At 66.3% G+C, this 55,623-nt stretch carries 52 protein-coding genes, 2 tRNA genes and 1 rRNA gene (1 of these 55 only partly in view); 28 read left to right on the top strand and 27 right to left on the bottom strand.

What is annotated here, in order from left to right:
• From LK540_RS12050 to LK540_RS12040, 3 genes are all read left to right on the top strand, one after another.
• Positions 1-537: the 3' portion of a response regulator transcription factor gene (locus LK540_RS12050; protein ID WP_229437542.1), read on the top strand. The gene continues 129 nt to the left of window position 1, outside the view; the window shows 537 of its 666 coding nt (coding positions 130-666); the start codon falls outside the window, past its left edge; its stop codon occupies positions 535-537.
• Positions 527-1,882, top strand: a complete 1,356-nt coding sequence (locus LK540_RS12045; protein ID WP_229437541.1) for an ATP-binding protein — start codon at positions 527-529, stop codon at positions 1,880-1,882. Before LK540_RS12050 ends, LK540_RS12045 begins: the two co-directional genes overlap by 11 nt.
• Before the next feature lie 83 nt (positions 1,883-1,965).
• Positions 1,966-2,370, top strand: a complete 405-nt coding sequence (locus tag LK540_RS12040; RefSeq protein ID WP_229437540.1) for a YgiW/YdeI family stress tolerance OB fold protein — start codon at positions 1,966-1,968, stop codon at positions 2,368-2,370.
• Between the two features lie 343 nt (positions 2,371-2,713).
• Here the strand turns inward: LK540_RS12040 and LK540_RS12035 are convergent, their stop codons facing one another.
• The gene (locus LK540_RS12035; protein ID WP_229437539.1) at positions 2,714-4,225 is read right to left on the bottom strand and encodes an alpha/beta hydrolase; all 1,512 of its coding nucleotides are present in this window, start codon (positions 4,223-4,225) and stop codon (positions 2,714-2,716) included.
• A 243-nt stretch (positions 4,226-4,468) separates the two neighbouring features.
• Here LK540_RS12035 and LK540_RS12030 point away from each other — a divergent pair, with 243 nt between their 5' ends.
• Both LK540_RS12030 and LK540_RS12025 read left to right on the top strand, forming a co-directional pair.
• On the top strand, positions 4,469-5,617 hold the full coding sequence (locus tag LK540_RS12030; protein WP_374041356.1) for a branched-chain amino acid ABC transporter substrate-binding protein: 1,149 nt from the start codon (positions 4,469-4,471) through the stop codon (positions 5,615-5,617).
• 79 nt (positions 5,618-5,696) lie between these two features.
• Entirely contained in the window at positions 5,697-8,984 is a 3,288-nt protein-coding gene (locus tag LK540_RS12025) for a DEAD/DEAH box helicase (protein ID WP_229437538.1), read from the top strand.
• Positions 8,985-8,997: 13 nt separating this feature from the next.
• Here the strand turns inward: LK540_RS12025 and LK540_RS12020 are convergent, their stop codons facing one another.
• The 6 genes from LK540_RS12020 to LK540_RS11995 all read right to left on the bottom strand — a co-directional run bounded on the left by LK540_RS12020 (position 8,998) and on the right by LK540_RS11995 (position 14,121).
• Positions 8,998-9,939 carry an alpha/beta fold hydrolase gene (locus LK540_RS12020; RefSeq protein WP_229437537.1) on the bottom strand — a complete coding sequence of 314 codons (942 nt, stop codon included), beginning with the start codon at positions 9,937-9,939 and terminating at the stop codon, positions 8,998-9,000.
• A 63-nt stretch (positions 9,940-10,002) separates the two neighbouring features.
• A complete protein-coding gene (locus LK540_RS12015; RefSeq protein WP_229437536.1) occupies positions 10,003-10,785 on the bottom strand; it encodes a LytTR family DNA-binding domain-containing protein in 783 nt (260 codons plus the stop codon).
• Positions 10,786-10,787: 2 nt separating this feature from the next.
• Positions 10,788-12,020 (bottom strand): sensor histidine kinase, encoded by a 1,233-nt coding sequence (locus LK540_RS12010; RefSeq protein ID WP_229437535.1) that lies wholly within the window; start codon positions 12,018-12,020, stop codon positions 10,788-10,790.
• Between the two features lie 21 nt (positions 12,021-12,041).
• Positions 12,042-13,418 carry a S9 family peptidase gene (locus LK540_RS12005; protein WP_229437534.1) on the bottom strand — a complete coding sequence of 459 codons (1,377 nt, stop codon included), beginning with the start codon at positions 13,416-13,418 and terminating at the stop codon, positions 12,042-12,044.
• A gap of 130 nt (positions 13,419-13,548) precedes the next feature.
• Entirely contained in the window at positions 13,549-13,923 is a 375-nt protein-coding gene (locus LK540_RS12000) for an iron chaperone (RefSeq protein ID WP_229437533.1), read from the bottom strand.
• A 27-nt stretch (positions 13,924-13,950) separates the two neighbouring features.
• Positions 13,951-14,121 carry a DUF2256 domain-containing protein gene (locus tag LK540_RS11995; RefSeq protein WP_229437785.1) on the bottom strand — a complete coding sequence of 57 codons (171 nt, stop codon included), beginning with the start codon at positions 14,119-14,121 and terminating at the stop codon, positions 13,951-13,953.
• Positions 14,122-14,369: 248 nt separating this feature from the next.
• Here LK540_RS11995 and LK540_RS11990 point away from each other — a divergent pair, with 248 nt between their 5' ends.
• Entirely contained in the window at positions 14,370-16,328 is a 1,959-nt protein-coding gene (locus LK540_RS11990; protein WP_229437532.1) for a PKD domain-containing protein, read from the top strand.
• Positions 16,329-16,434: 106 nt separating this feature from the next.
• On the opposite strand, the gene LK540_RS11985 is transcribed toward LK540_RS11990, so the two are convergent.
• Entirely contained in the window at positions 16,435-17,343 is a 909-nt protein-coding gene (locus LK540_RS11985) for a PEP-CTERM sorting domain-containing protein (RefSeq protein WP_229437531.1), read from the bottom strand.
• Positions 17,344-17,690: 347 nt separating this feature from the next.
• Here LK540_RS11985 and LK540_RS11980 point away from each other — a divergent pair, with 347 nt between their 5' ends.
• The 3 genes from LK540_RS11980 to LK540_RS11970 all read left to right on the top strand — a co-directional run bounded on the left by LK540_RS11980 (position 17,691) and on the right by LK540_RS11970 (position 21,297).
• Entirely contained in the window at positions 17,691-19,160 is a 1,470-nt protein-coding gene (locus tag LK540_RS11980) for a PKD domain-containing protein (protein WP_229437530.1), read from the top strand.
• 249 nt (positions 19,161-19,409) lie between these two features.
• Positions 19,410-20,609 carry a TerD family protein gene (locus tag LK540_RS11975; protein ID WP_229437529.1) on the top strand — a complete coding sequence of 400 codons (1,200 nt, stop codon included), beginning with the start codon at positions 19,410-19,412 and terminating at the stop codon, positions 20,607-20,609.
• 265 nt (positions 20,610-20,874) lie between these two features.
• Positions 20,875-21,297 (top strand): hypothetical protein, encoded by a 423-nt coding sequence (locus LK540_RS11970; RefSeq protein ID WP_229437528.1) that lies wholly within the window; start codon positions 20,875-20,877, stop codon positions 21,295-21,297.
• 15 nt (positions 21,298-21,312) lie between these two features.
• On the opposite strand, the gene LK540_RS11965 is transcribed toward LK540_RS11970, so the two are convergent.
• The 4 genes from LK540_RS11965 to LK540_RS11950 all read right to left on the bottom strand — a co-directional run bounded on the left by LK540_RS11965 (position 21,313) and on the right by LK540_RS11950 (position 23,681).
• Entirely contained in the window at positions 21,313-21,957 is a 645-nt protein-coding gene (locus tag LK540_RS11965; RefSeq protein WP_229437527.1) for a PIN domain-containing protein, read from the bottom strand.
• Positions 21,954-22,532 (bottom strand): hypothetical protein, encoded by a 579-nt coding sequence (locus LK540_RS11960; protein WP_229437526.1) that lies wholly within the window; start codon positions 22,530-22,532, stop codon positions 21,954-21,956. The genes LK540_RS11965 and LK540_RS11960 overlap by 4 nt, the downstream gene beginning before the upstream one ends.
• Before the next feature lie 20 nt (positions 22,533-22,552).
• Positions 22,553-22,628, bottom strand: a tRNA-Phe gene (locus tag LK540_RS11955).
• Between the two features lie 57 nt (positions 22,629-22,685).
• Entirely contained in the window at positions 22,686-23,681 is a 996-nt protein-coding gene (locus tag LK540_RS11950; RefSeq protein ID WP_229437525.1) for an AraC family transcriptional regulator, read from the bottom strand.
• Positions 23,682-23,785: 104 nt separating this feature from the next.
• Between LK540_RS11950 and LK540_RS11945 the strand changes: the two genes are divergently transcribed.
• Complete coding sequence (locus LK540_RS11945) at positions 23,786-24,646, top strand: class I SAM-dependent methyltransferase (protein WP_229437524.1); 861 nt, start codon at positions 23,786-23,788, stop codon at positions 24,644-24,646.
• 51 nt (positions 24,647-24,697) lie between these two features.
• On the opposite strand, the gene uvsE is transcribed toward LK540_RS11945, so the two are convergent.
• Positions 24,698-25,597 (bottom strand): UV DNA damage repair endonuclease UvsE, encoded by a 900-nt coding sequence (gene uvsE, locus LK540_RS11940; protein ID WP_229437523.1) that lies wholly within the window; start codon positions 25,595-25,597, stop codon positions 24,698-24,700.
• A gap of 142 nt (positions 25,598-25,739) precedes the next feature.
• Between uvsE and LK540_RS11935 the strand changes: the two genes are divergently transcribed.
• Entirely contained in the window at positions 25,740-27,137 is a 1,398-nt protein-coding gene (locus tag LK540_RS11935) for a HEAT repeat domain-containing protein (protein ID WP_229437522.1), read from the top strand.
• Positions 27,138-27,177: 40 nt separating this feature from the next.
• Here the strand turns inward: LK540_RS11935 and LK540_RS11930 are convergent, their stop codons facing one another.
• Positions 27,178-29,478: an EAL domain-containing protein gene (locus LK540_RS11930; protein WP_229437521.1), complete on the bottom strand. Its 2,301-nt coding sequence runs from the start codon at positions 29,476-29,478 to the stop codon at positions 27,178-27,180.
• A gap of 268 nt (positions 29,479-29,746) precedes the next feature.
• Here LK540_RS11930 and LK540_RS11925 point away from each other — a divergent pair, with 268 nt between their 5' ends.
• The 4 genes from LK540_RS11925 (at position 29,747) to LK540_RS11910 (ending at position 33,125) form a co-directional block, all read left to right on the top strand.
• On the top strand, positions 29,747-30,280 hold the full coding sequence (locus LK540_RS11925) for a DUF2058 domain-containing protein (RefSeq protein WP_229437520.1): 534 nt from the start codon (positions 29,747-29,749) through the stop codon (positions 30,278-30,280).
• Positions 30,281-30,356: 76 nt separating this feature from the next.
• Positions 30,357-31,517, top strand: a complete 1,161-nt coding sequence (locus LK540_RS11920; RefSeq protein WP_229437519.1) for a toxic anion resistance protein — start codon at positions 30,357-30,359, stop codon at positions 31,515-31,517.
• A 51-nt stretch (positions 31,518-31,568) separates the two neighbouring features.
• A complete protein-coding gene (locus LK540_RS11915) occupies positions 31,569-32,156 on the top strand; it encodes a TerD family protein (protein ID WP_229437518.1) in 588 nt (195 codons plus the stop codon).
• A gap of 63 nt (positions 32,157-32,219) precedes the next feature.
• Positions 32,220-33,125, top strand: a complete 906-nt coding sequence (locus LK540_RS11910) for a hypothetical protein (RefSeq protein WP_229437517.1) — start codon at positions 32,220-32,222, stop codon at positions 33,123-33,125.
• A gap of 20 nt (positions 33,126-33,145) precedes the next feature.
• Here the strand turns inward: LK540_RS11910 and LK540_RS11905 are convergent, their stop codons facing one another.
• The 4 genes from LK540_RS11905 to LK540_RS11890 form a co-directional block, all read right to left on the bottom strand.
• Entirely contained in the window at positions 33,146-33,823 is a 678-nt protein-coding gene (locus LK540_RS11905; protein ID WP_229437516.1) for a type 1 glutamine amidotransferase domain-containing protein, read from the bottom strand.
• Positions 33,824-33,848: 25 nt separating this feature from the next.
• Positions 33,849-34,880, bottom strand: coding sequence for an NADP-dependent oxidoreductase (locus LK540_RS11900; protein ID WP_229437515.1), 1,032 nt, complete (start codon positions 34,878-34,880; stop codon positions 33,849-33,851).
• A 344-nt stretch (positions 34,881-35,224) separates the two neighbouring features.
• Positions 35,225-35,587: a DUF3140 domain-containing protein gene (locus tag LK540_RS11895; protein WP_229437514.1), complete on the bottom strand. Its 363-nt coding sequence runs from the start codon at positions 35,585-35,587 to the stop codon at positions 35,225-35,227.
• A gap of 164 nt (positions 35,588-35,751) precedes the next feature.
• Positions 35,752-35,827, bottom strand: a tRNA-Phe gene (locus LK540_RS11890).
• A 119-nt stretch (positions 35,828-35,946) separates the two neighbouring features.
• Here LK540_RS11890 and LK540_RS11885 point away from each other — a divergent pair.
• The 5 genes from LK540_RS11885 (at position 35,947) to LK540_RS11865 (ending at position 41,071) form a co-directional block, all read left to right on the top strand.
• Positions 35,947-37,197: an FAD-dependent monooxygenase gene (locus LK540_RS11885; protein WP_229437513.1), complete on the top strand. Its 1,251-nt coding sequence runs from the start codon at positions 35,947-35,949 to the stop codon at positions 37,195-37,197.
• Positions 37,198-37,218: 21 nt separating this feature from the next.
• Entirely contained in the window at positions 37,219-37,935 is a 717-nt protein-coding gene (locus LK540_RS11880) for a DsbC family protein (protein WP_229437784.1), read from the top strand.
• A gap of 55 nt (positions 37,936-37,990) precedes the next feature.
• Positions 37,991-38,449, top strand: coding sequence for a (2Fe-2S)-binding protein (locus LK540_RS11875; protein ID WP_229437512.1), 459 nt, complete (start codon positions 37,991-37,993; stop codon positions 38,447-38,449).
• Positions 38,446-39,063: an NTP transferase domain-containing protein gene (locus tag LK540_RS11870; RefSeq protein WP_374041355.1), complete on the top strand. Its 618-nt coding sequence runs from the start codon at positions 38,446-38,448 to the stop codon at positions 39,061-39,063. The genes LK540_RS11875 and LK540_RS11870 overlap by 4 nt, the downstream gene beginning before the upstream one ends.
• Positions 39,064-39,130: 67 nt before the next feature.
• Positions 39,131-41,071, top strand: coding sequence for a M61 family metallopeptidase (locus LK540_RS11865; RefSeq protein WP_229437510.1), 1,941 nt, complete (start codon positions 39,131-39,133; stop codon positions 41,069-41,071).
• A gap of 268 nt (positions 41,072-41,339) precedes the next feature.
• Here the strand turns inward: LK540_RS11865 and LK540_RS11860 are convergent, their stop codons facing one another.
• The 7 genes from LK540_RS11860 to rpe all read right to left on the bottom strand — a co-directional run bounded on the left by LK540_RS11860 (position 41,340) and on the right by rpe (position 47,344).
• The gene (locus LK540_RS11860; RefSeq protein ID WP_229437509.1) at positions 41,340-41,855 is read right to left on the bottom strand and encodes a TonB C-terminal domain-containing protein; all 516 of its coding nucleotides are present in this window, start codon (positions 41,853-41,855) and stop codon (positions 41,340-41,342) included.
• 1 nt (position 41,856) lies between these two features.
• Positions 41,857-42,657, bottom strand: coding sequence for an indole-3-glycerol phosphate synthase TrpC (trpC, locus tag LK540_RS11855; RefSeq protein ID WP_229437508.1), 801 nt, complete (start codon positions 42,655-42,657; stop codon positions 41,857-41,859).
• Between the two features lie 3 nt (positions 42,658-42,660).
• Positions 42,661-43,695: an anthranilate phosphoribosyltransferase gene (gene trpD, locus LK540_RS11850; protein ID WP_229437507.1), complete on the bottom strand. Its 1,035-nt coding sequence runs from the start codon at positions 43,693-43,695 to the stop codon at positions 42,661-42,663.
• A 16-nt stretch (positions 43,696-43,711) separates the two neighbouring features.
• Positions 43,712-44,278: an aminodeoxychorismate/anthranilate synthase component II gene (locus tag LK540_RS11845; protein WP_229437506.1), complete on the bottom strand. Its 567-nt coding sequence runs from the start codon at positions 44,276-44,278 to the stop codon at positions 43,712-43,714.
• A 1-nt stretch (position 44,279) separates the two neighbouring features.
• Positions 44,280-45,776, bottom strand: a complete 1,497-nt coding sequence (gene trpE / locus LK540_RS11840; RefSeq protein WP_229437505.1) for an anthranilate synthase component I — start codon at positions 45,774-45,776, stop codon at positions 44,280-44,282.
• 201 nt (positions 45,777-45,977) lie between these two features.
• Positions 45,978-46,670, bottom strand: coding sequence for a phosphoglycolate phosphatase (locus tag LK540_RS11835; RefSeq protein ID WP_374041354.1), 693 nt, complete (start codon positions 46,668-46,670; stop codon positions 45,978-45,980).
• Positions 46,671-46,672: 2 nt separating this feature from the next.
• On the bottom strand, positions 46,673-47,344 hold the full coding sequence (gene rpe / locus LK540_RS11830; protein ID WP_229437504.1) for a ribulose-phosphate 3-epimerase: 672 nt from the start codon (positions 47,342-47,344) through the stop codon (positions 46,673-46,675).
• 183 nt (positions 47,345-47,527) lie between these two features.
• On the opposite strand from rpe, the gene apaG reads away from it, so the two are divergent.
• On the top strand, positions 47,528-47,902 hold the full coding sequence (apaG, locus tag LK540_RS11825) for a Co2+/Mg2+ efflux protein ApaG (RefSeq protein WP_229437503.1): 375 nt from the start codon (positions 47,528-47,530) through the stop codon (positions 47,900-47,902).
• Between the two features lie 3 nt (positions 47,903-47,905).
• Here apaG and LK540_RS11820 read toward each other — a convergent pair whose 3' ends face one another.
• Positions 47,906-48,058, bottom strand: a complete 153-nt coding sequence (locus LK540_RS11820) for a hypothetical protein (RefSeq protein ID WP_229437502.1) — start codon at positions 48,056-48,058, stop codon at positions 47,906-47,908.
• Between the two features lie 11 nt (positions 48,059-48,069).
• Between LK540_RS11820 and LK540_RS11815 the strand changes: the two genes are divergently transcribed.
• From LK540_RS11815 to LK540_RS11800, 4 genes are all read left to right on the top strand, one after another.
• Positions 48,070-49,293, top strand: coding sequence for a murein transglycosylase A (locus tag LK540_RS11815; RefSeq protein WP_229437501.1), 1,224 nt, complete (start codon positions 48,070-48,072; stop codon positions 49,291-49,293).
• A gap of 102 nt (positions 49,294-49,395) precedes the next feature.
• On the top strand, positions 49,396-49,842 hold the full coding sequence (locus tag LK540_RS11810; RefSeq protein WP_229437500.1) for a hypothetical protein: 447 nt from the start codon (positions 49,396-49,398) through the stop codon (positions 49,840-49,842).
• An 83-nt stretch (positions 49,843-49,925) separates the two neighbouring features.
• Positions 49,926-50,279 carry a hypothetical protein gene (locus LK540_RS11805; RefSeq protein WP_229437499.1) on the top strand — a complete coding sequence of 118 codons (354 nt, stop codon included), beginning with the start codon at positions 49,926-49,928 and terminating at the stop codon, positions 50,277-50,279.
• On the top strand, positions 50,276-51,091 hold the full coding sequence (locus tag LK540_RS11800; protein WP_229437498.1) for a DUF2145 domain-containing protein: 816 nt from the start codon (positions 50,276-50,278) through the stop codon (positions 51,089-51,091). Before LK540_RS11805 ends, LK540_RS11800 begins: the two co-directional genes overlap by 4 nt.
• A 30-nt stretch (positions 51,092-51,121) precedes the next feature.
• Here the strand turns inward: LK540_RS11800 and LK540_RS11795 are convergent, their stop codons facing one another.
• Positions 51,122-52,402: an MFS transporter gene (locus tag LK540_RS11795; RefSeq protein WP_229437497.1), complete on the bottom strand. Its 1,281-nt coding sequence runs from the start codon at positions 52,400-52,402 to the stop codon at positions 51,122-51,124.
• A gap of 127 nt (positions 52,403-52,529) precedes the next feature.
• Between LK540_RS11795 and LK540_RS11790 the strand changes: the two genes are divergently transcribed.
• From LK540_RS11790 to LK540_RS11780, 3 genes are all read left to right on the top strand, one after another.
• Positions 52,530-53,306, top strand: coding sequence for an enoyl-CoA hydratase (locus tag LK540_RS11790; RefSeq protein WP_229437496.1), 777 nt, complete (start codon positions 52,530-52,532; stop codon positions 53,304-53,306).
• A 5-nt stretch (positions 53,307-53,311) separates the two neighbouring features.
• On the top strand, positions 53,312-54,859 hold the full coding sequence (locus LK540_RS11785) for a phospholipase D family protein (protein ID WP_229437495.1): 1,548 nt from the start codon (positions 53,312-53,314) through the stop codon (positions 54,857-54,859).
• 427 nt (positions 54,860-55,286) lie between these two features.
• Positions 55,287-55,623: ribosomal RNA gene (locus LK540_RS11780) — 16S ribosomal RNA — on the top strand; the annotation flags it as partial.

Here is a 55,623-nt window from a genome sequence, read left to right as displayed (position 1 = left end):
CATTACGACTGCGTGCTGCTCGACCGCGGCTTGCCCGGCCTCTCCGGCGACGCGCTGCTGGCGCGCCTGCGCGCGGCCGGCAACGCCGTGCCCGTGATCCTGATCACCGCCTTCAATGCCCTGGCCGACCGCGTCGAAGGCCTGGACCTGGGTGCCGACGACTACCTGGTCAAACCCTTCGAACTCGAAGAGATGTCGGCGCGCATCCGGGCCGCTGCCCGGCGCGGCGCCAGCCAGGCCAGCAACGCCTTGACGCATGGCGCCATCGCGCTCGACCCCGATACCAGGCAAGCCACGCTGACCGGGCAGCCGGTGGCCCTCACCGCGCGCGAGTACCACGTGCTGCACGCCCTCCTGCTGCGCAAGAACGGCATCGTCACCCGCGCCCAGATCGAGGAAAGCCTGTATGGCTGGGGCGACGAGGTCGAGAGCAACGCCATCGAGGTTTACATTCACAATTTGCGCAAGAAGCTGGGGAGCGACAGCATCGTCACCGTGCGCGGCCTCGGCTACCGGCTGAAGCACGATGACAGCTGACAGCGTGGCACCGCGGCCGGCCTCGCTGCGGCGGCGCCTGGTGCTGGCCATCGTGTCTGCCAGCGTGGCCTTGTGGCTGGCCAGCCTGGCCATCGTCACCGTGATCGCCTGGCAGGAAACCAACGAGGTCTTCGACGATGCGCTGGAAGAAGCCGGCTACATGATCCTGTCCGCCACCACCGACTGGCATGCGCGCGGCTTGCCGGCACGCTCGTCCGCCAGGGAAGTGCGCAAGGTGGACATGCAGTACCAGATCGTGGTCGAGGGCCGCGTGATCCAGCGTACCGAGGGCGCGCCGAAGCGGGCATTCGTGTCCGGTTTCGACGATGACGAAGGCTTTGCCGATCCGCAGGTCGATGGCCGCCGCTGGCGCGTGTTCGTGGTGCGCGACGAGGCGAACCGCTTCGAGGTGCAGGTGGGGCAGCGCCAGGACAAGCGCTTCGACATCCTGGAAGAATTGGCCGAATCGCTGTGGCTGCCGGTGGCCGGCATCCTGCTGCTGCTGGCGCTGGTGTGCTGGCTGCTGATCGGCCGCGTGCTGCAGCCGCTGCGCCGCACCGCGAACGCGATCGCCGCCAAGACCCCGAGCGACTTGGCCCCGGTGGCACTCGACGGCCAGCCGCGCGAGCTGCTGCCCATCGTGGGCGCCCTGAACGGCGTGCTGGAACGGCTGGACGCGGCCCTGCAGGCCGAGCGCCGCTTCACCGCCGACGCCGCGCACGAACTGCGTACGCCGCTGGCCGGACTGCACATGCACGTGCAGCTGCTCGGCCGCCAGCATCCGGAGCTGGCGGCGCCTTTCGGCAAGCTGCGCCAGGACATCGCGCGCCTGACGGCGCTGGTCGACAGTTTGCTGACGCTGGCGCGGCTCGATCCGCTGGCGCGCGAGCAACTGGTGCGCCAGCAGGTGATGCTGGCGCCCTTGCTGGAGGGGGTGCTGGCCTTGCACGCGCCGGAAGCCGAGCGGCGCGGGATCGCGATCACGCTGCACTGCGCGCTCGATACCGTGCAGGCCGAGCCGCGCATGCTGGAGATCATGCTGCGCAACCTGGTCGAGAACGCGCTGCGCTACTGTCCCGAGGGCAGCCGGGTCGAGATCTCGGCAGGGCGGTTCGATGGGCGTGCGCGCATCGCCGTGCGCGACAACGGCCCCGGCGTGGACGAGGCCAGCCGCGCACGCCTGACCGAGCGCTTCTTCCGGGTGCTGGGGCAGGGGCAGGGCGGCAGCGGGCTCGGCCTGTCGATCGTGCGCCGTATCGCCGAGCTGCATGGCATGACGCTTGGATTCGGCGCTGGGCTGGAGGGGCGCGGGCTGGGCGTGACGCTCGATCTGCCGGCACCTTAAGATCGGGTTAATGTCCGAACGGTGTAATGCGTCTGTGCCTGCCGCAAACGGCAGCGTGAACATCAATTAACGGAGGAACGACCATGAAACGACTGATCCAACTGACCTGCATCACCGCCCTCGTCGCCGGCTCGGCCGCCGCCATCGCCCAGCCGGGCAACTACACGGGGCCGTCGAGCAAGCCGGCCGCCTCCGGCTACACCGGGCCGTCGAGCGCGCCGCTGATGACGGCGAAGCAGCTGCTCGACAACGGCAAGGACGACCAGTACGTGCGCCTGCAGGGCAAGCTCACCAGCCACAAGGGCGGTGAGGATTATGAGTTCACCGATGCCAGCGGCAAGATCACGGTGGAGATCGACGCCAAGTATTTCCCGCAGGGCGTGAATGTGGACCAGAACACGATGGTCGAATTAACCGGGGAGTTCGACAAGGAGACGTTCGGCGAATCGACGCTGGATGTGAAGCAGGTGAAGGTGGTTGGGAAGTAAAACGCGGAGAGCCGCTAACGTTTTTTGAATGATGGCCTCAACGTACGGTGGGCACCCCGTGCCCACGCGGTTACGTACTCGTGCTTCCTACGTTGACCGTGACATGTCGCTCGCGATGCTTCCGTCGGCCACGAACCGGCTACGCTTGATGTTTGCGAGCGTTACCTCGCGGCCAACGCAAGACGCATAGGCACGTAACCGCGTGGGCACGGGGTGCCCACCGTACGGGTCGCTGTATCGCATCCGATAAAGGCGCCGGCCGCGACGTTCCCCGGCTCCTGTTCAGACAAAAATAACGCCAGCCCGCGGGCTGGCGCTTTTGCATCAACGATACATCAACAGCTTACCGCGCCGTACACTGCGGCAGCTGCCTGCGCACCGCCAGCAGCGAAGCGCTGTCGCCCTCCGACGGCGTGTTGTCGGTGAACTTGCAGCCGTACTGCGGATCGGCCACCACCGACGGCGTGAGCACGTCGTCGCCTTCCGGCTTCACGCCCTGCTGTTCCCACTTGATCATCGCATCGAAGGCCGAAGCCTGTTCCGCAATCGTGAAATCGCAGTGGGCAATGCCGCGGATCGCGCGCTGGACCAGCAGGTTCGAGGTCCCCAGCGCGTCGGCGCGGCGCTTGTAGATCTGCTCCATCTTGAACGGCACGTACAAGTCGCCCAGGGTGTGGATGGTCACCACCGGCACCTTGATCTGCGCGTTCGTCTTCGGAATCCAGCGCAGGCCGTCGCGGCGCAGGCGGTTGGCGTCGATCACCGACGGCACGCGGAAGATGCTTGCGTTGTAGGCCACTTCTTCCGCGCTCAGGGCCGGATCGGCGTCGAGCTGGAAGGTGATGTCCTTGGTCGTGACCACGTCTTCGTTCAGGATGCCCTGCATCTTGCCGTCGCGCCCGAAGGTGCCCCACACGGTGTTCTGGTAGGAGCCGGAATACGCGTAGTCGAACAGCGGACGCGGGCCGCCGCTCAGGTTGGCGACGATCTGCTTCAGGCGCATGCCCTGGGCAGTCGGCACGGCCTGCGCGGTCGGGGTGCTGCCACCCGGGAAGCTCGAGAACAGCTTGGCCTGCACCTGCGGCCCGATCGTGGCCCAGTTCGAAGGCGGCCAGTCGGTGGCCGGCATGCCGGCTTCGACCATGGCCGCGGTCTGGTAGGCGGCAAAATAATCGTACAGCTCGGTGTCGCCCAGCACACCGCACATCGGCACGGCGCCGGCGTAGCGGATCTTGTTGTTGGCGGTGGCGATGTTTTCCTCGTCCACGGCGGCGGCCGTGACGTGGCCGCCCATCGACACGCCGACGATGTAGGTCTTGGTCGGCGCGTTCAGGGTGCGTCCGTTCTTGCCGGCGATGTCCTTGAAGGCCAGGGCCAGGGCATTGGTGTCCTCGACGCCGGCGCGCACGTCGTAGTAGTTGGTGCTGTAGCTCGACGCGGCCCAGGCATAGCCTTGCGCGATCAGGTGACGCCGCAACGCCGGCGGCGAGACCGACAGGTTGGACCCGGTGCCGGCATAGCCGTGGGCGTACATGACCAGCATGCCGTTCCAGTTCTTCGGCACTTCGATCTGGTAGCCTGCCTTGTTCAGCACGCCCCACCAGCGGTCGGTTTCCGGCGCATTGGTCATGGCGTTGAAGGGCAGGTTGGCTTCGACCACGGCAAAGGTACGGGTATCCTGCGGGCGTGCCGGCTCAGGCTGGACCGCGACCGGTGGCGGCGTGGTCTGGACCGGCGGCGGGACGGGATCGGTGCTGCCGCTGCCGCAGGCGGACAGGGTCAGGGCTGCGACCAGCGTGGTCAGCACCGGCGGCAGGGCACGGCGCGACGCGGAAATGCGGAGCTGCTTGTTCATCGGATTGCCTCCATAATTGTAGTTTTGCACAGCGAAACTTGGTCTCACTGTGTGGTTTATTGTAGGTCGAAAATTGACCGTGAGATAGCTGTGTTCAAGCGTGTGTGGCGGATCGGCTACCGGGTATGGAAATGCGGTATGCATGTCAATACGCGCGTCAATACAGCGCACGATTTGTTTATTTGGCAAGAATTTCGATGTCGGCAGTAGAATGAAAGCACCGTCATCGCAGAGGAGCCGCTCATGCCAGCATCGCCCACCGTCCTGTCCCTGATCATCATAGCCACCATGCCCGCGGTGCGGGCGCAAGACCAGGCCCAGGCCAGCGTGAAGATCGGCACCGCCTCGCCGCTGTCGGGGCCGGGTGCGCACCAGGGCAAGGACATCGAGAACGGTGCCCGCATGGCGATCGACGACCTGAACGCGAAAGGCATCGCCATCGGCGGCAAGAAGGTGAAGTGGGTGCTGCAGCCGGAAGACGACGCCAGCGACCCGAAGACCGGCGCCGCCGTGGCGCAGAAGCTGGTCGATGCGCGCGTGGCCGGCGTGGTCGGCCACCTGAACTCGGGCACCACGGTGCCGGCCTCGAAGATCTACCACGATGCCGGCATCCCGCAAATCTCCCCGGCCGCCACCACGCCGCAGTACACGGCCCAGGGCTACAAGACCGCCTTCCGCGTCGTCGCCAGCGACAAGCTGATCGGCAAGACCCTGGCCAACTACGCGGTCACGAACCTGAAGGCGAAGAAGATCGCCGTCATCGACGACCGCACAGCCTTCGGCCAGGGCCTGGCGGACGAATTCAACCGCAGCGTGCGCAGTGGCAAAGCGGCGAAGATCGTCAGCCGCCAGTTCACCAACGACAAGGCCAGCGACTTCACGGCGATTCTCACGCAGATCCGCGGCCAGGACCCGGACGTGATCTTCTACGGCGGTATGGACGCCGTGGCCGGCCCCATGCTCAAGCAGATGAAGGCGCTCGGCCTGCGCGCCAAGCTGGTGTCGGGCGACGGCATCTGCTCGGAAAAGCTGCCGCAGCTGGCCGGCGACGCGCTCGGCGACGACAAGGTGATCTGCGTGGTGGCCGGCGGCGTGACCGGCGCCGAGGAAGCGAAGTTCAACGCCTTTGTCGAACGCTACCGCCAGCGCTACAAGATGCCGCTGCAGACCTACGCGCCGTATGCCTACGATTCGGTGATGGTGCTGGCCACGGCCATGCAGCAGGCCAAGTCGTCCGATCCTGCGAAGTACCTGCCTTTCCTGGCCAAGGTCGGCTACCAGGGTATCACCGGCAACATCGCCTTCGACCCCAAGGGCGACCTGAAGAACGCGGCGCTGACCATGTACACGTATCGGCAGGGGAAGAAGGTCAAGCTGCAGGTGCTCAGGTAACGCTCAGGTAACGCTCATGCAGCGATCCGGTCACGGGTGATGCGCCATAATGGCGTTTCCACCCGCCCGGCTGTCACCCATGCATTTCACCTACGACGACATCAAGCGCCAGTTCGACAGCGGCACCCTCAGCCGCGGCGAAGGCTATGCGCTGAAGGGCAGGGTGCTGGCCGCGCGCGACACCGGCGAGCGCATCGAGGGCGAGGTCGGCGGCAGCGGCGGTACCTTCTACCGCCAGACGATCCGCTTCAGGGAAGACCCGCGCGGCTTCCGCTTCGAGGGTAGCTGCAGCTGCCCGATCTCGTACAACTGCAAGCACGTCGTGGCCGTCCTGCTGGCCAGCCTGGAGCAGCAGGAGCAGGGCCCCGCGCTGCCGATGGCCGCCGAATACTGGCTGCAGCAAATGGCGTCCCTGCAGGCCGCACCGGCGCCCGCTGCACCCGGGCCGGGCCCGGCGTCCCGCCTTGGCTATGTGATGGTGCCCGACCCGCAAGGCGGCGAACCCTGCCTCTACCTTTGCAAGCTGCGCCTGCGCCAGGACGGCAGCGTCGGCGGCACCACGCTGCACAACGATCCCTACGGCCTGGTGATGGCGCCGCCCGCGCATGTGCCGCCCGACGACGAAGACATGGTGCGCCTGATCATCGGCCAGAGCCTCGGCAATATGCGCGCCGGCGGCTTCAGGCCCGAGGGGCGCCTGGGCGCGCGCGTGCTCGAACAGTTGTGCGAAGACGGCAAGCTGTTCCGGGCCGACACGCTGGCCGGGCTGCGCGCCGGCCGCCTGTACGGCATCGAGTCCGGCCCGCGGAGGGGCGCGACACTCGGTTGGTATCCGGATACGCCCGGCAGCGAAGCGCTGGCGCTGGAATGGCGCTTCGACGACGGCGGACGCCCGGGCGCCATCCTGCCCACCGAGCCGCCGCTCTACCTGGACGATGGCATCCTGGGCCGGCTGACGCTGCCGACGGCGTTGGCGGCGCTGCCGGCCGGCCCCTTGCTCGACATCGTTGCGCGTACGCCGACCTTGCATGCCGACGAGCGCGCCGGCATGGCGCTGCGCCTGGCCGAACTCGGTCTCGAGCGCATCCTGCCGCTGCCGCAGGAACTGGCGCTCAAGCAGCGCCGCGACATCGCGCCCTTACCCTGCCTGCTGCTGAACAGCAAACCGGTCAGCCGCCGCCGCGCGCTCGCCTGGTACGACTATGCGCAGCTCTCCTTCGAGTACGACGGCTTGAGCACCATGGACGAGGACGGGCCGGCGTTCAGGCGCGTGGTGGACGGCGACGTCGAACTGATCGAACGCGACAGGCAGGCCGAAGCGGCGGCCGAAGCCCGTCTCGCCGCGCTCGGCTTTGCCGCCCCGCCACCCGGCACGCCGCTGGACGCCGTATGGCAGCCCCTGTGCCTGCCGTCCGAAGCCGACTGGCTGCACTTTGCCCGCATCGAGCTGCCGCGCCTGCGCGCCGCCGGCTGGCAAGTCGAATTCGACGGCAACTACCGTTACGACATCGCCGACGTGCAGGACTGGTACGCCGACCTGAACGAGGACGGCGAGGGCAGTCCCTGGTTCGCGCTGGAACTCGGCATCGTGGTCGGAGGCCGGCGCCATGCCTTGTTGCCGATGCTGCTGGAGATGATCCGCGAGGCGCCGGCGAACTTCAGCCCGGCCGCGCTGGCGGCGCACGAGGATGCCGACGAGATCGTGCTCGACCTGGGCGGCGACAAACGCGTCGCCCTGCCCTGGCAGCGCATCAAGCCCATCCTGTCCACGCTGGGCGAACTGTATTTTGCCGAGCGCATCGACGCCGCCCTGCGCCTGCCCTTCACCGACGCCGCGCGCCTGGCCGAGCTGGAAGCGGCGGCGCAGTTGCGCTGGATGGGCGGCGAGCGCCTGCGCGAGATGGGCCGCAAGCTGCACGACTTCGCGGGCATCCGGCCGGTGGCGGCGCCGGCCGGGTTGCAGGCGCAACTGCGCGCATACCAGCAGGCCGGCCTGGCGTGGATGCAGTTCCTGCGAGAGTATGGCTTCGGCGGCATCCTGGCCGACGACATGGGCCTTGGCAAGACCATCCAGACCCTGGCCCACATCCTGACCGAGAAGGAAGCGGGACGGCTGGACGCGCCGGCGCTGGTGGTGGCGCCGACCAGTTTGATGGGCAACTGGCAGGCCGAGGCGGCCCGCTTCGCGCCCGGCCTGCGCGTGCTGCTCCTGCACGGCAAGGACCGCGCCACCCAGTTCGAGCGCATCGGCGAGGCCGACCTGGTGCTCACCACATACGCCCTGCTCGGGCGCGACGAAGCGGCGCTGCGCAAGGCGCGCTACCACCTGCTGATCCTGGACGAATCGCAGTACATCAAGAACCACCGTTCGCGCGCGGCGCAGGTCGCCTGCCTGCTCGACGCCCGCCACCGCCTGTGCCTGACCGGCACCCCGCTGCAGAACCACCTGGGCGAACTCTGGTCGCAATTCCACTTCCTGATGCCGGGCCTGCTGGGCGACGACAAGACCTTCCGGGCACGCTTTCGCAAACCGATCGAGCAGGGGGGCGACGTGCGGCGCAAGGACCTCCTGCTGCGCCGCGTGAAACCCTTCATGCTGCGCCGGACCAAGGACAAGGTGGCGACCGAATTGCCGCCCAAGACCGAGGTCGTGGTGCCGGTGGAATTCGGCGCGGCCCAGGGCGACCTCTACGAAACCGTGCGCGTGGCGATGGACCGCCGCGTGCGCGAAGAGGTCAGCCGCAAGGGCCTGGCGCGCAGCCAGATCGTGATCCTCGACGCCCTGCTCAAGCTGCGCCAGGTGTGCTGCGACCCGCGCCTGCTGCGCCCCGACAGCGCGGCCCCTTCGGCCAAGCTGGATACCCTGATGGATTTGCTCGACACCTTGTTGAGCGAAGGCCGCAAGGTGCTGGTGTTTTCCCAGTTCACCAGCATGCTGGCGCTGATCGGCGAGGAACTGCAGGCGCGCGCGGTCGACTTTGCCCTGCTCACCGGCGACACGGTCGACCGCGCCGCGCCGATCGCCGCCTTCCAGCAGGGGCAGGTCGGCGTGTTCCTGATCAGCCTGAAGGCGGGTGGCGTCGGACTGAACCTGACGGCGGCCGACACCGTCATCCACTACGACCCGTGGTGGAACCCGGCCAGCGAAAACCAGGCCACCGACCGCGCCTGGCGCATCGGCCAGGAGCAGCCGGTGTTCGTCTATAAACTGATCGCGCGCGGTACGCTGGAAGAAAAAATCCAGGACCTGCAGCGGCGCAAGGGCGAGCTGGCGAATGCCGTACTGGCCGCCGAGGCAGGCGAGGGCGCGGCCCCGGCGCTCGGCGCGGAAGACCTGCAGGCGATCTTCGCGCTGCCCGCCGACTGAACGGCGGCGATGCTCAGTTCCTGGCCTGCCTGTTCTTCGACTCCAGAAAGCCGCTCACCAGCCTGACGGTGGCGTCCGGGCTTTCCTCCATCAGCCAGTGGCCGGCGCCCGGCACCACGGCGCCGGTGACGTTCGTGGCCGCATTGCGCATCACCTCGGCCATGGTGGCGCCGAACGACTTTTCGCCGCCGATGGCCAGCACCGGCATGGGCAGCTTCCGGCGGTTCAGGAGGGCGTTATCGCCCGCGTCCTGCGCGCCGATGGCGGTGAACTGGGCAAAGGCGGCGCGCATGGCGCCGGGCTGGGCGTACTGTGCGGCGTAATAGCTGCGCGTCGCTTCGTCGATCTTGCCGGGTTCGCCGGCGAAATCGTTCCAGAAGCGGTCGAGGTAGATGCGCTCGCGGCCGGCCACCAGGCGCTCGGCATCCGGCCCCGAGAAATTGAAATGCCAGAGCTTGGGACTGAGCACGATCTGGTTCCAGGGCGCGATGCCGGGCACCGGCGCATCCATCACCACCAGTTTCGTCACCTTGTCGGGATAGGTGGCCGCATAGGCATAGGCCACCATGGTGCCGATGTCGTGGCCGACCACGTCGGCGCGGTCCTGCCCGAAGGCGGCCAGCACGGTGCGGATATCCTGCGCCTGCGACTTCTTATCGTAGCCGGACGCGGCGCGCGACGAGCGGCCCATGCCGCGCAAATCGGGCACGATGACGGTATGGGTTTTCGCCAGCTGCGCCGCCAGCGGCCCCCACATGTCGCCGGTGTCGCCGAAGCCGTGGATCAGCACCACGGCCGGTCCGCTGCCGCCGGCGCGCACGAATATGTGGGCGCCGTCCTGCATGGCGACCGTGCGGGTGGCGAAGCCGGGCACGGGCTGGGGTGCGGCGGCCAGGGCCAGCAAAGGGAAGAGGGCGGCGAGCAGGCCGCCGTACAGCGCGCGTCGGGTGGTCATGGTGCACCTCGTGGCTGGAGATCGTGGACGTTGGATCGCCGCGCAGCCCAGGCGTTCCCCAACTCAGCGAAACGACACCTCGCTCCTGAAGCGCCAGGCATAGGTCTGGCTTACCTTCAACTGCTGCGGGTGGTCGCGCAGCTCGACCGTGATGTTGCCGAGCTCGTCGCGGCGGGCGCGGGCGATGGCGCGTACGGCAACCAGGGTGCCGCGGTGGATTTGCCAGAATGCGTCCGGGTCGAGTCCGGCCTGGAGTTCCTTCAGCGGCTTGCGGATCAGCCCTTCGTCGGTGGCGCTGACCACGCGGGTGTAGCGCGCATCCGATTCGAAGAACAAGATTTCCTCGACCGGGAAGATCTTGATGGTACTGCCGGCACTGGCGCTGATCCAGCGGATGCGTTCCTCGCGTGCCGCCGTGCGCAGGCGGCGGTCGAGTTCCAGCATGGCCTGCATCAGTCCGGCACTGTCGCCGCTTCCGCTCGTGTGCACATGCAGGCGCTCCTGCAGGCGCGCCACGGCTTGCGCCAGGCGGTCCTGGCTGACCGGCTTGAGCAGGTAGTCGATGGCGCCCAGGTCGAAGGCTTCCAGCGCGTGGCTGTCGTAGGCGGTGGTGAACACCACGCGGCAGGCGCCGCCGCTGGCGCCGGCCACTTCCAGGCCGCTGACGCCGGGCATGCGGATGTCGAGGAAGGCGATGTCCGGACGCAGGCGCGCGATCGCGTCCAGCGCCTCGCTGCCATCCTCGCACAGGGCGACGATTTCCAGTTCCGGCCAGGCCAGGGACAGCATGCGCCGCAGGTCGCTGCGCTGCAGGTCTTCGTCGTCGGCGATGATCGCGGTCGGCATGTTCACGCTCCCGTATTTGGCATGGCGCGCAGCGGCAGCACGATGGCGGCCGTCACGCCTCCACCGTCGTTCGCGCGCAGCGACAGGGCCGCCGCATCGCCGTACAGGTGCTTGAGGCGTTCGCGGATGTTCGACAGGCCGATGCCGCTGCCGCTGGTGGCGCCGCCGAAGCCGAGGCCATCGTCGGCGACCGCCAGCTCCAGCAGCGCGCCATCGTCGGCCTGGCGGCGCACGGCGCTGACCGCGATGCGCGCCGGCCCCTTCTTGAGTTCGATGCCGTGCTTGACGGCGTTCTCGACCAGCGAGATCAGCATCAGCGGCGGAATCGCCACCTTGCGCAGCTCGGGCGGGCAGTCGATCGCGACATCGAGCCGCGGCAGGCGCGCGCGGATGATGCCGAGGTAGGCCTGCGCCGCATCGAGCTGGGAGCCGAGCGACACGAAGGTTTGGGCGCGGTCGGCGCGCAATTGCGGGATGGTGGCGCGCAGGTAGTCGACCAGGTGGTCGATCATGGCCACGCCGCGCGCCGGGTCGCTCAGCATGGCGGCGCGTACGCCAGAGAGGGTATTGAACAGGAAGTGCGGCTCGACCTGGCTGGCCAGGATCGACAGCTGCATCTCGACCTCGTTGCGCTCGTCCCTGTAGCGCGCGACTTCACCGAGCAGTTCGTTCTCGCGCATCAGGCGGCGCTGGCGCAACCAGGCCAGCAGGTCGGTGCCGCCGCCCAGCCAGCCCAGCACCAGGACCCAGAAAATCACGTTCACCACCTGGTTTTCGCGGGTCCGGGCGCGCAGCTGTTCGGCCTGTTCGGGCGTGGCGTGCGGAATCGACGGGGGTGGCGAGTTGATCCGGGTGTAGGGCGTCAGCGGCAGCGCCACCAGGGCGCCAAGCAGCAGTGCGCAGACGACACCGGCCACTTCGCGCTGCGCCGGCCAGCGCTGCCGGCAGACCAGCACCGCCAGGCCCCGGCCGAGAAACAGGGCCAGCACCACCACCAGCCAGACCGCCAGCAAGGCGCCACGCACCAGCGCCGCCTGGGAACCGGGGATGAAGGCGCCGATGAGGACCATGACCGCGGTCAGCAGGCCAAGCGGCACCAGGAAGGAGCGCACCCGGTAGCCGAACCAGGTCTTGCCGAAGATCGGATACTGGCGCGCGACGCTGCCCCAGCCGGCGATCCTGGTGGCCAGGCTGTGCGGGAGGGGCTGGTCATGCGGCGTGGTGATCGTTTCCATAAAGCTATTTTACGCTGGCGCTCACTGCACCGTGGTCTTGATCCAGCCGGCGATCGTGTCCAGCGCCGCCGGTGCAAAGCTTTCCTCGATCTCGCCGTACTCCTCGATGCTGCCGGTCTTCGCTGTCTGGAACAGGTGGTTCAGGCCCGGCAGTTCCCGCACCACGGCGCGCGGATTGCCGGCCAGCGCGGTACGGATGGGCGGCAGGCTGAGACCGGCCGGCACTTGCAGGTCGCGTTCGCCGTTCAGCACCAGGATGGGCTGGCGCACGGTTTGCAGCACCGGCGCCGGTTCGTAGGCGAGCAGCTCGCGGAACCAGTCCGTGCCGAAGCGCTCCAGCGCGGCGGCGCCCCGCCCGGCCGGCAGCTCGCCCTTGCGCTCGGCCTCGGCCAGGATCAGGCCTGCCTTTTCGCGCGCCGCCGCCAGAGTCGGTTCCTCGGCCATGGCGCTGAACAGGGCCCGGTTCAGGACGCGGTCCTTCTCGATGGCCGCTTCGGGCACGCCGCGCGCCCGCGCCAGCAGGGCATGCTGCTCGACCAGCAGGCGGGCGCCGCCCACGCCCGGCCCGGCCAGCATCACGACGAAGGCGATGCCTGGGTCGCGCGAGGCGAGCAGCGGCGCGACCAGGCCGCCTTCCGAGTGGCCGATGACGCCGATGCGCTTGCCGTCCACCTCAGGACGGCTGCGCAGGAAACGCAGGGCAGCTTCGGCATCGGCGGCCAGGTCGCGCGTGGTCGCTTCCTTCAGCTTGCCGCCCGACTTGCCGACGCCGCGCTTGTCGTAGCGCAGCACGGCGATGCCCTGGCGGCTCAGGTGGTCGGCCAGCACCAGCAGGGGCTTGTGGCCAAACACCTTGCCGTCGCGGTCGATGGAGCCGGAACCGTGCACCAGCACCACGGCGGGGAAGGGGCCCTGGCCCTGCGGGACGGTGAAGGTGCCGGACAGCTTTATATCAGCGCCGGCATTGCTGAAGGCGATCTCGGTGCTGGTGTAGGTGGCGGGACGGGCGGCGATCGCGTCTTCCTGCGGGCGCTTCGGCTTGCTGGCTTCTTCGGTAGTGCGCTTCAGGTTCAGGGGCGCGCTGCGGCCCTGGGTCCAGGTGCCGGTCCAGGCCTGCTCCTGCGCGTTCCAGGTAGCGGCATAGCTGGCGCGCAGTTTCGTCAGCTCGAAGCCGATCCTGTCCGGGGCGACGGTGACGTTCTCGACCTTGGTCACCAGGTTCTGGGCCGGGACCGACATGGTCGCTTCCCACTTGCCATCAAGGGTCTTGTCGAACTTGACGGTGACGCGCAGGGAGTTGGCGATGCTGCCGGTCCAGATGCCCTGGGCATCTTCGGCGTAGGCGGGGCTGGCGGTCATGGCGAGCACGGCTGCCATGCTGGTGAGCATGCGTTTCATGGAGTGGGCGGGTAGCGGTTGGAATGACGGCATCGTGCCGCACCCTGCACCGGGCCGCTTCGGAATGCGGTGAACCGTGGATTTCCTGACATGAAGTCCTGTGCGGAAGGCATGAGCAGGGGCTGCCTGCCTACTGCTTGCGCCAGAAGCTCTGGCAATCGGCCTTGTCGCCCAGGTTGAACGCGATGAGTTGCTCGAGCAGGGGGAAATCGACTGGCGCGGTCCAGGGAACCCGGATCAGGTTCGGCGTGTGCGTGTAGCCGGCCGCGCCGATTGCGGCGGCGAAGCGTTCGATCGCGGCGCTTTCCGGTGCGATCGCCATGTGATGTTTCGCGGCGCTGAAGCCGATGATGAAGGTGCCGTGGTCGGTGAACATCGGCTGGTTCCAGGCCATCCTTGGCGCCAGTTGCGGAAAGCTGCGCGCCACCCAGTCCAGCACCTTGCGCATGCGCTCGCGCTGCCCGGGCTGGCCTATGTTCGCTACGAAATCGTCCCAGACTGCCATGTCGCCTCCTGACGAGAAACGCGGGTGTTAGCGGGGTGGGTTGCCTGGCGCGGCGTCCGGCTTGCCCGCGCGGCGGCAGCGTTCCGAACAATACTTGACCTGCTCCCAATCGCGCTCCCACTTCTTGCGCCAGCTGAAAGGCAGGCCGCAGTGCGCGCACAGCTTGGAGGGCAGGTCGGATTTCTTGCGCATTTTCATGAGGCCGATTGTAGCGCCGCCGTCCCTGCCGGGGCCGTCCGCGACAGGCGCGACGGTTTGATGCAAATACACGTAAGCCGAAGCAAGATCATTACGCTGATGCATAAAACCGTTTGTGCCACCGCAAATGAACATCCGATTCTGGATGACGTCCCACCTTGCTCGCGATGCGCGGCGCATGATCGAAGTCCCCGCCTGTCCGCTTCGTGGCGGGGTTCATTTTTTCATCCTTTATCTGGAGAGAAAACATGCAACGCGTTCAAGAAATCGGGATGTTCTTCACTACGCCAACTCAGCGCCTGCCTCGCCTGCTCGGCCTGCTTGCCGCCATCGCGGCAGGCGGTACGGCGCTTGCGCAGGGAACGCAGCCAGCCTCTGCCGGCAGCGGCCACACGACCTACCGCGTGATCAACCTGGCTTCCGGTCTCACCGCCAGCCCGATCAGGCTCAACGCCAGGGGCCAGGTCTCGTTCTCGATGCAGGCCCCGAACGGCGGCGCCATCGGCTATTTTTACAACGGCTCGTCGATCCAGGACATCGGCACGCTGGGCGGCAATTCGACCCTCGCCAACGACCTGAACGACGTGGGCCAGGTCACAGGCACGTCCATTTCCCCACTCGGCACCTCGCACGCGTTTGTCTGGAGCGCGGCCAGCGGCATGATCGACCTGCGGCCAGGGAACACCGGCGTCTCCCAGGGATTCGCGATCAATAACCGTGGCGTCGCCACTGGTCTGGCGAATTTTGGCGGCGGATACGCCTATCGCTGGAGCGCCGCAAACGGCATCGAAAACCTGGGCGCGCTGACCACCGGCGGGGAATCGTCGTCCTTCGGCATTGAACTCAACGACGCAGGCCTGATTACGGGTGCGTCGAGCGCGGGAAACAACCAGCGGCATACGTTCGCATGGACGCGCAGCGGCGGCATGATCGATATCACGCCGTCGCCGACCATCCAGGATGCGCTGCCCGTAACGGTGGCGCCGAACGGCGAAGTGGGCGGCGCCTACCTGCCTGCGTTCGGCAGTCCCAACTACCCGTATTACCAGCCTTTCCTGTGGACGCGAAGCGCCGGCCTGATCAGCCTCGGGACCGCTGGCGCCATTGCCGGCGGCGTGTCCGCCATGACGCGCGACCTGCGTATCGTCGGCACCCTCACGTACGCCGACGACACCCAGCGGGCGGTGTCGTGGACACGCAGCGCGGGCGCCCGCACGCTGGGCACGCTCGGCGGCGCCAGTTCGCGCGGGATCGCCATCAACAGCAAGGGCCAGATCGTGGGCGACGCCGACAACAAGGCAGGCAGCCGGCGCGCCTACATCTGGAGCGCGCAAACCGGGATGCGCGACCTGAACAACCACCTGCGCCGCAGGCCGCCCGGGCTGGTGCTGACCGGCGCCTACGGTATCAACGACAACGGCGACATCGTGGCGACCTCGAACGCCGGGGTCGTGCTGCTCAGGCCCGACAGGGGCCAGCACGGCGGGCATGCGCTCGGCCCGGTCGTGGCGCCAGGCCTGGTCAAGGCCGGTGCAAAAGTAGACGCATCGGTCGGCTTCGTCGACGAAGACGGGGGCGGCACGCGCAGCGCCAGCTGGTCGTGGGGCGACGGCAGCGCGCTACAGGCGGCCAGGCTCAGCGAAAACCAGGGCAGTGGCAGCGCCAGCGCCAGCCACAGCTATGCGGCGCCCGGCATCTACCAGGTGCAGGCCACCGTGGTCGACCGCAACGGCCGCGCCACGACGGTCAGCCGCGAGGTGGTGGTGACGGCAGGTGCGGGCGCCATGCTGGCCGGCAGCGGGGCGGTGACGTCGCCGCTGGGGGCGTTCAAGGCGCAGCCGCTGCATGTCTGGGATGCCAGCTTCAGCCTGGTCGCGCCCTTGTCGGCGGAAGCGAAGGACGTCCCGGCGCAATTGCGCTTTTCCCTGCCGGGCCTGGACTTCCGCAGCCAGGACCTGCGGCTGGTGGGCCGCCAGGGGGCGCAGCATGTGTTCGAGGGCAGCGGTACGGTCGGAGGAAAGGGTAGCTACCGCTTCAGGCTGGCCACCTCGGCCGCCGCGCCGGGAAGCGGGGACGCGGGCCTGGCGCTGAAGATCTGGCATACCGATGCGGCGGGGAAGGCGCAGGTGGTCGACTACGACAACACGCGCGCGGCAGCGGGCGTAGTGGCCGGGCGCCTGGCGGAGGGAAGCATCGTGCAGGAGTGATGCCTGCCAGGGCCGCGTTGGCAGGCCGGGATCGGCGCACTGTCTGCTCACTGGCTGCTCAGTGCGTGTTCAATGCGTGCTCAGTGCAGGCTCAATGCGTCGCGCCTTATGGCTTTGCGGCCAGCTGCTCGGCTGCAAAGCGCTGCAGCGCGCCGGCCGCCGCGGCGTCGATGCCGATGTCGCGCGCCACCGGATCGTCGGCGCCGAGCGTACGCGGATCGCGCCCGGTCACCTTGCCGAAGATGGTCAGCGCTTCCAGGTAGTAGCCGTGCTCGCTGCCGTGGTAGGCGTCCGGCGCCCACAGATTGACCTGGCCGGCGCCAATGCCGTCATACGGATTGGCGTCGGCCAGGCCGGCGGCGATGGCGCGGTTCCAGGCTTCGCCGACCGGGATCACGCCGCCGGGAAGACCATGCGCGGCAGCGGCGGCATCGTAGCCACGGCGTACGTCCAGCGCCATGGCGTCGATCGGCTTGCCGTACCAGGCGCCGCCCGGTTTGTAGGTCTGGTCGGCGCGCGACCAGGTGGCAACCAGGCGAATGTCCACTTTCGGATTCTGCGCGCGCAAGGCTTGTGCAAGCAGGCCGGTGTACGTGATCAGGCTCTCGGGATTGCCGGGCCTGGCCGCATCCAGCGTGCTATAGCTCTGCAGCAAGACCACGTCGTAGGGCCTGGCGATGACAGGCAGCTTCTTGTCGTAATGCGCGTTCAGGCCGGCCCCGGGGATGGTTTCCAGGCTCACGTCGTAACGCAGGCCGGCCTGCTCGGTCATCGCCTTGAACAGCGCCGGCACGCCGCCGATGCCTTCGCCGTTCAGGTCCGTCACGCTGGCCGGCCGGAAGAACTTGACCAGCGGCGCGGGCGCGCCGGCCGGGTCGCCGTAGATGAAGCTGTTGCCAACGAAAAGGATGGACGTGGCGGCCGGCGGCAGCGGCGCAGGCGAGGTGGAGCAGCCCAGCGCCAATGCGGCGAATACGAAGGCGCCGGTACGGCGCAGGACAGCGGCAAGTTGCATGGATTCTTCTTTGTTCGGTGAGTGGGCGCCAAGGGATACGGACCGTAGTTGGCAACTGAACAATGTAGCCGCTCTGCGTGATGCTGTCCACTTTCCTCATCCATGGCGCCGGCTCTCGCTTCGTGTTTAGGAACAATTGATCCGTGAATAGCCGATTGGCGCAGCACAAGGGATCGCGTGATTTCACGCTGCGCCTCTTCGTGCGCTCCAGTTCGCAGCGCATGATGATGCCTCTTGCCCGGCCGCCGCGATACCAGCGGGCCGGGTCCAATTTGATGGGAGCGTTCATGCAAGTTGTTCGAGGAATCGGTGCGTCAGCCGTCCGCGCACTGTGGAAAATGCTGCGTATGGCCTGGCTGCTTGTGATGTCGTTGGTATGGGGCACCGCCGCCATGGCCCAGGCGTCGGGCGATGGGCACGGCGCGCAGGGTAGTCCGCAAACAAGCTACCGCGTGATCAATCTCGGTCCCGGCACGATCGCCGCCTACCCGCACATCAACGCCACCGGACAGGTGGCCTTTTCGATGCTCGGTGCCGGCCGCACGGCAGGATTCTTTTATGACGGCACTGTCGTCAGAAACATCGGCTCGCTGGGCGGAGCGAACGTGTATATCGCCGGCCTGAACGATGCAGGGCAGGTTGCGGGCACTTCGCTGGACGGGCATGGCCTCGAAAACGCCTTTGTCTGGAGCGCGGGCGGCGGCATGCTCGGCATCCGCAGTGCTGCCGGTGGCCGTTCGTACGGACTGGCCATCAACAGGCGTGGCGTCGTGACCGGCTCGTTCAGCCATGCACCCGACGGCGCGGCCCGGCCGTTTCGCTGGAGCGCCGCAAGTGGCGTGGAAGACCTGGGCCTGGCGCCCGGCTTGCCCTGGCCGTCGGCTGGCCGGGTGCTGAACGATGCCGGCCTGATCGCCGGCGTGGCCACGATCGACGATGAACAAACCCATGCCTTCGTCTGGACACGCTCGGGCGGCACGGTTGCCATTGACACCCTGGGCAGCGTGGAGTCGGCGCCGGTGGCAGTCGGGGCGGGTGGCGAAGTGGCCGGCAACCGTCTCGCCTCGTTCGACGACGGCGGCGACCGGCCTTTCCTGTGGACGCGGGCGGGCGGCATGGTCGATCTCGGCACCGGGCGCGGCACCACGGCCTGGGTGAACGCGATGACGCCCGGCCTGCATATCGCCGGCGGCATCGGTTACGCCGATGGCCGCCAGCGCGCGATGTCGTGGACGCGTACCGGTGGCATGCGCGAACTCGGCACCCTGGGCGGCAGGACCTCGGTTGCACGCGATGTGAATGCACGGGGGCAGGTGGTCGGCTTTGCAGAGGACCGGGCCGGCGCCATGCGCGCCTTCGTCTGGAGCGCCAGCGGCGGCATGCTGGACCTGAACCGGGCCTTGCACCGTGCGCCGCCCGGCCTGGTGCTGGAGCAGGCGCTGTCGATCAACGATAGCGGCATTATCGTGGCGAGCTCGAATGCGGGACTGGTGCTGCTCAAGCCAGGTGGCGGGCATGCTGGCGGCCATGTGCTCGGCCCGGTCCTGGCGCCGGCCTCGGTCACGGTTGGCACGAGGCTGGACGCCAGGGTCGGTTTCCTCGACGACGACGGAACCGGCACGCGCAGCGTCAACTGGTCATGGGGCGACGGCAGCGCCACACAGGCCGGCAAGCTACGCGAGAGCGGCGGCGCCGGCACTGCCAGCGCCAGCCATGGCTACACAGCGCCGGGCGTCTATGAACTGGTCGTCACGGTGGTCGACCGTGACGGACGCAGTACAGCCGTCAGCCACCGGGTGGAAGTCACGGAAAGCTGAGGCCAGCGGGTACGCCTTATCGTCACAGCTAGCTGTTGGCGGTTAAAGCGGTGACCGCATGGCGCCTGGCGTAATGGCGCAGGGATCTGCAGGATGCATGCCGCAACACGGCGCTCTTTCGTTATAATTTTCTGAGGAGAAATATTCAATCACACATACTGGAGGAACATCACAATGGCTGAGATTGTTCGCGGTCACCGAAGCAAACTTTCCGACCTGGGATGTTCTTCGACGCTAACGACGGAGCTGATGCTGGCGCCAGCGGCCGGCAGCACCATCGATGTGGCCTGCTTTGGCGTGGATGCGGCCGGCAAGCTGTCCGACGACCGCTACATGGTGTTCTTCAACCAGATGGCGAGCCCTGGCAACGCGATTGTTCTGTCCACCTCCGGCCAGGCGTCGACGTTTGCACTGCGGCTGGACGACTTGCCGGCGACGGTAGAACGGCTGGTATTTTCCGCTTCGCTCGACGGCGCAGGCAGCATGCGCGGCCTGGGTGCGAGCAGCATGACGATCGGGAATGCCGTGTTCCGCTTTTCCGGCAAGGACTTCGATACCGAAAAAGCCGTGATCGTGGCCGAACTCTACCGCCGCGACGGGCAGTGGCGTTTCTGCGCCGTGGGCCAGGGTTTCGCAGGCGGCCTGTCCGCGCTGCTGGCCCATTTCGGCGGCACCGAAGCGGCGCCTGCCGCGGCGCCGGCGCCGGCACCAGCCGCTGCACCTGCACCTGCTCCGGCCAAGGTCTCGCTCTCCAAGATCACCCTGACCAAGGCCGGCGAACGGCATACGGTATCGCTGGTCAAGGGCGCTGCCGCGCCTCGCAAGATCACGGTGCGCGCCACCTGGCAGGACAACGGCGATGGCGACGACGACAACGACGATCTCGACCTGCGCGTCGGCATCCTGCTGGCCGACGGCCGCATGAAGCTGGTCTCCGCGCCCGCCTCGCCGGGCGCCCTGGACCGCACGCCGTATGTGGTGCATTGCGGCGACGTAACGGTAGCGTCGGCCAAGATGCCGGCGACGGAAACGGTGGAGGTGAATGCCGGCATCGCCGGCCTGCTGGGAGGCCGGGTGGCGCTCGTCTTCAGCGTGTACTCGGCGCTGGGCAACGGCGCGGTATCGGTGGCGTCGCTCAGGCCCGTGATGCGCATGGAGTACGGCGACCAGGTGGTCGAATGCGCCTACGACTTCACCCGCTCGGCGGCGGCGGACGACGACAGTGTCTACACCTACGTGATCGGCACCGCCATCATCGACGGCGACACGATCGTCCTGGCGCCGTCCGGGCTGACGTCCAAGCCGGGCAGCGAGAACACGCCCTGGATGCGATGGAACGGCGCGGATGTGCGCGTCAGCCTGGATGGCCCGGCCGTCTTCAAGGATGACGATGACGGTGACGAGGCACGCGCGTACAACAAAGGCAATCCGAATCGATACAGCCAGTAACGCCGGGTGTCTGGAGAAAAGCGCCTGGGATTGGCGCCACGCGGCCAGGCATGAAACGTTATCGGGAGAGGATGTGCCCGTCTTGATGGCCCGGGCCGAATCGCGGCGCGCCTTGCCTGGTCCGGTTCAAAACCCTGAGACGGGGGAGTGCTGTTAAAATTTTGCGGCAGCATTCCGATTCATTTGCAGGAGTACACAAATCCTCGGTTCCTTCATCAGAGTGGCGGTCGGCAGACCCAGGCTTACGATCGCCCTTGTCTTATGCGTGCTGGCCGCCCTGGCCGGCACGATGACCTACACCGGTTTCCTCGTCGTTGGCGTGTTGGCCGATCAACTCGGCACGGGCCGGTTCATGGCCGGCTTGCTGCTTGGCGTTCTGTTCGCACGGTTTCCGTGGATAAGCAATGGCAGGCTGCGCATTATTGGCCTGCTGCCGAAACCTGCACGCCGGCCGCTCATCGTAAGCTTGCTCGCATTGACCTTGTTGCTCTTCCTGTCGCACGGCGACTATGTGCCCGCAGTGTTCACAGGATTGACGACGGCTTTTGTTCTTGGCTATCCCTGGCTGAAAAGAACCGTGTTCAAGCGGCTGTCATCGCCGTTCTCGCGATTTGCCGCAGGCCACAGCGCGCGCAACAAAGAGGACGACACGGTGATTGAAGGTGAATTCAGGGAAAGGAAAGAGTAAGTCACACAAGGATTTTCAATCGCCAGTTCCTGCAGCGCTGGACTTTGCCGCAGTCATTGCAGGCAATCTGGAACGTATATAGCCGAGTCCGGTACTAAACTTGCCCAGCAGTTTACAGTTATATGCAGAAAATTCGGCTGCAATTTCCGGTATCAGGAAATCCTTGACGTTTTTGTTGATAAAGCATTTCTCATCAGTTTCAGTACTGGCATGCTGATGCACCGATGCATAGACGATGGAATCTTGCGGACTCAAGTTGAGTGACTGCTGTGACGTCAACGCCAAATGCATCACAGGGCGGTCGTTTGGCAAAATAACCGCAATATTGGCCAGTCGTAGCAAAACCGAGTTGAGCCGTTCGCTTTCCTGCCTACCTGATTCGGTCAAGATAGTGGCCATCGCATCCGCGTCCTTGACGCTCTCCTTATAGGATGCGGAGCGCCGCAGTTGTGTCAGCTCGCTGGCCAGGGCACCAGCGAGTGCACGCCGTTCACGGTGGCGGCGTACCAGGGTTTCGTAGGGCTCACCCAATGAAAATGCTGGAACTGCAATCTTGATCGCAGCTGTTTCCGCCAGGTGAAGGATGGCTTCACAAGACGCGCCTTCCTCCTGCAAGAGTGCGAGTTCCAGAATGAAATTCGACTCGATATAAACGATCACACCACGGCCTCGATTTGAACCGATCCTCGACGAATGGCAGCGAACAGTCCTGATTCCATGACCCACTGCCCATATTCATGTGCATCCGGAGTTGCATTGGGATTAGTCAATTCGCTCAGCCAGAATTGCACGGCCAGTTGAAGGCCTAGCTCGGTTATTTCACTGGAATAATGAGCTTTTTTAGGTAAATACTTTTTTAGTGCCGATGTGGTCACTGCTTCATACTGTGGCAGATAGGCATCCTCACCTTGCTGGGTCGACCATAGATACAAATGGTCCGGTAACACAAGCAGGAAGAAAGGGGAGGGCGGAACTGCGTGGTATTCGAGAAGATTTCGATGGAGTTCGGCCGCCCACTCCGGCCCTTTGCCTGATACGCGTTTTATTTCCACCACGAGCTGAAGCTGGTGGTCTGATGAGTAGACCGTGAGATCCGGCTGGCTTGGCATGGCAATCCTTGCAATAGGCGTGTTGTGAACTGCCTTTATCGTAGCACTTTCACATACCGGTGCATGGATATTGCACGGTCCAGCCGAAAACAAAAACGCCACCCGAAGGTGGCGTTTTGTTTGCATCGTCAGGGATGCTGCATTCTTGGTGGCCCGGGGCGGAATCGAACCACCGACACAAGGATTTTCAATCCTCTGCTCTACCAACTGAGCTACCAGGCCAAGGCGGCGAATTTTAGCATGAACTAGCCGCAAGTCCATAATTTCTTGAATGCAGCATCAACCCGTCGTCACATGCTCGCGCCGCCAGCGCGCCGGCGACGTCCCCACCTCGCGCTTGAACGCCCGCGCAAACGCCGCCTCCGACTCGTAGCCGACTTCCAGCGCCACCGACGCCACCGGCGCCCGGCTGTCGCGCAGCAGCCCGGCCGCCGCTTCCATGCGCCAGCGCGCCAGGTATTGCATCGGCGGCTGGCCCAGCAAGCGCAGGAAGCGGGCGCAGAAGACCGAGCGCGACAGGCCGGCGGCGCGCGCCAGGTCGTCGATGGTCCAGGGCCGCGCCGGCGCGCGGTGGATCAGGCCCAGCGCCCGGCCCAGCTGCGGGTCGCGCAGTCCGGCCAGCCAGCCGGTACTGCCGGCCGGCAGGTGCTCGAGGTAGCGGCGCAGGGCGTCGATGAACATGGTTTCGCTGGCGCGTTCCAGCAGCGCGGCGGCGCCCGGCTGGTTCTGTTCCACGCGCGCGGCCAGGGCGGCCAGGTCGGTGCGCGCGCTGGCGCCACTGGCCGGCAGGTGCAGCAGGCGCGGCAGGGCGCCAAGCAGCGGGTTGAAGGGGTGACGGTCGCAGCTGAGGAAGCCGCAGGTCACCCCGTTCTCGGCCGCCTGGGCCGGCTCGCCCCAGGTGATTTCGTACTGCGAGTGGAACACGATCGGGATCGGCTTCGGCGCATCGCGGGTGGCGGCCACCCAGGCCGGATCGATGCGCGTGGGCTGCTGGGCCGGGTCGCTGGAGAGCACGTGGCCGTCGCCGTGCGGCAGGATGATGGTGTCGCCCGGCTGCAGGCGCACCGGCGCCAGGCCGGCCACCGTGACCCAGCCGCTACCGCGCGTGAGCACGTGGTATTCCATGACGTGCTCGGCGTCGGGGAACAGCAGGCCGGCCAGGTCGCGCAGGGGCGGCGCTTCCACCGCCCAGTTCGTCGGCAAACTGAGCTGGTAGAAGACCGCGCCGCGCAGGCGTACCGAGCGCAGCACATCGGACAAGGTGTCGATACCCATCGGTTCAGGATGCGCGGGCAAACCGGAGCGACGCTGGAGCAAGCCGCCGCTGCGCATGCGCGCGATACTCGTCATCTTCAACTAGGAGATGGGAGGATGCCACCATGGACAAGCCAACGCAATCGACTTCAACCTTGCCGCAGGGGCGCGCCGCCCAGCCGGACTTTGCCGCCATCAAGCACCGCCAGCAGGCCACCTGGGCCAGCGGCGACTTCGCCGTGATCGGCGTCACCCTGCAGATCGTCGGCGAAACCCTGGCCGAAGCCGCCGACATCCGTGCCGGCGAGACCGTGCTCGATGTGGCGGCCGGCAACGGCAACGCCAGCCTGGCCGCCGCGCACCGCTTCGCCCGCGTGACCTCGACCGACTACGTGCCGGCATTGCTGGACAAGGGCCGCGCACGCGCCGAGGCCGAGGGCCTGAAGATCGATTTCCGTATCGCCGATGCCGAGGACCTGCCGTTCGCCGACAGCACGTTCGACGTGGCGCTGTCCACCTTCGGCGTGATGTTCACGCCCGACCATGCCCGCTCTTCAAGCGAGCTGTTGCGCGTGGTGCGTCCGGGCGGGCGTATCGGCCTGGCGAGCTGGACGCCTGAAGGCCTGGTCGGCCAGTTGTTCAAGACCATCGGCAAGTACGTGCCGCCACCGGCCGGGCTGCGCTCCCCGGCGATGTGGGGCAGCGAGGATTACCTGCGCGAACTGTTCGGCGCCCAGGCGGCCGGCATCCGCATCACGCGCCGCAGCTTCCTGTTCCGCTATGCCTCGACCGGGCACTGGCTGCAGGTATTCAAGGATTACTACGGCCCGGTGCAGAAAGCGTTTGCCGCGCTCGACGGCGCCGGCCAGGCGGCGCTGGAGGCCGACATCACCTGCATGCTGCACGGCGCGAATACCGCCGGCGGCGCTTCGCTGGTGGTGCCGTCCGAGTACCTGGAGGCGGTGATCGTCAAGCGCAGCGAATAAGGGTAGGGGAATCGGAAGCGGGCGGCGGCAGCGCCGTCCGCTTGATGTCGATCAGCCGGCCTGGACGGCAAGCGTGCCGAGCCAGGGCCGTAGCCCGGCAATCGCTTCTTCCTTCGATTTCGCCTCGATCTCGATCCACGGCGCGCCGGCGTAGGACGAAGGCATGGTGGCGATCAGGTCCGAATGCTGGCGGTCGTTGAAACCTTCGCGCCCGTTCGAGATGTGCACCAGCTGCTGCGCCGGGTCGGGCCAGGTCTCGCGCGCCTTGGCCAGCATCTCGGCCACGCTCGGGTGCTCGTAGCTGTCGAGCTTTTCGTGCACGATGTGGTGGTGGGCGTCGAACACCATCGGCACGCCGGCGCGCTTGCAGATCGCGTAGATTTCTTCGGCGCTGTACGAATACTCGTCGTTTTCCAGCGCCAGGCGCGAGCGGATCGCCTCCGGCAGGCGGCCGATCGCCGCCACCAGGGCGTCGGCCCGGTCGGACTTGCCGCCGTGGATTTCCAGAATCGCCCAGGGCGAGCGTGGCTGCTTCAGCAAGTCCATGATGTCGGCGTGCATCTGCAAGATCTTGACGCTGTTCTCCACCACCGCCGGCGAATCCGAACTCAGCACCACGAACTGGTCCGGGTGCATCACCAGGCGGATGCCGGCGGCGGTTGCGCGTTCGCCCGAGCGCGCCAGGATCGGGGCGAGGGTTTCCAGGATCTCGCGCCCGATCGGCTCGTCGGAAAACGGAAAGATCGACGACGGCAGGCGGTACAGGGCAATGCCGTTCTGCTGGCAATAGCGCATGGCGCCGTCGAAGGTCTGGATGTTATCGCGGAAAATATCTTCCAGAATCTTGCGCTGCCCATCGAGCGATTGCTCGAGCAGGCGCTTGCGGGTGACGGTCCGGTAGCGGACCTCTTTCGATGCGGTGATGCACACCAGGCCGAGGTGAGGGGGCATAGGTTTCTCGCAGGATGACGTTGCAGGCCAGTATAGGCCGTCGTCCGGCGGACGAGAGCGCGGTAGGACCCGCCTGCCATTCGCTGGTGCAGAGCGGTAGCCTGGCGTCCTTGCGTAATCAGTTCCGATGTATATTTGCCAAATGAACATTCTTTGGCGAATTTTCGGGCTGTTGCCACGCTCTGGCGAGTATGCGGACAGCTCCCACTACACAGCCTGGCTCGAAGGCGAGCTGGAAGCGCTGCACCGAACGACGCACATCGAACAGGTGCAGCCGTATCTTGCGCATCGCGACGGCTACATCCGCCAGGCTGCCGTCGAGTACTGCGGCCGGCTGGCGCCGGAAGGCGCGGTGGCCAGGCTAGTCGAACGGCTCAACGACTGGGTGCCGCAGGTGCGCGCGGCGGCCCGGCGCGCGCTGGAGGCGGTGGTGCCGACGGCCTCGGCAGCCGACCTGTGCGGCGCCTTGCCCGCGGCCTACGCGCTATTGCATGCGAAGCGCGAAACGCACGCCCAGTGGGTCGCCGCATTCGAGCGCACGATAATCGACCAGGCCGGCGCGCCTGCCCTGGCGGGGGCCTTGCAAGGCCGGGATATCCAGGTGGGACGAGCCGTGTTCCGGCTGCTTGCAGGTACACATGCCATGACGCCGCAAGCGCTGTTCGCGCTCGTGGTGCCGGCAAGCAGCGACATCGTGCTGACGCGTCTTGCCTTCGATCATCTCGAACGCAGCGAGGAGGGGTGTGGCGAATCCGAACTGGTGCGCGCGTTTGCGTCGAAGAGCACGCCCATCCGTGCGCGCGCATTGCGTGCCCTTATCGCGCGCGGCATAACCCGCTACGTAGAGGACGCATTGTTTGCGCGCCAGGCGTCGCTGCGCGCCGTTGCGGCTGCCCACCTCGCCGGCCAGGGGCAGGACGTTGCCGCGCTCTACCGGGAGGCATTGACCGTGCCCGGCGCCAGCCCGGCACGCATCGGCATTTGCCTGGCCGAACTCGGCGCATCGCGCCAGCTCTCTTGCCTCGACAGCATCAATCCCTTCCTGCATCATCCTGTCGCACGCGTACGCAGCCGGGCGGCGCAGGCCTGGCTGCGGCTCGCGCCGGCGGAAAGGGACGAGATCGCGCTCCGGGTCCTGGCCGATCCGGCGCCGGAGTTGCGCGTCTTGCTCCTGCAGTTGGTACGCAAGCACGGCGCCTATCTTCCCTTCGAGGCAGTCCGCATGCAGCTGCAGGCGCCGGCGGATCGGGCATTGCTGTGGTGGTTCGCCGACATGAACCATTGGGATGCGCTAGGCACCGCCATGTGGCTGGCCGAGCGCGAACCCGATGGGGATGCGGCGCTGCCGTCCTGGTATCCGGACCTGGCCGATTGGGTCCGATGGGCCCGGATGGCCAGGCGCAAGCCTACCGACACGCAGCGCGGTTTCCTGTTGCCCCTGATCGCGCATGGCGGTCTGCGCCGGCTGCAACTGTCCGACGAGGTGCGTGCATCCGTGGCGGAGGTGTTCGCACACGCCGGCCTGCCTTTCCAGGCCTAGGCGCCGCCATGCTTGCATGAATGGGATGGCGCCCGGCGCTTCAGGCGGCGTGGCGCTCCTCCCCGTCGGCCAGACGCGCCAGCACCTCGGCCAGCGGCATGGGCCGCGCAAACAGGTAGCCCTGCATGTGCGGCGCGCCGTGCTCGGCCAGGAAGCATGCCTGCTCCGGCGTCTCCACGCCTTCGGCCACCACGCGCAGGCGCAGGTGGGCGGCCATGCCCAGGATGGTGCGCACGATGGCGGTGCCGTCGGCGTCGTGCGGCGTGTCGCGGATGAAGCTCTTGTCGATCTTCAGTTCGTACAGCGGCATGCGCTTCAGGTAGGCCAGGTTCGAGTAGCCGGTGCCGAAGTCGTCGATCGAGAAGCGGATGCCGAGCGCGGCCAGTTCGCCCATGCGCGCGATGATGCCGTCGCGCTGGCCCACCACCAGGCCTTCGGTGAGTTCGAAGATCAGCTGGCTGGCCGGCACGCCGGTCTCCTGCAGCAGGCGCCGCACCGAATCGACGAAGCCGTGCTGGCGGAACTGCGAGGGGCTGACGTTCACCGACAGCGGCAGCGCGTGCCCTGCCGCGTCGAGCCGGAGCCAGGCCTGGCACGCCTGGCGCAGCGCCCATTCGCCCAGCGGCACGATCAGGCCCGTCGCTTCCGCCACCGGAATGAACACGTCGGGTGCGACGCTGCTGCCGTCCTGGCGCCGCCAGCGCATCAGCAGTTCGGCGCCGACCGGGCTGCCGGCGGCATCGAACTGCAATTGCAGGTGCATCGCCAGTTCCTCGCGCGCCAGCGCCAGGCCAAGCTCGCGTTCCAGCGTCAGGCGCCTCTCGACCTCGGCGCGCATGGTGGCCTCGAACAAGGCCACGCCGTTGCGACCGCCGGCCTTGGCGCGGTACATGGCGGTGTCGGCCTCGCGCAGCAGGTCGTCGGCGCTCTGGCCCGGGCGCGGCAGCGGCGCCACGCCGATGCTGGCCGAGGAGTTGTAGCGGTGGCCGTCGATCTCGATGTCCTCGGCCAGCGCCGCGCGGATGTCCTGGGCGCGCGCCAGCGCGGCGCTTGACACCGCGGCTTCGCCCTGGCCCAGGCCGGTGAGCAGGACCACGAATTCGTCGCCGCCGATGCGCGCCACCATGCCGGCCTCGCCGACCAGGGCGGACAGGCGCGCCGCCGCCTGGCGCAGCAGGGCGTCGCCGGTGGCATGGCCGCGCGCGTCGTTCACGACCTTGAAGTTGTCGAGGTCGATGAAGAGCAGGGCGCCACCCGCCTCGCCCGCATGCGCCCGCGCCAGCTCGGCTTCCAGGCGCTCGCCCAGCAGGCGCCGGTTCGGCAGGCCGGTCAGCACGTCGTAGTAGGCCAGGCGGTGGATGGCGCCGGCGGCCTTCTTGCGCTCGCCGATGTCGCGCCCGACCGCCACCCAGTGCGTGAGCGCGCCGTGTTCGTCGAGGAAGGGCGTGACCTCGAGCTCGAGCCAGTAGGGCGTGCCGTCGCGTGCATGCACCATCAGCTCGGCCGACACGCCACGGCCGCGCTCCATGGCGGCGGTGATGCGCGCCACTTCGGCGCGGTCGGTTTCCGGGCCGATCAGCAGCTTCATGCTGCGTCCCAGCAGTTCCTGGCGCGCATAGCCGGCGGCGCGCAGGAAGGCATCGTTGGCGAAGATGATCGGCTGCGGCTGGCCCGGCGCCGCGGCGCGGATGATGACCACCTTGTCGTTCAACTGGGACACCGCGGCTGCCGCCAGGCGCAGTTCCGCGTTCAGCAGCTGCACGGCGTTCTGGCCTTCTTCCAGCGTGTCGGCGAACAGGCGCAGGTCGCCCAGCGAGGCTTCCAGCTTTTGCAGCAGGCTGCCGCAGGACACCGTGATCAGCGAGCCGACGAACATGAAGTTCAGCGCCACCAGCAGCGAGGACACCGCTTCACCGGGCGGCAAGCCGGCGACGTCGGCCTGCACGATGCCCGACAGGCCCAGGCCCAGGATGATCGCGGCGCTCAGGCCGAGGGCGGCCAGGGCCGGGCGCATGCCCAGCAGCACGGCGGCAAAGACCGGCGGCGCGATCAGGTAGAGCTGGGCTACCTGGCCGATGTTGACCATCATGCCGGTGGCGACGAAGAACACGATGGCGATGAAGTGCCACACCCGCGTGCGGTACGGCAGGCCGCGCAGGCGCCAGATGCAGGCCAGCCAGGCGATGGCCAGCAGGTCGACCGCGATGACCGGCCACAGGCCTTCGCGCGCAGCTACCACGATGCTGGGTAAAGCCGTGACGATGCCGAGTACGAGCACGATCGTGAGCAGGCGGGAAAAGATGTGGGTGCGCCAGTGCGCAATGTCGGTGATGGGCGTCACTTGTTGCCTTCGTATGCAAGCAAGTGCGTGTTGATGTGAGGCACTTTACTTTGCTGCAACGCAACATGGTAGCGCAGTTTTTTACCGCTTGTCACCCGCGGCGATGCCGGGTGTTGCGCCGATGACGCGCTCTGTGTCCGGTTGCCCGGGCGTGTTTAACAGAGCATGCCGGGGCCATGGAAGGACCGGCGGCAAGAGGCTGGCAATTTGCTATGCTTACGGATGATCCGCGCCGCACGGCCGGACGTTTATTGATGGAGCGCCACAGATGGCATCGTTGCAGGAACAATTTTTAAAGGCTGGCCTGGTCAACAAGGGCAAGGCCAAGCAGGTTCAACAGGACAAGAGCAAGCAGCAAAAGATCGACCGCCGGCACGGCACGCAAAGCGTGGACGAAGCCAAGCTGGCCGCGGCCGAGCTGCAGCGCAAGAACGCCGAGCGCGCGCGCGAACTGAATGCCCAGCGCGACGCGGCCGCCCAGCAAAAGGCGATCATGGCGCAGATCCTCGACTTGGTGCAGAAGAACCGCCAGTCCAAGGGCAATGGCGACATCGCCTATAACTTCACGCACAACAGCAAGATCGAACGCATCCACGTGTCAGCCAAGGTGCAGGAGCACCTGATGGCGGGGCGCCTGGTGATCGTGCGCATCGGCGACGCCACCGAGCTGGTGCCGCGCGTGATCGGCGAGAAGATCGCCCAGCGCGACGCAGCGCTGGTGGTGCAGGTGAAGCGGGCGGCCGAGGTCGATCCGGACGATCCGTACGCGGCTTACCAGATCCCCGACGATCTGATGTGGTAAGCGCCCGGGCGGGTACTCGCCTGCCGGGGTTGTCCAGTGGTAAGCTATTCTTGTCATTTCAACCTGAAGGAATGTTATGAAACCGCTGTTCTCCTCCGACGAAGAAGCGAACGCCGCCTTCGCTGCACCTGTGCCTGCGCCTGCGCCCGCATTTGCGCCTGCCCCAGCGCCCTCGCTGCCGCCGCTGTCCGCGCCCGTCGGCATGGATGCGCTGCCGGCATTGCGCCCCGAGGCGGCCCCGGCGCCGGCCCCGGCCCCGCAGGTCCGGGTCGACATCTCCGGCATCGACGACAAGGCCATCGAGGCCCTGGGCGGTTCCACCGGCGCCGGCGTGGCCAAGGTGTCGGCCAAGCTGCTGGGCACCGTGCGCGCGTCGGATGCGGACGTGTTCGGCACCCAGCTGAACGAACTGATCGCCACCTCGAAGGGCCTGGACCCGGCCAAGCTGCGCTCGGGCGGCCTGCTGTCGCGCGTGACGGGCATGTTCGGCTCGGTCAAGGAAAAGATGCTGTCGCAGTACCAGATGGTCGAATCGCGCATGGACACCCTGGTCGGGGAGATGACGCGCCATGCCAACGTGCACCGCAAGCGCATCCAGGACTTCGACGAGATGTACAAGGGCCTGGAAACCTATTACCAGGGCCTGGACGCCGACGTGAAGAAGGGCGAAGCCTGGGCCGAGCGCCTGCGCCAGGCGGTGGCGCAGCAGGCCGCGCCGACGAACGCCTTCGAGGCCCAGCAGGCTACCGAACTGAAGCGCCGCCTGGAGCGCCTCGAAAAACGCATCGACGACCTGCGCCGCGCCATGCTGATGGCCACGCAGATGGTGCCGCAGATCCGCCTGTCGCAGGACAATGCGCGCGCTTTGACCGACACCTTTACCGACATCGTCAACGTGTCGATCCCGGCCTGGCGCAACGTGTTCTCGCTCTACCTGCTGCAGCTGGAAGCCAAGCAGAGTGCGGCCGTGGCGAATGCCGCCTACGACGCCACCGACGCGGCCTTCCGCGCCCAGGCCGACATGCTGCTGGAAAATACCGAGACCGTGGCGCGCGCCAAGCAGCGCTCGCTGGTCAGCCTGGAAACGGCCCAGCACGTGCAGGCCCAGCTGATCACCGCCTTCGACAAGCTCGAGCAGATTTCGCACGAGGGCCAGCAGCGCCGCAAGGACGAGCTGCCGAAACTGCAGGAGCTGGAACGCGACCTGATCGCCCGCTTCTCGCCGGCCGTGGGCTGATCCCCGGCTCTTTGGCGCACCCACCCATTTCACGATAAAAAGGAAGAATCCATGTCGACGATGCTCGAAACCGGCCATCGCATCAACCTCGAAAAAACCGCACCGGGCCTGAAGCGCGTGCGCATCGGCCTGGGCTGGAAAGTCAACGCGGCCGACGGCCAGGCCTTCGACCTCGATTCGTCGGTATTCCTGTGCCGCAAGGACGCCGACGACAACCCGGTCATGATCAGCAACGCCCATTTCGTGTACTACAACCACACGACCTCGCCGGACGGCGCGGTGGTGCACTCGGGCGACAACCGCACCGGCGACAAGGACGGCGACGACGAAGTCATCACCGTCGACCTGGGCCGCGTCGACCCGGCCGTCATGGAGATGCCGATCGTGGTCACCATCCACGACGCCGAGGCGCGCAAGCAGAACTTCGGCCGTGTCTCCGGCGCCTACGTCAAGGTGTACAACGACGAGACGGGCGAAGCGATCGCGCAGTACGACCTGAGCGAAGACTACTCGGACAAGACCGCGCTGCAGTTCGGCTCGCTGTACCGCCGCGATGGCGAATGGCGCTTCCACGCCGTGGGCGCCGGCTTCAAGCTGAACCTGGCGACCTTCATCCGCAAGCTGGGCGGTACTGTCTGAGGATGTGTTGCCGCCGCACAGGCGGCTGCCCTCGACGCCCGCATGGTTCGCGCTGACTGACCGATGACCGACCAGAAACCCAAGGCCTTCGACTTCGGCGCCGATGCCCAGCCTGCCGCCGCGCCTGCATCCGCGCCTCCCGCCGGACCGGCCAGCCCGCCGGCGGCGCCGCGCGCCTTTGACTTCGGCGAGGCCCAGGAAGCCGCGCCGCCCGCCAGCGGTCCGCCCAGGGCACTCTCGTTCAACGATGTTCCGGCGGCGCCGGCAGGTTCAGGCATGACCGCGAAAGTTGTACCCGCGGCGCTGTTCGACAGCGAAGACCACCCGGCGGTGCGCGACGCCCTGGCGCTTGCCCGCGCCGACTATCCGACCCTGTTCGCGCACGCGGAAGGGCGCTTCGCCATCCTGTTCCGGCGCATCCTGCCGGTAAAGCTGGCGCTGGTCACGGACTGGGCGGAAGAACCCCTGCTGGAGCAGGCCGCGCTGCTCCAGCCCATCACCGAGCTGGTGCTGAAATTCACCCGGATGGGCGTGCCCGCGCTGCTCGACGCCGCACTGGAAAGCACCCGCGAGCCGGCCGGCATGTTCGGCAAGCTGTTCCGCCGCCCGCTACCGCCTGCCCACTACAAGGCCGTGCTGACCTCATCGCGTGCCGGGCTGCTGCAGCTGCTGGCCGACAGCGAGGTCGCCATGCGCAAGCTGGAAGCGTCGGCGCAGAACCTGGGCTTGCATGGGGCGGTGCTGGCCGTGGTGGCCACGCTTGCCGCCAATTCTCCGGATGCCGCCTTGCTCGATACGCTCACGCAGCGCCGCACGCTGGTCCAGCAGGCGGTGCGCCAGGCCGAGCTGTCCATCCTGCAGATGGGGCAGGTACGCCAGCAGGCGGCCGACCTGGTCGCGCAAATTTCGTCGTTCCTGACGGTGACCTTGCCTGCGCTGGAGATGGCGCAGGCGCAGGGCGGCGCTTGAAAGCGGCCTGAGGGTGCCGGCTAAGCCAGCAGCTTGAGCAGGGCCTGTGCGGCCTCTTCGGACGATGCCGGATTCTGGCCCGTGACCAGCTTGCCATCGGTCAGCACATACGATGCCCAGTCGGCGCCGCGCGCGTACTGGCCGCCGTGTTGCTTGAGCATGTCTTCGACCAGGAAAGGTACGACCTCGCTCAAGCCAACCGCCTCTTCTTCGGTGTTGGCGAAGCCGGTCACGCGCTTGCCCTTGACCAGCGGCTGGCCGTCGGCGCCCTTCACATGGCGCAGCACGCCGGGGGCGTGGCAGACCAGGGCAAGCGGCTTGCCGGCAGCGGCCATGGCTTCGATCAGCGCGATCGACGCCTTGTCCTCGGCCAGGTCCCACAGCGGACCATGCCCACCGGGATAGAAGACGGCGTCGAAATCCTCAGCCTTCACCTCGGCCAGCTTGCCGGTGGAGGCCAGCACCGCCTGGGCGTCGGCGTCGCTCTTGAAGCGCCGGGTGGCGTCGGTCTGGGCGTCCGGTGCGTCGCTCTTCGGGTCGAGCGGCGGCTGGCCGCCCTGGGGCGAGACCAGGGTGATATTGGCGCCCGCATCCTTCAGGGCGTAGTAGGGTGCGGCGAATTCCTCCAGCCAGAAGCCGGTCTGCTTGCCGGTATCGCCCAGTTCCGCATGCGACGTCAAGACCATCAGGATGTTCATGGAATACTCCGGTAAAAGGGCGCCGTCAGTCGGCGACGTGGATGATGAGCTTGCCGAAGTTCTTGCCTTCGAGCAGGCCGATGAATGCTTGCGGTGCGTTCTCCAGACCTTCCACGATGTCTTCGCGGAACTTGATCTTGCCCTCGTCGAGCCAGCTGCGCATCTGGTCGTGGAACTCGCCGTAGCGGGGGCCATAGTCGTCGAAGATGATGAAGCCCTGCATGCGGATGCGCTTGGTCAGGAGGGTGCGCGCCAGCAGGCCGAGACGGTCGGGACCGTCGGGCAGGCCGGTGGCGTTGTAGTCGGCGATCAGGCCGCAGACGGGAATACGCGCCTTGGTGTTGAGGAGGGGCAGCACGGCGTCGAACACGGCGCCGCCGACGTTTTCGAAATACACGTCGATGCCGTCCGGGCAGGCCGCGGCCAGTTGCGCGGCGAAGTCGGGCGCGCGGTGGTCGATGCAGGCGTCGAAGCCGAGCTCGTCCACGACATAGCGGCACTTGTCGGCGCCGCCGGCGATGCCGACCGCACGCGCGCCCTTGATCTTCGCGATCTGGCCGACGAGCGAGCCGACCGCGCCGCTGGCGGCGGCCACCACCACCGTCTCGCCCGGGCGCGGCTGGCCGATGTCGAGCAGGCCCATGTAAGCGGTAAAGCCCGGCATGCCGAGCACGCCGAGCGCGCGCGAGGCCAGCCGCGGATCATCGTCGAGCTTGTTCAAGCCGGCGCCGTCGGACAGCGCATAGTCCTGCCAGCCGCTGTAGCCCAGCACCAGCTGGCCGGCCTGGAAGTCCGGATGGCGCGATGCTTCCACACGCGAGACGGTGCCACCGACCATCACGGCGCCGAGCTCCACCGAGGCAGCGTAGGACTTGGCGGCGCTGATGCGCCCGCGCATGTAAGGGTCGAGCGACAGGTAGAGGGTGCGCAGCAGGACCTGCCCCTCCTGCGCTTGCGGCACCGGCGATTCAGTCAGGCGGAAGGTATCGGCGTCGGGTGCGCCGTGCGGGCGCTGCTGCAGCACCAGGGCGCGGTTCGTGGCGTTGGTTTGTGGCATGTTCGTTTCCTTCCTTGTGAGCGCGCGATATCGAGGGTAGGGCGGCTTATCGCTGCGGGGTGGCTACGCGCTTCGCCACATGGCGTTCATGTGGCTCCGCCGGGCTGGGGGATGAACGATCGCCTGGGCTGACCGTTCCTGCCTGCGTATTCTACTGACCCGGCCGTGGGCAAGGTGCACGCCATCGCTGGCCCGAAAACAAGAACGCCACCCGAAGGTGGCATCTTGTCGGGCATCGCTGCTGCATTCATGGTGGCGCGGAATCGCATCACCGGCATCAGGATGTTCAATCTCCTGCTGCGGCTGAAGAGGGCGAACAATGGCGCAAGGCTTCGATAGCAGGCTCACTTTTTCTCGGGATCGTGGCCCCAGTTCATCAGCGAATAGCGCCAATCGCTCGATGCCGGATCGCTCCTGGTCGGCCCCTGCGCCAGGTGGCGGTGGATGTATCCGACTACCTTGCGCATGTGCGCGATGTCGTCCGCGCTCAAGTCCTGGACGTGCCGGTGCAATAGTTCGACGATGCGGCGTCCGGACTGGTGCCCGGTCGATTCGCCATTCCCGTGCTTCTGGCCGACACGCTTCGAATCGTCGGTATCGAGCCATTTCTCCAGTTGGGCTGGCGTCATGTTCACCGCCTGCTTGAACTCCGCGACCGTCTCGCGCCGGGCTGCATCTTCATCATCGGTGCCTGCCTGTTTTGACATGCTCGCTCCATTGAATATTCGTCGGTAGACCAATTTTCAAAGTATCACGAACGCTGTTTTTCCTGGCGCACCAGAAACCGCTCGCTGCATGTGCCGGCCGAAAAACAAAAACGCCACCCGAAGGTGGCGTTTTTGTTTTCATTACTTTCGCAATGCTGAATTCTTGGTGGCCCGGGGCGGAATCGAACCACCGACACAAGGATTTTCAATCCTCTGCTCTACCAACTGAGCTACCAGGCCAAGAGAGGCATGATTATAGCCAGCGCCTCGCGGCTCTGCAAGTCCCACTTGCAACTTTCTTTTGACGCCAGGCCGGCGGCCGCGGTGTGTCGCGGTGATGCCGCTATATAATGCCTGGCATGACGACACCACATTCTTCCACTGCACAATCCCGCGTCAGCGATGTCTGCATCGTCGGCAATGGCGCCATTGCCAAGACCGCGGCCCTCGGTTTTGCCCAGGCCGGGCACAGCGTCACCCTGCTGGTGCCGGCGCCGCGCCTGGCGGACCAGGACGCCGCCCCGTCGTTCGCGCCGGGCACGGAACGGCCCTGGGACGTGCGCGTCTACGCCCTGAACCACACGGCACACGATGTGCTGTCGTCGTTGAAGGTCTGGGACGCGATGGACGGGGCGCGCATTGCGCCGGTCGATGCGATGGCGGTGAATGGCGATGGCAAGGAAAACGGCAAGCCCGGCGGCGCGCTCGGCTTCGACGCCTTTGGCGCGCATACCGGCGCCCTGGCCTGGATTGTCGAGGACAGCAATTTGAACCAGGCGCTGGATGCGGCCCTGAAGTTCGCGCACAACGTGCAGGTCGTCAGCGGCTGCGCCTCGCGCCTGACCTGCGGCCCGGAAGGCGCGCAGGTCGAGCTGGAAGACGGCCGCAGGCTCGACGCCAAGCTGGTGGTCGGCGCCGACGGCCGCGATTCCTGGGTACGCGGGCAGTGCGACATCGGCATCGATTACCGCTCCTACCACCAGCGCGCCATCGTCACCAATTTCGCCTGCGAAAAGCCGCACCACGGCGTGGCCCACCAGTGGTTCACCTGCAAGGATGGCATCGTGGCGCTGCTGCCGCTGCCGGGCAACAAGGTATCGCTGGTATGGTCGGCGCCGGAAACCCTGGCCGCGACCCTGATGGAAGAATCGCTCGGCGAGCTGGCGATCCGCCTCTGCGAATATGCCGACGAGCCGCTCGGCGCCCTGAAGCCGCTGCAGCCGGAAGCGGTGAAAGCGGTGCCGCTGGCGCTGGTGCGTCCGCATGCGCTGGTGGCGCCGCACGTGGCGCTGGTTGGCGACGCGGCGCACGCCGTGCATCCGCTGGCCGGACACGGCATGAACCTGGGCTTCGGCGACGTGGTCGACTTGCTACGCGTGATCGGCGAGCGCGAGGAGCACCGCGCGATCGGCAACGAGCGCGTGCTGGCGCGTTATGCGCGTGCGCGCAAGGAAGACGTGCTCCTGATGCAGCTGGCCACCGACGGCCTGGAGCGCCTGTTCGGCGCGAATCTCGAACCCGTGCGCGTGGTGCGCAACCTGGGCCTGGACTTGCTCGACAAGCTGCCCTTCGTGAAACGGCGCCTGATGGCCCATGCTATCGGCAAGTAATTTTCTAAGGAATTCAAAGTGATGTTAAAAACCAAGGTCGCCGTACTGCTGGCGACGGGCCTGATCGCGGGTTGCGTCGATGCCCAGAACACCGAAACGGCCATCCGCAAGAATATCGAGCCGCGCCTGGGCGGCGCCAAGATCGACTCGATCAAGGAAACGCCGTACAGCGGCCTGTACGAGCTGCGCGTCGGCGGCGACATCCTGTACACCGACAAGAAGGCCGAGTACCTGTTCATCGGCCAGGTGTTCGACGCCAAGAGCTCGAAGAACCTGACCCGCGAGCGCATCGACCAGCTGAACAAGGTCAAGTTCTCCGACCTGCCGCTGAACCTGGCGCTGAAGCAGGTGAAGGGCGACGGCAAGCGCGTGATCGCCGTGTTCGAGGACCCGAACTGCGGCTATTGCAAGCGCCTGCGCGCCACCACGCTGGCCCAGCTGGACAACGTGACCATCTACACCTTCATGTACAACATCCTGTCGCCGGATTCCTTCGAAAAATCGAAGAACATCTGGTGTTCGCCGAACCAGGTCAAGGCCTGGGACGACTGGATGATCAACGGCAAGGTGCCGACGGCCGCGCCAAGCAGCTGCGAAACCCCGAACGACAAGGTCGTGGAACTGGGCCACAAGCTGAACATCCAGGGCACGCCGGCGATCTTCTTCACCGATGGCAGCCGTATCCCGGGTGCGGTCGACCTGAAGACGCTGGAAGCGAAGCTGGAATCGCTGAACTAAACAATTGTTATGCGGGCTGAACAATTGTTTGGCCTGTGATCGGGAGCCGGGCGGCATGGTCCAACTCAACATCAACGGGCGCGACCTGCAGGTCGACGCCGATCCGTCCACGCCCATCCTCTGGGCCCTGCGCGACAACCTGGACCTGACCGGCACCAAGTTCGGCTGCGGCGCCGCCCTGTGCGGCGCCTGCACCGTGCACCTGGAAGGTTCGCCGATCCGCTCTTGCATCACGCCCATCTCGGCCGCCGCCGGGTTGAAGATCGCGACCATCGAAGCGATGGCCGGCGACCCGGTCGGCAAGGCCGTGCAGGATGCCTGGATACGCCACGACGTGCCGCAATGCGGCTACTGCCAGAGCGGGCAGGTGATGAGCGCCACCGCGCTGCTGCGCACCAACAAGGCGCCGAGCGACGCCGACATCGACAACGCCATGAGCGGGAACATTTGCCGCTGCGGCACCTACCAGCGCATACGCGCGGCCATCAAGGATGCCGCGCAGGCCCTTGCATGAATGGCGCTGCGAATTTGACTGCAAACGTGACTGCAAACGTGACTGCGAACGTGGCCGGGATCCTGCTGGCCGCGGGCAGGGGCCGGCGCTTCGATCCACTGGGCGAGCGCAACAAGCTGCTCCAGTTGCTGCCCGGTGGCGAGCCGGTGGTGGCGGCCAGTGCGCGTGCGCTTCTTGCTGTCGTGCCGCGCGTGATCGCCGTGGTGCCGCCGGCCGACGGCGGCGTCGCCGCTCTCCTGGGCGGGCTGGGTGTCGAGGTCACGCTCTGTCCCGAGGCCGACAGCGGCATGGCGGCGTCGCTCGTGCATGCCATCCGCCATTCGCTGCCCGCAGCCGATGCCTGGCTGGTGGCGCTGGGCGACATGCCTTTCGTTTCTCCCGCAACGATGCGGGCGCTGCTCGCTGCCCTGGCCGATGGCGCGGACATCGCGGCGCCGGTGCACGCAGGGCGGCGCGGCAACCCGGTGGCTTTCGGCGCCGCGCACCTGCCGGCGCTGCTGGCGCTGCAAGGGGAGCACGGCGCGCGTGCGCTGCTCAAGTCGATGCCGGTGCGCGAAGTCGAAGTCGGCGACCCCGGGATCTTCCGCGACATCGACACGCCGGCCGACCTCTAGCGCTTGCGGGTCCGGGCGCTGCCGAATCGTTTACACTATACGTATCCCGGCAGCCTTCCTTCGACCCATGAAAAAAACCGCCCAGCCCAAGAAGACCACCGCGCAGACCGCCGATCAAGCCGCTGATCGGCTCGTCCAGCAAGCCGCCGCGCAAACCATCCCGCAAACCACGGTGCAGCCAGCCAGGCGGACCGGCAAACCGGCAGCCAGGCAGAACGCCATCCAGTACAGCATCGTTCCCAAGGACCTGGCCGGCCACCTGTTCAACGTCACGGTGACGGTGCCCGCGCCCGCGCCGGATGGCCAGGTATTCGCCCTGCCGGCCTGGATCCCGGGCAGCTACATGATCCGCGAATTCGCGCGCAACATCGTGCGCATCCGCGCCGAGGCGAACGGCGCCGCCGTCGCGCTGGCCAAGCTCGACAAGCACTCCTGGCAGGCCGCGCCGGTCGAAGGTGCGCTGACCCTGCACTACGAAGTCTATGCCTGGGACCTGTCGGTGCGCGCCGCCCACCTCGACCAGACCCACGGCTTCTTCAACGGCACCAGCGTCTTCCTGCGCGTGGTCGGCCAGGAAGCGCAGGCGCACCAGGTCGACATCCAGCGTCCCGCAGACGCGGCCGCGAAGACCTGGCGCGTGGCTACCGCGATGAAGGAACTCGGCGCCAAGCGCTACGGCTTCGGCACCTACGTGGCCGGCGACTACGACGAATTGATCGACCACCCGGTGGAAATGGGCGACTTCGCGCTGGCCACCTTCAAGGCGCACGGCATCCCGCACGACATCGTCATCACCGGCCGCGTGCCGAACCTGGACATGGCGCGCCTGCAGGCCGACCTGAAGGCCATCTGCGAAACCCAGATCGCCTTCTTCGAGCCGGAGGCGAAAAAAGCGCCGCTCGACCGCTACGTGTTCATGACCATGGCCGTGGGCGACGGCTACGGCGGCCTCGAGCACCGCGCCTCGACCGCGCTGATCTGCGCACGCGCCGACTTGCCCTGCGTAGGCGGGCCGAAGTCGGGCGAACCGGGCGAGGGCTACCTGAAATTCCTGGGCCTGTGCAGCCACGAGTACTTCCACACCTGGAACGTCAAGCGCATCAAGCCGGCCGTGTTCGCGCCCTACGACCTGCAGGTGGAAAACTACACGCCGCTGTTGTGGCTGTTCGAAGGCTTTACCAGCTACTACGACGACCTGATGCTGGTACGCGCCGGGATCATCGGCGAGCCGACCTACTTCAAGCTGCTGGGGAAAACCGTCGGCAGCGTGCTGCGCGGCAGCGGCCGTACCAAGCAGAGCGTGGCCGATTCGAGTTTCGATGCCTGGAGCAAGTACTACCGCCAGGACGAGAACTCGCCGAACGCCATCATCAGCTACTACACCAAGGGTTCGCTGATTGCGCTTGCCTTCGACCTGACGATTCGCACCAAGACGAACGGACAGCGTTCGCTGGACGACATCATGCGCGCGCTGTGGCAGCGCTACGGGCGCGACTTCTACGCCGGCGCCGGCCGCGGCGTGACCGACCGCGAAGTGGAAGCGCTGTTCGACGAGGTCAGCGGCGTGAAGCTGCGCGGCTTGTTCGACAAGTACATTCGTGGGACGGAAGATCTGCCGCTGGCCAAGCTGTACGCGCCGCTGGGCGTCAAGCTGGTGGACGAGCGCAACAGCGGCAAGCCGTCGCTCGACGCCGGCATCGGCCGCGACCCGCTCGGCGCCAAGCTGACCCAGGTGCACGAGGGCGGCGCGGCGCATGGGGCGGGGTTGTCGGCGCTGGACATCGTGATTGCGATCGACGGACTGCGCGTGAACGGTAATCCGTCGAACGTGGATGCCTTGTTGTCGCGCTACCGTGTGGGCGACAAGGTGACGGTGCATGCGTTCCGGCGCGACGAGTTGATGGCGTTCGAGGTCACGCTGCAGGGCGACCGGGTGCCGGGCGTTACGCTGTCGACGGTTGCCGGCGTGCGCAAGGCGGGGACGATTGCGCGGCCGAGCGCGGTGTAATCCATCGGCGCCGCGGTGTTGATGCACACGCGGCTCGCGCACGAGTTGATACGCTAACCGTACGGTGGGCACTCCGTGCCCACGCGGAAGCCTGCATGACGTTGGCATTGTTAAAGCCGCGTGGCCCGCATTGTGACGCCGCATCCAAGAGCAGACGGCAACATTCAAACGAAGCCAACATGGTGCGACGTTCCGCGTGGGCACGGAGTGCCCACCGTACGGTTTTAGCCGCAGGTACAAAGGATATTTCGGGTTTTCACACAAACCATCACTGCGGGCCAGCGAGACTGCGCAACTGAAACCGATACTGGTCGTTGAACAAAAACGTCTCCGAAAACGTCAGCTTGCGCGAACTCCCCGCTAGCAGATGCACCGGCCTGGGCAGCGGCCCGCTACGCCGCATCGACGCCAGCGCCACCTGCGACGCATCCTCGTCGCGCGACCTCTGCACCTTCACCTCTTCCAATTCCCCATCGTCACGCACTGTGATGTTCAGCACCACGATGGCCGGCAGCATCGGCGGCAAGCGTCCGCTGAAGGTCTGCCCGCTGTTATGGCGCATCACGTGCTGCGCCACCTCGGCCTTGTACGCATCGAGCGTGCGCGAAGGCGGCGGCGCCGGCGCGTCGAGCGGTCCGGCAGGGCTGGGCGTAGAGGGAGAACCGGGAAGAATAGCCTCGACAAGTCGTCGGGCCGTGGAAGCAACGGGCTGGACCGTGCTGCATCCGCCCAGGGCTGCCAGTAGAAAAAGGAGAGCGGCCCTGATGCGGATGGAAGTGTTCATGTCAGTCGAATAATCGTCGCAATTCGTTGCCGGGATCGGGCGCCCGCATGAAGGCTTCGCCCACCAGGAAGGCATGCACGTTCGCCGCGCGCATGCGTTCAACATCGCCGCGCACCGCAATGCCGGACTCGGTGACCACCAGCCGCTCCGCCGGGATACGCGGCAGCAGATCGATGGTGGTATCGAGCGACACGGCAAACGTGCGCAGGTTGCGGTTGTTGATGCCCACGAGGCGCGTTTTCAGGCGCAGCGCCGCGGTCAACTCATCACCGTCATGTACTTCGACCAGCACGTCCATACCGAGTTCCTGCGCACATGCCTCCAACTCGGCCATCAGGCCATGATCCAGCGCAGAGACGATCAAGAGAATCGCGTCCGCGCCCATCGCACGGGCTTCGTACACCTGGTACATGTCGACGATGAAGTCCTTGCGGATCACCGGGATCTCGACCGCGGCGCGCGCCTGGCGCAGGTAATCCACTGAACCCTGGAAGAACTGCACGTCGGTCAGCACCGACAGGCAGGATGCGCCGCCTTCGGCATAGCTCTCGGCAATCTGCGCCGGACGGAAATCCGGCCGCAGCACGCCCTTCGAAGGCGAGGCCTTTTTCACCTCGGCGATCACACCGGCGCGCCCTTCGGCAATACTGCGGCGCAGGCTCGCCTCGAAGCCGCGGATGCCGGCGCGCAGTTCGCTATCGGACTCGACTTCGCGGCGCAGGCTCAGCAAATCGCGGTGCTTCTTGGCCGCCGCCACTTCATCGGCCTTTACGGCCAAAATCTTGTTCAGGATGTCGGACATGGATCAGCGTGCTCCCAGCTGGCGCGTGACGTTCACGAACTGCTCCAGCTTGGCCAACGCCGCGCCGCTTGCAATGGTCTCACGCGCTTTCGCCAGCCCTTCCTCGATCGAGGCGCACACGCCCGCCGCATACAGCGCGGTGCCGGCGTTCAGCGCCACGATGTCGTGCGCCGGCCCCGGTTCGCCGCGCAGCGCTTCCAGCACGCGCACCTTGGATTCCTCGGTGTTCGCCACTTTTAAATTGCGGCTCGAAACCATCTGCATACCGAAGTCTTCCGGATGGATTTCGTACTCGCGGATTTCGCCGTTCACCAGTTCACCGACCAGGGTGCCGGCGCCGAGCGAGACTTCATCCATGTTGTCGCGGCCCCAGACCACCAGCGCATGCTGGGCACCGAGGCGCTGCAGCACGCGCACCTGGATGCCGACCAGGTCGGGGTGGAACACGCCCATCAGGATGTTCGGCGCGCCGGCCGGGTTGGTCAGCGGCCCGAGGATGTTGAAGATGCTGCGCACGCCGAGTTCGCGGCGCACCGGCGCCACGTGCTTCATGGCCGCGTGGTGGTTCGGCGCGAACATGAAGCCGATGCCGGTCTGGGCGATCGATTGCGCGATCTGCTCGGGCTTCAAATCGATGTGGGCGCCGAGCGATTCGATCAAATCGGCGCTGCCCGAGGACGACGACACGCTGCGTCCGCCGTGCTTGGCCACGCGCGCACCGGCGGCGGCGGCCACGAACATCGAGGCGCTGGAGATATTGAAGGTATTCGCGCCGTCGCCACCGGTGCCGACGATGTCGAGCAGGCGGCTGGTGTCGGCCATCGGCACCTTGGTGGAAAATTCGCGCATGACCTGCGCGGCGGCGGTGATCTCGCCGATGGTTTCCTTCTTCACGCGCAGGCCCATGGTCAGGGCGGCCACCATGGTCGGCGACATCTCGCCGGCCATGATCTGGCGGAACAGGTGCAGCATCTCGTCGTGGAAGATCTCGCGGTGTTCGATACAGCGCAGCAGCGCTTCTTGTGGTGTGATCGGCATGGAGGTTCCAGTAGTGTTATGAGCGCTCGAGGAAGTTCTTCAGCAGCGCGTGGCCGTGCTCGGACAGGATCGATTCGGGGTGGAACTGCACGCCCTCGATGTCGAGCTCCTTGTGGCGCACGCCCATGATTTCGCCGTCGTCGGTCCAGGCCGTCACTTCCAGGCAGTCGGGCAGCGAGGCGCGCTCGATGGCTAGCGAGTGGTAGCGGATCACGGTGAACGGGCTTGGAATCCCCTTGAACACGCCGACGCCGGTATGCGCCACCAGCGAGGTCTTGCCGTGCATGACCTGCTTGGCGCGCACGATCTTGCCCCCAAAGGCTTCGCCGATGGCCTGGTGGCCGAGGCAGACGCCGAGGATCGGCAGCTTGCCGCCGAATTCCTTGATGACGTCGACCGACACGCCCGCATCGACCGGCGCTTTGGGCCCCGGCGAAATGCAGATGCGGTCGATCTGCATGTCCGCGATCTGTTCGATCGTGACTTCGTCGTTGCGTACGGTGCGCACTTCTTCACCCAGTTCGCCGAAGTACTGGACGATGTTGTAGGTGAAGGAATCGTAGTTGTCGATCATTAGCAGCATGTCAGAGCTCCCCATCCAGTCCGTCTTGCACCTGCTCGGCCGCACGCAGCACCGCGCGCGCCTTGTTTTCGGTTTCCTGCCATTCCATCTCGGGGATGGAATCGGCCACGATGCCGGCCGCCGCCTGCACGTAGAGGTTGCCGTCCTTGATCACGCCGGTGCGGATCGCGATCGCCACGTCCATTTCGCCGCCAAAACTCAGGTAGCCGCAGGCGCCGCCGTAGATGCCGCGCTTCACCGGCTCGAGTTCGTCGATGATTTCCATCGCCCGCACCTTCGGCGCACCGGTCAGCGTCCCGGCCGGGAAGGTGGCGCGCAGCACGTCCAGGTTGGACAGGCCTTCCTTCAGGCTGCCTTCGACGTTCGAGACGATGTGCTGCACGTGCGAGTATTTTTCGATGACCATGCGGTCGGTGACTTTCACGCTGCCGGTCTCGGCGATGCGGCCGATGTCGTTGCGCGCCAGGTCGATCAGCATCACGTGTTCCGCGATTTCCTTCGGGTCGGCCAGCAGTTCGACCGCCAGTTCGGCGTCGCGTTCCGGCGTCGATCCGCGCGGGCGGGTGCCGGCGATCGGGCGCAGCGTGACCTTGCGGTCGCCGCCTGGCGCGGTCTCGTTGCGCACCAGGATTTCCGGCGAGGCGCCGACAATCTGTATGTCGCCGAAGTTGTAGTAATACATGTAGGGCGAGGGATTCAGCGAACGCAGCGCGCGGTACAGCGACAGCGGCGAATCCACATATGGCTTGCGGATGCGCTGGCCGATCTGCACCTGCATCAGGTCGCCGGCCATCACGTATTCGTGGGCCCTGGCCACCGCCGCCAGGTAGTCCTCTTTACTGAAATCGCGCACCGCTTCGGTCCGCACCGAGCCGGTGGTGACGGGCACGTCGACGCTACGGCGCAGCATCACGCGCAGTTCCTTCAGGCGCTGGCGTGCCTTGACAAAGGCTTCCGGCTGCGCCGGGTCCGCGTACACGATCAGGTAGAGCTTGCCCGAGAGGTTGTCGATGACGGCCAGTTCTTCCGTCACCAGCAGCTGGATCTCCGGCAGGCCGAGGTCGTCCTTCGGCGCGCTGCCGGCGAGTTTGCGCTCGATGTGGCGCACCGTGTCGTAGCCGAAGTAGCCGGCCAGGCCGCCGCAGAAGCGCGGCATACCCGGGCGCAGCGCGACCTTGAAGCGCGCCTGGAATGCTTCGATGAAGTCGAGCGGGTTGCCTTCGTGCGTCTCCGTCACCACGCCGTTCGTGACGATCTCGACGAGGTTGCCCGTGGCGCGCAGCAGGGTCTTGGCCGGCAGGCCGATGAAGGAGTAGCGCCCGAAGCGCTCGCCGCCGACTACCGACTCCAGCAGGAAGGTGTTCTTGCCGGTGTTTTGCGACTGGGCCAGCTTCAGGTAGAGCGAGAGCGGCGTTTCCAGGTCGGCAAAGGCTTCGGCGATGAGCGGAATGCGGTTGTAGCCCTGGTTGGCCAGCGAGCGGAATTCGAGTTCGGTCATGTTCTTCTCCGGGCCGCCCGTATTGGAGGGAGGTGGGGCGGCGGTGGTTCAAAAAACCTGCCGGATGCGCGTGCAGCCGGCAGCAATCAATACAGGGTTAGTGAGCCCAGGATTGCCAGCGTCGCCACAGCCAGGCCTCAAGGGCGCCGGTCTGGTTGACAGTGTGTTTTTTGGTGAAGAACATGTATAGATAAGTGATGTTTAAGCGCCGTTGTGCGCACGAATCAGCTTCGCGGCATCCAGTAGCGAATTAACTATACCATCGGAATCGATCTCTTGAACAGGCCTTCCGTGGTTATAACCATATGGCACTGTGAGCACGAAGCAACGTGCAGCGCGCGCCGCTTCGGCATCGTTCGAGGAATCGCCGATCGCCACCACCTGCTGCGGCGGCAGGTCGAAGTCGCTGCAGACCTGCAGCAGCGGCAGCGGATCGGGCTTCTTTTTCGGGAGCGAATCGCCGCCGTAGACCAGCTCGAACCAGGGCGCCAGGCCCTTTTGCGCCAGCAGCGGCGTGGTGAAACTGATCGGCTTGTTGGTCACGCAGGCCAGGCGCAGGCCCATGTCGCGCAGGGCTTGCAGGCCTTCGATCACGCCGTCGAACAGTACGCTGCGCTCGCCGTTGATTGCGAGGTAGTGGCGCTGATAGGCGGCCATCGCTTCGTCGTAGACGGCGTCGATGCGGGCGGCGTCGAAGTCGAGCGCCAGCACGTCGCGGATCAGCTTTTCCGAACCCTTGCCGACCATCGGCTTGATCACGTCCTGCGTGATCGGCGCGAGCGAAAACTCGGCGCGCATGGCGTTCAGGGCCAGTTCGAAATCCGGCACCGTGTCGAGCATGGTGCCGTCCAGGTCGATGATGGCGGCGCGGATTGCCGCTGCACCCGGCTGCACGCTTACTTCCCGACCGTGGCCAGTTCGGCGCGCATGGCGTCGATCACGGCCTTGTAGTCGGGCTTGCCGAAGATGGCCGAGCCGGCGACGAAGGTGTCGGCGCCGGCAGCGGCGGCGGCGGCGATGTTCTCGGCCTTGATGCCGCCATCGACTTCCAGCATGATGTCGCGGCCGGATTCGTCGATCAGGCGGCGCGCGATCGCGATCTTCTTCAGCGCCTCAGGAATGAAGGATTGGCCGCCGAAGCCCGGGTTCACCGACATGATCAGGATCATGTCGATCTTGTCCATCACGTGTTCCAGGTAGTGCATCGGCGTGGCCGGGTTGAACACCAGGCCGGCCTTGCAGCCGTGGTCGCGGATCAGCTGCAGGGTGCGGTCGATGTGCTCCGACGCTTCCGGGTGGAAGGTGATGATGTTGGCGCCGGCCTTGGCGAAGTCGGGGATGATGCGGTCGACCGGTTTCACCATCAGGTGCACGTCGATCGGCACCTGCACGTGCGGACGGATCGCCTGGCAGACCAGCGGGCCGATCGTCAGGTTCGGCACGTAATGGTTGTCCATCACGTCGAAGTGGATGATGTCGGCGCCGGCCTCGACGACGTTGCGGACTTCCTCGCCCAGGCGGGCGAAATCGGCGGACAGGATGCTGGGAGCGATGCGGTAGGTGGTCATTGCGGTGACTGGTTGGTGGTCGGGAATCCGGCTATTTTACGCCGAGCCGGGTTTGCGCTGCGCAAGTGGACACGCAGACAGGCTTTTCCGCGGGCCTGTATGATTGTCGTTTTGCGCACATCCGCGCCGCCGCCAGGGCCGCGATATTCGCGCAGGCAACTAATAACGAAAAGAGGAAAGCCGATGTCCGCCTACGATTTCACCGTGACTGTCCGCACCCAGCACTTGCCGGAACAATCGAATCCGGAACGCGACAACTATGTGTTCTCTTATACGATCACGATCCGCAATACCGGCAGCGTGCCGGCCCAGCTGATCTCGCGCCACTGGGTGATCACCGACGCCAACAACCGCACCCAGGAAGTGTCGGGCCTGGGCGTGGTCGCGCACCAGCCGCTGCTGAAGCCGGGCGAGCAGTTCGAATACACCAGCGGCACCCAGCTGGCCACGCCGCAGGGCTCGATGCGCGGCGAATACTTCTGCGTGGCCGAGGATGGCCACCGCTTCGAGGTGGCGATTCCCGAATTCGTGCTGTCGCTGCCGCGCAGCCTGCACTGAGCCTTATGGTTTGTCCTGGCCCTGCTCGCGCGGCGGCTGGCTGTCGTCGCGCAGCGGACGCTTGCGCTCCTCCGGACGGCCCGAGAACATGGTCCACCACACGATAAACACCAGCAGGAACAAGGCCACGCCGGCTTCCAGCATCAAGATCCACATACTCTAGTCCCATGCAATCGATTCGCCGCCCTAGTGTACCTGCTTCAATTGCCCTCGTGGCCGTTCTTCTGGCAGCTTGCGGCACGGCGCCTGCGCCTGCGCCCGTACCGTCGCCTGAGTCATCGAAGCAGCCCGACATCGTGATGCCGCCGCCGGTGGGCCCGATTGGCATTCCTGCGCCCACCGAGCCGCCGCCACCGGTGCCGGCCATGACGCCGGTCTCCTTCGACGCCTTGCCGGGCTGGCGGCAGGACGACCTGCGCCAGGCCTGGCCGGCGTTCATGTCGTCCTGCCGCGTGCTGGCGAAGAAGGCGCAGTGGACGGCGCCGTGCGCGGCGGCCGCGCGCGTCGACGCGCGCGACAACGCGGCGATCCGCGTGTACTTTGAAACGTACTTCGTGCCGCAGCAGATGCGCACGCCCGACGGCGCCGACACCGGCCTGATCACCGGCTACTACGAACCCATGCTGCGCGGCTCGCGCAAGCGTGGCGGCGCCTTCCAGACGCCGCTGTACCGGGTGCCGGACGACCTGGTCACGGTCGACCTGGGCAGCGTGTATCCGAATCTGAAGAACATGCGCCTGCGTGGCCGCCTCGTCGGCAAGACCGTGGTGCCCTACGCCACCCGCGCTGAAATCGAGCGCGCGCCCCTGAAGGGCAAGGAGCTGGTCTGGGTCGACGATCCGGTCGAAGCCTTCTTCCTCGAGGTGCAGGGCTCGGGCCGCGTGCGGATCGACGAGACCGGCGAGACGGTGCGTATCGCTTTCGCCGACCAGAACGGGCACCCGTACAAGGTGATCGGGCGCTGGCTGGTGGAGCAGGGCGAGTTGCCGGCCGATGGCGTGTCGGCGCAGAGCATCAAGGCCTGGATTGCCGCCAATCCGGCGCGGCGCCAGGAACTCCTGAACGTCAACCCGAGCTATATCTTCTTCAAGGAAGAGCGCCTGCCGGATGCGTCGGTCGGGCCGAAGGGCGCGCTCGGCGTGCCGCTCACGCCGGAACGCTCGGTGGCGGTCGATCCATCGGTCGTGCCGCTGGGGGCGCCGCTGTTCCTGGCGACGACCCACCCGGCGGACGGAGCGCCGCTGCAGCGGCTGATGATGGCGCAGGACACCGGTGGCGCCATTCGCGGGCCGGTGCGGGCGGATTTCTTCTTCGGTTTCGGTGGAAATGCAGCGGAATATGCGGGGCGCATGAAAGCGCGTGGTGCGGTGTGGGTTTTATTGCCGAAATAGCAGGTTCGTGTTGCAGCGATGGCTGGTATCCGCTAAGGTTGCGTTACTATTAAACAACACTTGGCGGCATGCTCCATGCCGGCCCAGCCGATTGGATAGACCATGCGCACCTCACGCCGCTTTGCTCCCCTCCTTGCCCTGCTGCTCTCGGCCTCCGTCGCGGCGCCGGCGGCCGCCGATGCGGTGATTCCGTCCTGGGCCATCCCGTTCGTGGTGTCGCTCATGCCCTTCTATATGTCTTCCGAAGGCGCCAAGAACCTGTCCGAGAAAACGTCGGGCGACGTCGAGAAGAACAAGAAGTGGCAAGTCGCGGCAATGCGCCAGGAGGGCGACAAGACCGCGCTCACCTTGCGCAGCCAGGATGGCACGACCGACGTCGATACGATGGTGAGCAGCGCCGTCGCCCGCGCCCACGGCGTGCAGGTGAACGATACCCTGGACATCGAAACCATCGGCCAGGCCGGCTTCGCCCTCAAGAAAGCCGGCGCAACGGTGGGCGTCATGCTCCGTCCCGACACCGGTCTCGTGCATTCGCGCGTGCGCACCTGATGGGCCGGATGATGCGTGCAGCGCCTCTTGTCGCCTTGCTGCTTTCCGCCGTTATTGCAAGGCCGGCCGCCGCCGAGGCGGTCATGCCGGCCTGGGCCATGCTGTCGCTCGCACCCTCCCTGATATCTGCCGATGTCTCGGAGAGCCTGTCCAAGGCCATGCCGGGCGACGCCGGGAAGAACAGGCAGATGCAGGTCACCGCCATCCGCCAGCAGGGCGACCGGACCGCGCTGACCTTGCGCAGCAAGGATGGCGTGACACAGGTCGATACGCTGGTGAGCAGCGCCGCCGCCCGCGCGCAAGCCGTACAAGTGAACGACATGCTCGACATCGAAGCGATCGGCCAGACCGGCTTCGCCGTCAAGAAAGCCGGCGCCACACTGGTGGTGCTGGCCCGTCCCGACACCGGACTCGTGCACTCGAAGGCCCGCACGTGATCCTGCGCCGCCTGCTGCTGGCGGCGGTGCTCGCTTCGACGGCTGGCACCGCGCTGGCGGGGCGGCAGTGCGCAGTCCGCGAGATCGAACCCGAGAAGTCGCGCCTGAGCATGCAGCTCGGCGACGTGACGCGCGCAGCGCTCGGCACGATCGACGACGAGGTCGTGCTCATCGCGCGCGTCGGGCAAGACCTGGAAAAATACGGGCTGACCTATTCGCACATGGGGTTTGCCGTGCGCGAGCATCCGGCGGGAGCCTGGTCGGTCGTGCACAAGCTGAACCGCTGCGGCAGCACCGAGTCGGCGCTGTACGACGAAGGCCTGGTGAACTTTTTTGCCGATGCGCCGCACCGCTACCAGGCCGGCATCTGGCGCCTGGCGCCCGCGGCGCAGCGCCGCCTGAAGGCCGCACTGCTCGGCGAGGAAGCCAGGACTTTCCACCAGCCGCACTACAACGTGGTGGCCTATCCCTTCGACACGCGCTACCAGAATTCGAACGGCTGGGTGCTCGAGATGCTGGCCTTTGCCTATGCCGGGGAGGGCGAGGCGCCCGACCGCCCGGCCGCCCAGGCCTGGCTCAAGGCGCATGCGTACGTGCCGACCCAGGTCGAAGCCAACATCCTGACCCGCTTCGGCGCGCGCTTCGTCAACGCGCAGATCGTGTTCGACGACTTGCCGCCGGCCCTGCTGCGCGCAGGCCAAATCCAGGTCGTCACGGTCGATTCGGTGATCGCCTGGCTGCGCAGCCTGCCGGATGCCTGCCAGGCGCCGGGCTGCCCGGAGACGCGGTTGACGCTGCCGCCATCGACGTGAGCGGCCGCGCCGGCCGCTCTCCATCCCGAATCAGTCTTTTACGTCCCCCAGCCGGGTTGCGCAAACCGCGAAGGTGGCGAGCAGCAGGCCTCCCGCGGCGATGCACATCAGCCCGGCCCGCACGCTGAAGCGCTCGGCCAGCGCGCCCGCCGCCAGTGCGCCCAGGGGCGCCGTCGCCACCGTCAGCGCGCGCATCGTCGCCACCATCCGCCCCAGCATCGCATCCGGCGTCACGCGCTGGCGCAGCGCGATGTAGGGCACGAAGAACAGCGTCGCGCCGCAATCGAGCAGGAACACCACGACGGCGTAGGCGACGGCGCTGGCGAGCGTGCTGCCGAACAGGGTGGCGGGGATCGCCGGCATCAGCGCGTAGCCGAGCGCGCAGCTGCACAGGCCGACCAGGATCGCGCGCCCGGTGCCGTAGCGGTGCGAGAGCGGCTTGACCAGCACCGAGCCGGCCAGGATGCCGGCGCCGCCCAGCATCTGGGCCGTGCCCATCACGCCCGGCGCCATGCCCAGCACGCGCGTGGCGAACAGCACGTGCAGCGCCATGTAGCCGTAGAACAGGAAGTGCCAGGCGCCGGAAGTCCAGGCCAGGGTGCGCAGCACGCGCTGGTTCCAGACAAAGGCGAGGCCGTCGCGGATGTCGCGCAGCGGATGCGTGTGCGCCGGCGCCGGCTTCGGCTCGCGCGCGCGGATGCGCTTCAGGTTCGCCAGCGAGACCATGAAGCCGGCCACATTGCACAGGATTGCGATCGGCGCGCCCAGCAGCTGCACCATGGCGCCGGCCATGCCGGGCCCGATCAGGCGCGCGGCCGATTCGGTGGCGGCGAACTTGGCGTGGGCGTCGACCAGGCGCTCGCGCCCGACAACGAAGGTGAGGAAGACCTGCTCGGCGCTGCCGCCGATCACCAGGCCGGTGCCGAGCACGAAGCCGACCGCGTACAGCCAGTGGATGGTCAAGGCGTCGAACCACCATGCCAGGGGCACGCTGGCCAGGGCGGTGGCCACCATCGCGTCGCTGCACATCATGATCGGCAGGCGGCGGCAGCGTTCCAGTAGCACGCCCGAGGGCAGGCCGAACAGCAGGAAGGGGAGCGACTCGAGCGCGCCCAGGGTCCCCATCTGGGCCGGCGTCGCATGCAGCATGAGTACCGCGCAGATCGGCAGCGCGAGCAGGGTGATCTGGGCGCCGAACTGGGTGAGGGCGCTGGTCAGCCAGAGACGGCGAAAGTCGGCGTTGCGCAACAGGCCATCGCCGAGGCTGTTGCCAATGAGTCGCTGCAGGAGTTGACGGGGATGGAGGATCACGTGCACGCGCAAGACATGGCAGAGCCGGGAATGATACCGTCCTTTTTGGTCTGCGAAGGCGCTACAATCGCGGCAGTGAGTCACATAGATAAGTTACATCGATAAGTCATATTCTGGAGGAGAGCCCATGGAGTACGCAGACCTGCTGATCGAAAACCACGGCAAGGTGGTTGTCATTCGCCTTAACCGTCCAAAGGCGATGAACGCGCTGAACGACAACATGATGAACGAGCTGGGCCAGGCGCTGTACAAGTTCGACGCCGACCCGGCCGTGAACGTCATCGTCCTCACCGGCAGCGAAAAGGTCTTCGCGGCCGGCGCCGACATCGCGGCCATGGCCGAGTACACCTATGCCGACACCTACCCGGGCAACTACATCGGCCGCAACTGGGAGCACATCCTGAACGTGCGCAAACCGGTGATCGGCGTGGTGGCCGGCTATGCGCTGGGCGGCGGCTGCGAACTGGCGATGATGTGCGACTTCCTGATCGCCGCCGACAGCGCCAAGTTCGGCCAGCCGGAAATCAAGGTCGGCGTGACCCCGGGCGCCGGCGGCACCCAGCGCCTGCCGCGCGCCATCGGCAAGTCGAAGGCCATGGACATGCTGCTCACCGCGCGCATGATCGACGCTCTTGAAGCCGAGCGCACCGGCCTGGTGTCGCGCATCTTCCCGGCCGAGAAGCTGATGGAAGAAGCGCTGGCGGTGGCGAACACCATCGCCGAGATGCCGGTGTCGGTGGCCATGGCAATCAAGGATTCGGTGAACCGCGCGTATGAAACCACGCTGACCGAAGGCGTGCGCTACGAGCGCCGCTTCTTCCACGCCGCCTTCGGCACGCCGGCCCAGAAGGAAGGCATGTCCGCCTTCCTCGGCAAGCGCAAGGCGAATTTCGAAGGCATGTAATCGGCATGCGCGCGGCGCTGCGGATTGGGGCCGGCGTACTGGTTGTCGCTGCGGCGGCAACCTACGGCTGCACCTCGCTGCCGCCGCTGGGCGAGCGCACCGCCAGCGCAGCGCTGCTTGACACCGCCGGTACGCGGCTCGGCCAGGCCATCGCGCCGCTGGTTGCCGAGCATCCCGAACGCTCCGGCATCCATGCGCTATCGGACGGGCGCGATGCCTTTGCCGCCCGCGTGCTGCTGGCGCATGGCGCCGAGCGCAGTCTCGACGTCCAGTACTATATATGGCGCGACGATCTCACCGGCATCCTGATGCTGGACGCCCTGCGTAGCGCCGCGGCACGTGGCGTGCGCGTGCGCCTTCTCCTCGACGATAACAACACGGCCGGGCTGGACCCGGTGCTGGCGGCGCTCGACCGCGACCCGAACGTCGAGGTACGCCTGTTCAATCCCTTCGGTTCGCGCGGCTGGCGCAGCCTGGGCTACCTGACCGATTTCAGCCGGCTGAACCGGCGCATGCACAACAAATCCTTCACCGCCGATAACCAGGCGACGATCGTCGGCGGCCGGAACGTCGGCGACGAATACTTCGGCGTGGCCGGCGACATGCTGTTCGTCGACCTCGACGTGATAGCGGTGGGGCCGGTGGTGCACGAGGTGTCGCAGGATTTCGACCGCTACTGGAACAGCGCCTCGGCCTATCCGGTTGCAAGGCTGGTCGATGCGGCGGAAAGCGAACCACGCGAGGCGCTGGCCGCGCGCGCGGCGCAACTGCGTGCCAGGCCGGAGGCGCAGCGCTACCTGGAAGCGATCCGCACTTCTGCGTTCGTCGAGCAGCTGGCACAGCGCCGCCTGCCGCTGGAGTGGAGCAAGACCGAGCTGGTCAGCGACGACCCGGCCAAGGCGCTCGGCGAGGCGTCGCCGGATGCGCGCATGGTGGCCGACCTCGGCAAGCTGCTGGGCGAGCCGAAGCAGCAGGTCGATCTGGTGTCGCCGTATTTCGTGCCGAGTAAGCGGGCGGCGCAGGCATTGGTCGATATCGCCAGGCGCGGCGTGAAGGTGAGGGTGCTGACCAATTCGCTGGAGGCGACCGACGTCGCCGCCGTCCATGCGGGTTACGCGAAGTGGCGTCATGAACTGCTGCGTGCCGGCGTGTCTTTATATGAGTTGCGCCGCAGTTGGGGGCCGGAGCTGCCGGATGCCGGGCGTGGCCGTTTCGGCAGCTCGGCATCGAGCCTGCATGCCAAGACCTTCGGCGTCGACGGCCGCAGCGTGTTCGTCGGCTCCTTCAATATGGACCGGCGTTCGATCGACCTGAATACCGAGATGGGGTTTGTCATCGACAGCCCGGCCCTGGCGCAACGCCTGAGCCAGACCCTGGACGAAAGTATTCCGGAAACCGCCTATGAGGTGCGTCTCGACGGGCAGGGCAAGCTGTACTGGACCGAACGCAGCAACGGCAAGGTCGTGCGTTACGACCAGGAGCCGGGCACCACGGTCTGGAAGCGCGCCGGCGTGAAAGTGCTGTCGATCCTGCCGATCGACTGGCTGTTGTAAATAGTTCGCGGCAGGGTCTTGCGCAACTGCTCAGCCGTTTGCTATAGTTCGCCTCCGCTTCGGCGCTGCTGTAAAACGTCAACGAAATCAAGTAGTTGATCTTGCAACAGCGAACTCAGGAAACTGAGACGAAGCAAAGAAGGGGTTGACGAGAAACAGAAATTGCTTCATAATCTTCTTCCTCTGCTGCTGACGAACAAAACGATTCGCAGAACACAGCAGGCAGTACCGAATAAGTTCTTTAACAATTAACAGTCGATAAGTGTGGGCGTTTGATGAAGGTGCCGGCTGACTAGTTCAGCTGATTACTTAAATTATCAAATGTTCGCACAAAAGAAATACGTTATCTCAGCAATGAGATGACGGTCAGTATTTTGAGTGAGCGACACTTCGAAAGAAGTTGCCAGAAATGGCGAAAACAGAGATTGAACTGAAGAGTTTGATCCTGGCTCAGATTGAACGCTGGCGGCATGCTTTACACATGCAAGTCGAACGGCAGCGCGGGGCAACCTGGCGGCGAGTGGCGAACGGGTGAGTAATATATCGGAACGTACCCAAGAGTGGGGGATAACGTAGCGAAAGTTACGCTAATACCGCATACGATCTAAGGATGAAAGCGGGGGATCGCAAGACCTCGTGCTCCTGGAGCGGCCGATATCTGATTAGCTAGTTGGTGAGGTAAAGGCTCACCAAGGCGACGATCAGTAGCTGGTCTGAGAGGACGACCAGCCACACTGGAACTGAGACACGGTCCAGACTCCTAC

Source organism: Massilia sp. IC2-278, assembly GCF_020708045.1.
Lineage (GTDB): Bacteria > Pseudomonadota > Gammaproteobacteria > Burkholderiales > Burkholderiaceae_D > Telluria.
This window is presented reverse-complemented; position numbering and strand designations above follow the sequence as displayed.

Coding starts and splice junctions, on each gene's coding strand:
- LK540_RS11915 (WP_229437518.1), top strand. CDS start 31,569: ATGTCGACGATGCTCGAAACCGGCCATCGCATCAACCTCGAAAAAACC.
- LK540_RS11990 (WP_229437532.1), top strand. CDS start 14,370: ATGCAACGCGTTCAAGAAATCGGGATGTTCTTCACTACGCCAACTCAG.
- LK540_RS11865 (WP_229437510.1), top strand. CDS start 39,131: ATGAAAAAAACCGCCCAGCCCAAGAAGACCACCGCGCAGACCGCCGAT.
- LK540_RS12010 (WP_229437535.1), bottom strand. CDS start 12,020: ATGGAAACGATCACCACGCCGCATGACCAGCCCCTCCCGCACAGCCTG.
- LK540_RS11885 (WP_229437513.1), top strand. CDS start 35,947: ATGACGACACCACATTCTTCCACTGCACAATCCCGCGTCAGCGATGTC.
- LK540_RS11985 (WP_229437531.1), bottom strand. CDS start 17,343: ATGCAACTTGCCGCTGTCCTGCGCCGTACCGGCGCCTTCGTATTCGCC.
- LK540_RS11995 (WP_229437785.1), bottom strand. CDS start 14,121: ATGAAAATGCGCAAGAAATCCGACCTGCCCTCCAAGCTGTGCGCGCAC.
- LK540_RS11980 (WP_229437530.1), top strand. CDS start 17,691: ATGGCCTGGCTGCTTGTGATGTCGTTGGTATGGGGCACCGCCGCCATG.
- LK540_RS11950 (WP_229437525.1), bottom strand. CDS start 23,681: ATGGGTATCGACACCTTGTCCGATGTGCTGCGCTCGGTACGCCTGCGC.
- LK540_RS11845 (WP_229437506.1), bottom strand. CDS start 44,278: ATGCTGCTAATGATCGACAACTACGATTCCTTCACCTACAACATCGTC.
- LK540_RS12005 (WP_229437534.1), bottom strand. CDS start 13,418: ATGAAACGCATGCTCACCAGCATGGCAGCCGTGCTCGCCATGACCGCC.
- LK540_RS11860 (WP_229437509.1), bottom strand. CDS start 41,855: ATGAACACTTCCATCCGCATCAGGGCCGCTCTCCTTTTTCTACTGGCA.
- apaG (WP_229437503.1), top strand. CDS start 47,528: ATGTCCGCCTACGATTTCACCGTGACTGTCCGCACCCAGCACTTGCCG.
- LK540_RS11875 (WP_229437512.1), top strand. CDS start 37,991: ATGGTCCAACTCAACATCAACGGGCGCGACCTGCAGGTCGACGCCGAT.
- LK540_RS12000 (WP_229437533.1), bottom strand. CDS start 13,923: ATGGCAGTCTGGGACGATTTCGTAGCGAACATAGGCCAGCCCGGGCAG.
- LK540_RS11805 (WP_229437499.1), top strand. CDS start 49,926: ATGCCGGCCTGGGCCATGCTGTCGCTCGCACCCTCCCTGATATCTGCC.
- trpD (WP_229437507.1), bottom strand. CDS start 43,695: ATGCCGATCACACCACAAGAAGCGCTGCTGCGCTGTATCGAACACCGC.
- LK540_RS12040 (WP_229437540.1), top strand. CDS start 1,966: ATGAAACGACTGATCCAACTGACCTGCATCACCGCCCTCGTCGCCGGC.
- LK540_RS11820 (WP_229437502.1), bottom strand. CDS start 48,058: ATGTGGATCTTGATGCTGGAAGCCGGCGTGGCCTTGTTCCTGCTGGTG.
- LK540_RS11920 (WP_229437519.1), top strand. CDS start 30,357: ATGAAACCGCTGTTCTCCTCCGACGAAGAAGCGAACGCCGCCTTCGCT.
- LK540_RS11910 (WP_229437517.1), top strand. CDS start 32,220: ATGACCGACCAGAAACCCAAGGCCTTCGACTTCGGCGCCGATGCCCAG.
- LK540_RS11905 (WP_229437516.1), bottom strand. CDS start 33,823: ATGAACATCCTGATGGTCTTGACGTCGCATGCGGAACTGGGCGATACC.
- LK540_RS11975 (WP_229437529.1), top strand. CDS start 19,410: ATGCTGGCGCCAGCGGCCGGCAGCACCATCGATGTGGCCTGCTTTGGC.
- LK540_RS11870 (WP_374041355.1), top strand. CDS start 38,446: ATGAATGGCGCTGCGAATTTGACTGCAAACGTGACTGCAAACGTGACT.
- LK540_RS11785 (WP_229437495.1), top strand. CDS start 53,312: ATGCGCGCGGCGCTGCGGATTGGGGCCGGCGTACTGGTTGTCGCTGCG.
- LK540_RS11810 (WP_229437500.1), top strand. CDS start 49,396: ATGCGCACCTCACGCCGCTTTGCTCCCCTCCTTGCCCTGCTGCTCTCG.
- LK540_RS11925 (WP_229437520.1), top strand. CDS start 29,747: ATGGCATCGTTGCAGGAACAATTTTTAAAGGCTGGCCTGGTCAACAAG.
- LK540_RS11815 (WP_229437501.1), top strand. CDS start 48,070: ATGCAATCGATTCGCCGCCCTAGTGTACCTGCTTCAATTGCCCTCGTG.
- LK540_RS12015 (WP_229437536.1), bottom strand. CDS start 10,785: ATGCCGACCGCGATCATCGCCGACGACGAAGACCTGCAGCGCAGCGAC.
- LK540_RS12020 (WP_229437537.1), bottom strand. CDS start 9,939: ATGACCACCCGACGCGCGCTGTACGGCGGCCTGCTCGCCGCCCTCTTC.
- uvsE (WP_229437523.1), bottom strand. CDS start 25,597: ATGCCCCCTCACCTCGGCCTGGTGTGCATCACCGCATCGAAAGAGGTC.
- LK540_RS11880 (WP_229437784.1), top strand. CDS start 37,219: ATGTTAAAAACCAAGGTCGCCGTACTGCTGGCGACGGGCCTGATCGCG.
- trpC (WP_229437508.1), bottom strand. CDS start 42,657: ATGTCCGACATCCTGAACAAGATTTTGGCCGTAAAGGCCGATGAAGTG.
- LK540_RS11935 (WP_229437522.1), top strand. CDS start 25,740: ATGAACATTCTTTGGCGAATTTTCGGGCTGTTGCCACGCTCTGGCGAG.
- LK540_RS12030 (WP_374041356.1), top strand. CDS start 4,469: ATGCCAGCATCGCCCACCGTCCTGTCCCTGATCATCATAGCCACCATG.
- LK540_RS11790 (WP_229437496.1), top strand. CDS start 52,530: ATGGAGTACGCAGACCTGCTGATCGAAAACCACGGCAAGGTGGTTGTC.
- LK540_RS11945 (WP_229437524.1), top strand. CDS start 23,786: ATGGACAAGCCAACGCAATCGACTTCAACCTTGCCGCAGGGGCGCGCC.
- rpe (WP_229437504.1), bottom strand. CDS start 47,344: ATGACCACCTACCGCATCGCTCCCAGCATCCTGTCCGCCGATTTCGCC.
- LK540_RS12025 (WP_229437538.1), top strand. CDS start 5,697: ATGCATTTCACCTACGACGACATCAAGCGCCAGTTCGACAGCGGCACC.
- LK540_RS11960 (WP_229437526.1), bottom strand. CDS start 22,532: ATGCAAACAAAACGCCACCTTCGGGTGGCGTTTTTGTTTTCGGCTGGA.
- LK540_RS12045 (WP_229437541.1), top strand. CDS start 527: ATGACAGCTGACAGCGTGGCACCGCGGCCGGCCTCGCTGCGGCGGCGC.
- LK540_RS12035 (WP_229437539.1), bottom strand. CDS start 4,225: ATGAACAAGCAGCTCCGCATTTCCGCGTCGCGCCGTGCCCTGCCGCCG.
- LK540_RS11895 (WP_229437514.1), bottom strand. CDS start 35,587: ATGTCAAAACAGGCAGGCACCGATGATGAAGATGCAGCCCGGCGCGAG.
- trpE (WP_229437505.1), bottom strand. CDS start 45,776: ATGACCGAACTCGAATTCCGCTCGCTGGCCAACCAGGGCTACAACCGC.
- LK540_RS11900 (WP_229437515.1), bottom strand. CDS start 34,880: ATGCCACAAACCAACGCCACGAACCGCGCCCTGGTGCTGCAGCAGCGC.